Genomic DNA, 52,154 nt, shown 5'->3' with positions numbered 1-52,154 from the left:
TGCTGATTTAAAAATTATAATAGAAATAAATCTGTTTTCACATTATGAGTTAAATTAAAAACTCTTGCAGATTCAGTAGATTTGGCAGGTTTTGATAGTTGTAGTAGAAATAAATCTGCTTTATCAGCAAAATCAGCGAGAAATAAGTTTAAAAAGCGAATTAATAAATTAAAAAACCATGACCGAAAATGAAATTTCTTATTTAATAAGAAAAGCAATATTTAATGTTTATAACGGATTAGGTCCGGGTTTACTAGAGTCTGTTTATCAAAAAGTTCTAATATATGAGCTTGAAGATTTAGGTTTAGAAGTGAAATGTGAAGTTCCTATTCCAATTGTATATAATGATATAGTTTTTGATTGTAACTTTAGAATTGATATTTTAGTAGAAGATTTGGTTATCATTGAATTAAAATCTGTAAAAGAATTAGAAGATGTACACTATAAGCAAGTTTCAACTTATTTAAAACTTTCGAATAAGAAACTGGGAATTTTAGTGAATTTTAATACTGATAAGATTTTAAATTCTATTAAAAGAATTGTCAATAAATTTGAAGATTAGAATCTGCTTAATCTTGAGTATGAGTAAATAAATTTCTCGCAGATTGAGCGAATTAGGCTGATGAAAAGTAAATCTACATGATTAATGAAATTAGCGTAATATAAATTAAAAAAAATGTAATTTGAACAAATTAGGCCGATTTTAATAAATGAAAAATAAAATCTGCTCAATCAGCAAAATCAGCGAGAGATAAGACTTATGGAAAAATACTACTGCAGCGTATCTGTTTCACCGATGAGAGCCGAAGTTTCAGAAAAATCTGAAATGATTTCTCAGATTTTATATGGTGAAACCTGTGAAATTTTAGAAACGGAAGGGAATTTCAGTAAAATCAAAATGGATTTTGATGGCTATGAAGGTTGGATAAATACTTCAGTTTTGAAAAAACAAAATGCTGAAATTTCTAAAAATGTGATTAAGCAGTCTTTTGGTGAATTTAATTTGCCAGAAGGTAAAAGTTTGCTTTCCATAGGAAGTGAAGTCGGTTTTGCAACAGAAAATGCTGTTGATACAAATAACCTGCGTGAAAGTTTAGTAGAAACGGCCAAAAAATTCTTGAATGTCCCTTTTTTATGGGGAGGAAGAAGCTTTTTTGGAATAGATGATAGCGGATTTGTGCAGTTATTATACAAAGTTCACGGAATTGCTTTACCGAGAGACCCAGAACAACAGGCTTTACAAGGAACAGCTCGTGATTTTGTAGAAGAAAGCGAAGCAGGAGATTTAGCGTTTTTTGAAGATGCAGAAGGAAAAATTGTTCATGTAGGTTTGGTATTGTCACCTTTTGAAATCATTCATGCAAGCGGAAAAGTGAGAATAGATTCTTTAGATTTTTCTGGAATTTATAATGCAGAACAAAATAAGCACACGCACAAATTGAGGTTTGTGAAAACAATGATTTAATTAAAAATTGGAAGTTGTGAAATAATGACTAAGTTTTAAAAAAAAATTTTTATTAAATGATAAACTACAAAAACATTAATAAACTACTGTTAATTATTCAAGTTCTATTGTTTTTATTTTTATGGATTTTCACAATAATTCATTTTTCTGAACTTCCCGAAATAATTCCTCAACATTATGGATTTGATGGAAAACCAAATGTTTATGGAAATAAAAGCATGATTTGGACTTTGCCTATTATAGGGAGTTTACTTTTTCTTTTGCTCAATCATGTCTCAAAAAATACAGATTCAGAATTACTAAATATATCTCCAAAAATAAAAGCAAAGCCCGAATTAGCAAGAACTTTTGTAAATGCACTATTAGTTTTTATTCTATTCTTGTTTTCCAGAATTTTATTTGAAGAAATAAAAATTATTAAAGGATTTCAAGAAAGTTTATCTTTTTTTGTCCCTACAATAATTATTGTTATGTTGGTTTCTATTGTTGGTTTTAATACCTATTATCATTACAAAAAATAAAATTACATTCTCACATTGAAATTTATCTACAACATATCCATTTTTCATCTTGAATTAGCGTTCAAGGTTTTGTCGTGGTTTAATGATAAAATTAAACGCGGTTTAGAAGGTAGAAGAAAGTCTTTGGAAATTGTAAAATCTAAAATAAAAAATGAGGACAAAGTCCTTTGGATGCACGCTGCAAGTTTGGGAGAATACGAACAAGGTTTGCCTGTTTTAGAAAAACTGAAAGAAAAATATCCGACTCATAAAGTTTTAATTACTTTTTTCTCGCCTTCTGGCTATGAAAACGTGGAGAAAAAGAATAAAGAAGATATTTTGTGTTATCTCCCTTTTGATAAAAAATCTACGATTTCAGAATTTGTAAAAGCGGTAAATCCTGAAATTTTCTTTACCGTAAAATATGATTTTTGGTATCATCTTTTAGAAGAATTAAAGAAGCAAAACACCAAAGTTTTTGTGATTTCAGCATTGTTTTATGAAAATCAAGTTTATTTTAAGCCCCAAGGAAAATGGTTTGTAAACGAACTGAAAAAAAATGTGGATTGGATTTTTCATCAAACTGAAAAGTCTCTTTCTTTAGCTCAAAAAGTTGGTTTAACCAAAGGTTCGGTTTCTGGAGATACTCGTTTTGACAGAGTGAAACAAATCAAAAACCGAGATAATTCCGTGGAGTTGATTTCTGAATTTAAAGCCGATAAAAAATTGTTGGTTTTCGGAAGCTCTTGGGAAGCCGAAGAAAAAATAGCTCAAATTCTTTCTCAAAAATTAGAAAATTTTAAAATTCTCATTGCTCCACACGATTTGAAAAGAGTTCAAAATCTCAAACAAATCTTTCCAAGCGCAATTTTGTATTCAGAATTAAAGTCTAATTACCAATTACCAAATACCAACATACTCATAATCGACTGCATCGGTTTACTTTCCAAACTCTATTCTTATTCAGATATTGCAGTTGTAGGTGGTGGTTTTCACGATAAAGGTTTGCACAATATTTTAGAAGCGGCAACTTTCGGTGTTCCTGTAATTTTTGGAAATCAATACAAGAAAAATCCTGAAGCAGATGCTTTAATTGCACAAAATGGAGGAAAATCTTTCGATAATGAAGAATTGGCAGCTGATTTTGTCCTTGAATTGTCAAAAAATTCAAATCTGTTACAAGAAATGAGTGAAAACGCAGGAAATTTCGTTCATTCTCAACCGAATTCTTCTGAGATTATTCTAGAGAAAATTTTAGCATAATTTATTCTGAGCATAATACCTGATAACAATCATCTCGAAGCGATTTATAATCTTCATAATTTTGCAAAAAATTATCATGAAGAAAGTAATTGTAGGCGTTTTAATGTTGGTAGGCGCAATGTGGAGTTTTACGGGTTGTACTTCTAACCAAATTTCTCAAAAAGAAACCCATATCCAAGAAAATCTTAATCCAAATAAAATTTTAGAAGTTTTAAAAACTGGAAATGAACATTTTGTACATCACAAAAATGCTTTTCCGCATTTAGATGAAGCCAGAATGAAGGAAGAAGTTTCTGGGCAACATCCTATCGCAACGGTTGTGAGTTGTTCTGATTCTAGAGTGCCTGTAGAATTAGTCTTTGACCGAGGAATTGGTGATTTGTTTGTGATAAGAACTGCAGGGAATTCACTAGATGATGATATGACGATGGGAAGTCTGGAGTATGCGGTGAATCATTTACATACGAAGTTAATTATTGTAGTGGGTCACGAAAAATGTGGCGGAATTACGGCTGCAATTTCTCAACATAGTGAAGGAAAAGAACCCAAAGAAATCTCTAATCTTATAGAAACACTCAGAAAAGGAGTGGAGCCTTTCGTAGGAAAATCTGAAAAATTAGATGACGCAATTCATTATAATGTAGACCAACAAATCCAGAAAATTCTTCAAAATCAAGAACTGAAAGATTTAATTGATAAAGGAGAACTGAAAGTAATTGGTGGTTATTACCATCTTAATGACGGCAAAGTAGATTTTCTTAATTAAAAAATTTAGAATATTTCTTAAATCCATTGAAAGCCCAATTGGCGGTATAATACAAAGACTTGAGCGTGGAAAAATTCATGTGTTCTTTGTAAACCAAATATTGGTCTTTCATGATATTGGTTTTATTTCGGGAAACACTTCCTTCTCGCATTCTGTATTTAGCCAAAGTCTTTTTCAGAGGCTTTCCGTAAGGGATTTTTTAAGATGGAAATGTGAAAAAAGTAGAAGTAGTTTCTATCACCGCTCAAAAACTCATTGTAAAAGGGGGAAAAAGAAATTGGCGGAGAAAATGTATATTGTAAAAGTGATCAATATTAAGATTAATTAATTTGTAAACGAGATATTTTATAATCCTTATTCATAACGATAGGGATTTTTCTTTTAAAAATCATAAATTTGTAAATTCTTAGAAATCAAGTTTAACAATACTTTAAAATATTACAGCGTGTTTTACGATCACAAGCAGATAGAGCAAAAATGGCAGAAGTTTTGGGAAGAAAACCAAACTTATAAAACTGAAAATAATTCTACAAAACCTAAATTCTACGTTCTAGATATGTTTCCTTATCCTTCTGGAGCGGGTTTACACGTAGGTCACCCTCTTGGTTATATCGCCTCGGATATTTATGCAAGGTTCAAGAGACATCAAGGTTTTAATGTTTTGCACCCTATCGGTTATGATTCTTTTGGTTTGCCAGCAGAACAATATGCAATCCAAACTGGGCAACATCCTGCGATTACTACTGAACAAAATATTACAAGATACGAAGAACAACTTCGCAAAATTGGATTTTCATTTGATTGGAGTAGAGAAGTAAGAACTTCTGATGCTTCTTATTACAAATGGACACAATGGATTTTTATAGAATTGTTTCATTCTTGGTACAATAAAACTTCGGATAAAGCAGAATCTATCGAAACTTTGGTAGAACATTTTTCAAAATTCGGGACTGAAAATTTAAATGCAGTTCAGAATGATGAATTAAACTTCACCGCAGAAGAATGGAATGCTGCTGATGAAAACAAAAAACAAGATATTTTACTCAATTACAGATTGGCGTACAGAGCTGAAACTACGGTAAACTGGTGTCCTGCTCTCGGAACGGTTTTAGCGAATGATGAGGTTAAAGACGGAAAATCTGAACGTGGAGGTTACCCTGTTTTTCAGAAAAAAATGATGCAGTGGAGTATGAGAATCACGGCGTATTCTGAAAGACTTTTAAATGGGTTAAAGACCATAGATTGGCCACAACCATTGAAGGATTCTCAAGAATATTGGATTGGAAAATCTCAAGGAGCTGCTGTAAAATTCAAAGTTTCTGGAATGGATGAGAAGATTGAAGTTTTCACCACTCGTCCTGATACTATTTTTGGGGCAACTTTTATGGTTTTAGCACCAGAAAACCCTTTGGTTTCAACATTAACAACGGCAGAGCAAAAATCTGAAGTTGAAAATTATATAGAAGAAACTTCTAAAAAAACAGAACGTGATAGAATGGCAGACGTGAAAAACGTTTCCGGAGCATTCACGGGAAGTTACGCTGTAAATCCTTTCACAGGGAAAAATATCCCGATTTATATTTCAGATTACGTTTTGATGGGTTACGGAACTGGGGCTGTAATGGCGGTTCCTGCGCATGATGAACGCGACCATCGTTTTGCGAAAAAATTTGGTTTAGAAATCATCAATGTTATTGAAAATGATGTTGATATTCAAGAAGAATCTTATGATTCTAAAGATTCAGTTTGTGTAAATTCTGAATTTTTGAATGGTTTGAATTATAACGATGCGAAAGCAAAAATTATTTCAGAAATTGAAAAAATGGGAATCGGTCACGGAACTACCAATTATAGACAGCGTGATGCTATTTTTTCTCGTCAAAGATATTGGGGAGAACCAGTTCCTGTCTATTATAAAGAAGGAATGCCTTATACTTTGCCTGTTTCTGCATTGCCTTTAGAATTGCCAGAAGTAGAGAAATATTTACCAACAGAAGACGGTGATCCACCATTAGGAAATGCGAAAAATTTTGCGTGGGATGAGGTTAATCAAAAAGTGGTTGCTGTAGATTTAATTGATGAAAAAACCGTTTTCCCGATGGAACTTTCTACAATGCCAGGTTGGGCGGGAAGTTCTTGGTATTTCTTGAGATATATGGATCCGAAAAATGACGGTGAATTTTGTGCAAAAGATTTATCAGATTATTGGGGACAAGTAGATTTATACATTGGCGGAAGTGAACACGCAACTGGTCACTTGTTGTATTCTAGATTTTGGAATATGTTCTTAAAAGACAGAGGTTACATTAACCAAGATGAGCCTTTCCAAAAATTGATAAATCAAGGAATGATTTTGGGAATGAGCGCTTTTGTTTACAGAATTGATGGAACGAATCAATTTGTTTCGAAAAGTTTAGCCAAAGATTATCAAACTCAAAAAATCCACGTTGATGTTTCTTTATTAAAAGGAACTACAGATGAACTGGATATTGAAGCATTTAAAAAATGGAGAGCAGAATTTGCTGATGCAGAATTTATTTTAGAAGACGGAAAATACATCACCGAACGTGAAGTAGAAAAAATGTCTAAATCGAAATACAATGTTGTAAATCCAGATGATATTGCAGAAGAATATGGAGCGGATTGTTTACGTTTGTATGAAATGTTCCTCGGTCCATTAGAACAATCAAAACCTTGGAATACACAAGGTTTAAGCGGTGTTTACGGATTTTTGAAAAAATTCTATAACCTTTATTTTGATGGAGACACTTTCTCTGTTTCAGATGAAGAACCTACCAAAGCAGAATTAAAAGTACTGCATACTTTGATTAAGAAATTTACGTTTGATATTCAGAATTTCTCATTCAATACATCGGTTTCGCAGTTTATGATTGCGGTAAACGAATTGCAAAAAATGAAATGCAATAAAAGAGCAATTTTAGAACCTTTAGCGGTTATTATTTCGCCTTATGCGCCACATATTTGCGAAGAATTGTGGGAAAAATTAGGTAAAAATACTTCTATAGAATTCGAGAAATTGCCAGAATTAAATGAAGCGTATTTGGTAGAAGATGAGATTAACTATCCGGTAAGTTTCAATGGTAAAATGAAGTTTACCTTGGCTTTAGCAGCGGATTTAGATGCTAAACAAATTGAAGAAATAGCGATGAGTAATGAAAAGGTTCAAGAAATTTTAGCGGGAGCAACTCCTAAAAAAATAATTATTGTGCCAAAGAAGATTATCAATATCGTTTTTTAAGGAATTGTTAAATATTTTTTAAAAATTTATAAAAAATTCTTTGAATATTTGAAAAAAAATAAGGCTAAAAATTTTGTAGTTTTTATGATTTTAACATCATGTGAAAATATCTCACAAAAAATATAAAATATATTGTTAAATCTGTAATCTACAATGGTTTTCGAGAAACAAGAAATTTATCATAGTTTGATTTTTTAACTTGCATTTTCCAATAAAATAGCTTTATTTTACAGCCTCAAAAAATTAACAATTATAATTTAGTTTAATATGGAAATGAATGTTTCAACACAAGAGGAGCAAGTAGTTGCTAAAAAAGTAGGAGGTCTTAATCCTGCAGTTGTTTTACCTATTCTATATGTTATAGCGTTAGGTATTTATATTTTTATTTTAGGAAATCCTGGTAACTTTAAGAACGAAGGGGTTACTGGTCTTTCAGTTGCTTTTTCTGATGTAGAGAATAAGGACTTACATCCAGATTCTTTCATGGGAATTATTTACATGGGGGGACCAATCGTTCACATTTTGATTTTATTCATGATTACTGTTATTGTTTTCGCTATTGAGCGTTTCTTCGTTCTTAGAAAAGCAGCAGGTACAGGTAACTTAGAAAACTTTGTAATTAAAGTTAGAAATTTACTTGACAAAAATAAAATTGATGAAGCAGTTGAAGAGTGTGATGCTCAAAAAGGTTCTGTAGGTAACGTAGTGAAAGAAGGTCTTACAACTTACAAAGCTTTAGCAAATGATACAACTCTTAACAAAGAGCAAAAAATGGTAGCGCTTACTAAATCAATTGAAGAAGCTACAACTTTAGAAATGCCAATGTTAGAAAAGAACATGATGATTCTTTCTACTCTAGGTACAGTAGCTACGTTAGTTGCACTATTAGGAACGGTAATCGGTATGATTAAGTCTTTCCAAGCTTTAGGTGCTGCTGGAGGTACTCCTGATGCTGCTGCATTATCAATCGGTATTTCTGAAGCACTTATCAACACTGCATTAGGTATTGGTACTTCAGCTATCGCTATTATTCTTTATAACTTCTTTACTTCTAAAATTGACGGACTTACATACAAAATCGACGAGATTGGTATGTCTATCCAACAATCTTTTGCAGAATTTAACTAATCAGTTAATTTTTGGCAAAAAAATTGCACTCTTTTTAAATGAAAGAATGCATAACTAGAAGTTTAATTTAATAAAAAATAATAAAATGGCGAGAGTCAAACCAAAAAGACACGGTGTTGTAACAGACATGACAGCAATGTGTGATGTTACTTTCTTGCTTCTTACATTCTTTATTATGACTACTCAGTTTAAAAAGCCTGATGTAGAGCAAATTAAACCGCCAACTTCTATTTCTGAAAAATTACTTCCAGATGGTAACTTAATGACAGTTAATGTTACTCCAGACGGTAAGTTTTATTTCGCAGCTGTTGAAAACTTTAATGAAAGATCAGAGTTGCTAGACAAAATGGGAGCTAAATATGGTGTGAAATTTTCAGAAGAAGAAAAAGTAGCTTTCTTCAAAACTCCAGCAATTGGAGTTCCGATGAATCAGCTTAAGAGTTTTCTTAATATGCCTGAAGATCAAAGAAAGTTTGTAAAAACTGCGGGAGTTCCATTAGACAGTACAAATAAGCAATTAATAGATTGGATTAGTAGCAGTCTTGAAATTAATCCACAATATAAATTGGCTATTAAAGGAGATGCAAACACTAATTACCCTAAAGTAAAAAATTTATTTGAAGGGCTTAGAGATATAGAGTATTATAAGTTTTGGTTAATTACTAGCCAGGAAACTAATAAATAGTAAAGAAATGGCAGAAGTACAAGTACAAGAAAAAGGCGAAAAGGGAGGCAAAGTCCGCTCCAAAAAGCAGAGTACTAAAGTTGACATGACACCAATGGTGGACCTTAACTTTTTAATGCTTATGTTTTTTATGTTTACTACTACATTTAGTAAACCTAATGTAATGGACCTTGGGTTACCGGCAAAACCAAAAGATGAGGCTGTAAAACCACCACCAACTGAGATTGATTTATCTAACTCAATTTCGTTGATTATTGGTAAAGATAATAGAATTTTCTATCACCAGTTAGATCAAGCAGGTCTTAATGAACAGACTTTACAAGAGACTACCTATGATAGAGAAGGGATTACAAAAGTAATCGAGCAAGCAAAACGTAATGCTAAAGATGTTACTAAATTTACAGTAATTATCAAGCCTACAGATGATGCAGTATATAAAAATTTCGTAGATATTTTAGATGAAATGGCGATTACTAAGTCAGAACAATATGGTGTTACAGACATTAAGCCATGGGAAAAAGTAATCTACGAGAAAAAAGTTGGAGGTTCTACACCGGCACCAGCTCAATAATTAATTCAAAACTTATTTGAATATTATGGAAAATGAAAATTTAAATTACAATCCGTCTTTAGATGAAATTGTATTTGAGCATAGAAATAAAGAATACGGTGCATATGATTTAAGATCAAGTTACAGAAGAATCTTAACAAGATCGATGATCATTGGAACTCTTATTTTCTGTATAGCAGCAATTACTCCTTTTGTAGTAATGAAAATTAAGCAATTAGCTGCTAAAGAAAAGACAGAAGTAGATGCTAACCTTATCGAAATTCTTCCTGAGGAACAAGTGAAAGAAGAGATTGTGGAAAAAGAAGAAACTCCACCACCTCCACCACCTAAAGTAGAAGAAAAAATTGAAATTATACAAAACGTAGTACCTGAACCAGTGAAGGCACCTAAAGTGGAAACTCCACCTCCGCCAATTTCTGAGCAGTTAAAAACTACCACAGGTCTTATTAACCAAGAAGGTGTTAAACAGACGGCACACATACCGCCGCCAGTACAGGCTCCACCAAAAGCTGCTGCAGTAGAGTCTAAAGCTCCAAGTACTACAGAGGTTTATGAATCTGTAGACCAAGAAGCAGAATTCCCAGGAAGTTTAAACTCTTTTAGAAATAAAATTGCTGAAAACTTTGATAACTCTGCAATGGAAGGAGGAGAAGGAACTCTAAAAACTACAGTTACATTTATTGTAGAAAGAGATGGTTCAATTTCTGATGTCAAAGCATCTGGTTCTAACTCAGATTTTAATAGTGAAGCTGTAAGAACAGTGAAAAGTATTAAAACTAAATGGGTTCCTGCGAAAATTAATGGTCAACCAGTAAGACAAAGATTTAGGTTACCATTAACTATGAATTTTGAATAAACTTACCAATTTTCATATAAAAAGAGAAGCGTAAGCTTCTCTTTTTTATGTCATTTATTAATAAACTTAATTGCTTTTATATGTTTAATTACTTATCTATTTTAATCGGATTATTTTATATTGCATTAGGTGTTTTTGTAATTGTATATCGGTTTTTTCTAGTGCAATTAGATGAGATGCCGTCTTATTTATTAGGTGGATTACTCATTTTATATGGAATATTTAGAATAGGAAGAGCAATTTATTACATAAGAAGAAAGGATGAAGAAGACGTTTAAGATTTTTATTTTTTTTATTTCAGTTTTTTCAGTCATTTCTTGTTCTCAAAATGAATCAAGCAGACCAAACAAAGGTGAAATAGTCATTGCTGCAGATGAATCTTTTAGAAACGTAACAGAAGCTTTGGCAGAAAGATATGTTGCGCATTATCCAGAAACTAAACTTCATTTGAAATTTCAGAAAGAAGACTATGCCTTAATGGATTTATTGAAGCGGAACGTAAGAGTTATCGTGATGTCTAGAGAACTTACAGAAAAAGAAAAAAAACTCTATGAAGAAATGGTAGATCTTCCTTTAAAGCCTGCAAAATTCGCTGGTGATGCAGTAGTATTTGTAGTTGCTAAAGATTCTCCTAAAAACTCAATTAGTGTTCAAGAAATAAAAAAAGAACTACAATCTGATGAAAAAAATATAATTTTTGACGGTGTAAATGCTAGTAATTTTAACTTTGTAGCTCAGAAATTAAATTTAGCCCCTCAAAAAATAAAATATTCACTAATTAAAGGTAATAAAGGAATTGTAGAGCAAATTAGTAAATTCCCTAATAGTATAGGGGTTATTAGTCTTAATACCATCTCGAATCCTTACTCTCGAGAAGCTGAAGATTTAAGGAAACAAATAAAAATTCTCTCTGTTACAGAAAATAATATTGCTTATGAGCCGAACAGAGAAAATATAAGAAATATGAAATATCCTTTCACCAGGATTCTTTATTTTTTAACTAATGAAGGACATTTTGGGTTAGGAAATGGTTTTATCAGATTCTCTTGCACTCAAAAAGGTCAAATAGTGGTAAGTAAAGAAGGACTTCAACCTTATAATATTTTTAAGAGAGAAGTAATGATGAGATAAAAAATTTTTAATTTTAAGAGATTTAATTTAATTTTGGAACGAAAATTGTGTATTAGTATTTAACATAATACATTAACAATAAAAAAATAGAAAAATGAAATATAGATTCGGACTTCCTAAAAAAATAGTTTTTGGTGCAGCGGCAACTTTTCTATTAAGTTTTGCAAGCGCACAAACAGTGTCAGAAGGGATTATTAATTTAGATAGCCATAAATATGCAAAGGCTAAAGAAGTTTTTAATCAGATGATTGCCAAATCACCTACTGCAGAAAACTATTATTATTTAGGATACTCATATTTAAGTCAGTTTGAACCAAATTTTGAACTAGCTAAAGAAAATTTCGATAAAGGTTTAGCAATTGATTCTAAAAGCTATCTTAATAAAATTGGTCTTGCTACCATTAAATTAGGGAAAGGTCAAAAAGCTTCAGCAATCACTGAACTTACTCAGGTTGCAAAAGAGTCTAAAGAAAAAGACGCAGAAGTTCTTTATAGAATCGGAGAAGCGCTTACCATGTTCGAAAATAACAATGATCCAGCTTTAGCCATTACTTATATCAATAAAGCAATTGAAAAAGCACAAAAATACGGTGTTCCTGCTTATTATTATTATACTTTAGGGGACGCTTTTAGATTGACTAGAGATCCAGGAAATGCAATGACTGCTTATGATAGAGCTTCTGAAGTTGCTAAAAATAAAGCTTCTGTTTTCTACAGAATGGCAACATTGTGGATGGCTGCTAAGCAATATAAAAAAGCAGAAGAAAATATTGCAAAAGCAATCAATACCGATGCAACTTATGCTCCAGCGTACAAAGCACAAGCTCAGTATAATAAAATTTTCCAAAAACATGAGGAAACTACTCAGAGTTTGATTAATTATACAAAGTATGCAGACGAAGATCCAAGTACAGCATTAGAGATTGCGAAGTTATACTTTATTAATAGTGACTTTGCTGAATCTAAAGCGACTTTAGATAAGGTTTTTGACAAAGTAAATGATCCAATTAAGTTCAAGTTAAGAGCTTATTTGCAATATAATGAAAATGATTTTGCAAACGCTAAAACTAATCTAGAAACTTATTATGCAAAAGTAGAGCAATCTAGAATCATCCCGAGTGATGCAGGTTTAGAAGCTGTGATTTATGCAGGATTAGCATCTAAAGAAGCAGACGCTGCTGCAAAAGCCGCTTTAATGCAAAAAGCTAATGAAAAATTAGCGGTTGTGAAAGCTGCTAAAGATGACACTCTTGATTGGGATTCAGAATTCGCAAAAGCATCAAGTGGTGCTGCGGAACTTCAAGCAAAAGCAGATGCAGGTCCTTCTAATGATAATATCGTGGCTCTTAAAAAACAAGTAGCTGCAAATAAAGAAGATACTACTGCATTGTTCAATTTAGCAATGGCCTATCAAGAAGTAAGTAACTGGGATGGTGCTGCTCTAGCTTGGCAAAAGATGAATGATCTTCTTCCAACTTGGGAACCGGCTTATTATAGCAAAGGTTATGCATTACAACAAGCTGGTTATAAAGAATTAGCTGCTGTAGCTTTCCAGAAATATATAGATGTAGCATTAACTAAAACTCCAGCAGAACAACAAGCTTTACAAGAAACATTGTTTGGAGCTTACTATTCTGTAGCTTACTTGTTACACACTACGGATAAAGTAAAGGCAAATGAAGCTTTACAAAAAGCTTTAGCAATGAAACCAAACGATCATAATTCACTTCTTTTACAGAAAGAATTAATGAAATAAAAAATGAGCTTCTCTATTGAGAAGCTTTTTTTTAATTCTAAATTTGAAAATTTAATTTTAATTTCTGTATTTTTGACCCATGAAAGTAGATATTTTAGCAATAGGAGCACATCCAGATGACGTAGAGTTAGGCTGTGGAGGAACTATAGCAAAATTAATTTCCGAAGGAAAAAAAGTAGCCATCATAGACCTTACCGAAGGTGAATTAGGAACAAGAGGAACTAATGAAACCAGAGCGCAAGAAGCGGCAACCGCATCTGAAATTTTAGGAATTTCTGCTAGAGAAAATCTTAAAATGAAAGATGGTTTTATCATCAATTCTCAAGAATATCAGTTTAGAATTATTGAAATGATTAGGAAATATCAACCAGAAATCGTTCTTTGTAATGCGATAGATGATAGGCATCCTGATCATGCGAAAGCCGCAAAATTAGTTTCAGATGCGTGTTTTTTATCTGGATTGGTTAAGATAAAAACCGATTATGAAGGTGAATCTCAAAAATTTTGGAGGCCAAAACAAGTTTTTCATTACATTCAGTGGAAAAATATTGAACCGGATTTTGTAATGGATATTTCTGGATTTTTAGACAAAAAAATAGAAGCTTGTTTAGCATATAAAACTCAGTTTTATGATCCAACTTCCACAGAACCAATGACTCCCATCGCGACCAAAGATTTTTTAGAAAGTCTAACTTATAGAGCGCAAGATTTAGGAAGATTGAGTGGAGTAGAATATGCAGAAGGTTTCACAACTGAAAAGTTATTAGCATTTAAAAATTTTGAAGGAATTATTTGTTAATTGTTTTAAAAATTTTATATATTTGCACACGCAAAAACGGTGATTGTAGCTCAGTTGGTTAGAGCGTCGGATTGTGGTTCCGAAGGTCGTGGGTTCGAGACCCATCATTCACCCAAAAAAAAAGCATCCTAATTCTGGATGCTTTTTTATTTTATGGATGTTTTAGAAATTCTACGCTTTGGTGATGCTGTCCAGAACTAGAGTTACAGGACCATCATTCAGTAAAGATACTTTCATATCTGCCCCGAAAATTCCACTTTCTGTTTTTAATCCAGATTTAGCAATCTCAGATTTAAAATATTCAAATAAAGGAATGGCTTTTTCTGGTTTTGCTGCTTTTATATAAGAAGGTCTGTTGCCTTTTTTGTAATCAGAGATTAAAGTAAATTGGCTTATGCATAAAATTTCTCCCGCTACATCTTTTACAGAAAGGTTCATTTTTCCTTCAGTATCCGAAAAAATTCTTAAGTCTACCACTTTTTTAATTAACCAATTGGCATCTTCTTGAGTATCGTTTTCGTCTACGCCGATGAGAAGGAGCAAGCCTTGAGAAATTTCTCCTACAATTTTTCCTTCTACTACTACAGATGCTTCTTTTACACGTTGAACTACTATTTTCATGCCTCTAAATTAATTATAAATATTTAAAATGTTGGTAGAAGAATTATAATTATAAAAATATTGTTTCAGAGGATAAGGACTTACAGAAGCTGGCGCTCCAGAATTAAGAAACCATTTTGCATTGTCTTTTTTGCAAATAACCAAACTTCCATTTTCTACTTCTAATGTAGTGTCTGCAGATGGACAAATATGTGGCGCGTTTCTATCATAAATTTTGAAACCATCATTGGTTCTATAAACGATTAAGCCTCTGTTTCCAGATTGCTGTTCTGAGACGTAAATCCAGCCTCCAATATTGTTAAGAGGATAATAAGAAGGTAGGCTTAAATTGAGCTGAACAGAAATAAATTGATTGGGAAAACAACTGGTAGTTTCTTCTCTGTTAGAACAAGAGTTGAGCGTTTTTAATGCGCTGAAAGCCAGTAAAATTGGGATAATTATTTTTAAAAGGCTTGGTTTCATATTAAAATTAATCATATCTTTGTAACTCGAAATTTTAATGAATATTGTCCGGCAAAGGTCGGATTATTTTTTTATATTAACATTAACGCAAAATAACCAGATATGAGTAAAGTAATGAATTATGTAACCAAAGAAGGTTTGGAAAAAATGAAGGCAGAGTTAGAACTACTCGAAAGCATAGAAAGGCCTAAAATTACTCAACAAATCGCAGAAGCAAGAGACAAAGGAGATTTATCTGAAAATGCAGAATATGACGCAGCGAAAGAAGCGCAAGGTTTGCTAGAAATGAAAATCTCTAAAATTAAAGATACTATCGCAAACTCTAAAGTGATTGACGAAAGTCAATTAGACACTTCTAAAGTTTCTATTCTTTGTACCGTTCGTCTTAAAAATAATGCGACCAAACAAGAACAAAAATTCACATTGGTTCCAGATAATGAATCTGATATTAAAGCAGGGAAAATTTCTGTAAATACTCCTATTGCAAAAGGATTATTAGGTAAAGCTGTAGGTGAAACTGCGGAGATTGTATTGCCAAATGGAAATAAACTTTCTTTTGAAGTTTTAGAAATTTCATTGTAATTTTAATCTTTAAAATTTACAAATTATGAGTTCTATATTCACCAAAATTGTAAACGGAGAAATCCCTTGCTACAAAATCGCTGAAGACGAAAATTATTTGGCTTTCTTAGATGTAATGCCATTAGCAAAAGGTCATACTTTAGTGATTCCAAAGAAAGAGGTAGACTTAATCTTTGATTTAGAATCAGAAGATTTTAAAAATCTTTGGGGATTTGCTCAACAAGTAGCCAAAAAAGTTGGAGCAGCGATGCCATGTGTAAGAGTGGGAGTGGCAGTGATAGGATTAGAAGTTCCTCATGCGCACATTCATTTGGTTCCTATGAATACCATGCAAGACCTTAATTTTGGAAACGAAAGGCTGAAACTTTCACCAGAAGAATATCAAGAAATTCAAAATAAAATAATTAACTCTTAAAATATATTAACTCAAATTTCATAGCGAAGTTTGAGTTTTTTCAAAAATAAAAAGAATGAATCCTAATCAATGCTCATTTTGTGGAAGAAAAAAATCTGAAGTTGAAATTTTAATCTCAGGACAAAATGGATTTATCTGTGAAAACTGTGTAGAGCAAGCGCATGCTATCGTAAAAGAAAGTTTACATGAAGATGAGTTTTCGCCAGTTACCTCGATTGAAGAACTTAAAAAACCTAGAGAAATTAAAGAATTTCTAGACGAATATGTAATTGGTCAAGATCAAGCCAAAAAACAATTGTCTATAGCAGTTTATAACCATTATAAAAGACTTCTTCATAATAAAGACGAAAATAAATCTGTAGAAATAGAAAAGTCTAACATAATTATGGTGGGCGAAACAGGAACGGGGAAAACACTTTTAGCAAAAACGATTGCTAAGCAATTAAACGTTCCGTTTTGTATTGTAGATGCTACTATTTTAACAGAAGCAGGTTACGTAGGAGAAGATGTAGAAAGTATTTTGTCTAGACTTTTAATGGTGGCGGATTATGATGTGGAAAAAGCAGAAAAAGGAATTGTTTTTATTGACGAAATTGATAAAATTGCTAGAAAATCAGACAATCCGAGTATTACCAGAGATGTTTCTGGTGAAGGCGTTCAGCAAGGTTTATTGAAGCTTCTAGAAGGAAGTATTGTAAATGTTCCACCACAAGGAGGAAGAAAACATCCTGACCAAAAATACATTCAAGTAAACACTCAAAATATTTTATTTATTGCAGGTGGAGCATTTGATGGAATTAAAGAAATCATCGAGAGAAGACTCAATAAGCAAGCGATAGGTTTCAGTACAGATAAACATTCTAAAGTAGAAGAAGAAAGCTATATTTTAGAAAAATTAAATGCTACAGATTTAAGAAGTTTCGGGCTTATTCCTGAATTGTTAGGTAGGTTTCCAATTGTTACTCATTTGGATAAACTGACCAAAGAGACAATGCTTAGAATCCTTACAGAACCTAAAAATTCTATCATTAATCAATTTGTAGAGCTTTTTAGGTTAGACGGAGTAAAACTTGATTTTACGGATCAAGCTCTTGAAAAAATTGTAGACTATACCATTGACAAGGGTTTAGGAGCAAGAGGTCTTAGAGGTACTACTGAGAAGGTTCTCGAGGATTATATGTATAGAATAGATGAGTTAGAAAAAGAACTTAGAATAGATGGCGGAAATATTTTAGAACCATAAATTTAACTTAAGAATTTTGTAATATTTTAAAACTAAAGAATATCTTTACAACATGAAAAGAAAATTTTTATTCCTCCCTTTTTTACTATTGAGTTTTTTTATTTCAGCTCAATTTACCATTAAGGTAGAATCTCCAAAAGATTTTTTATTTAAGGAAGCTTATCTTTATTCGCTAAACGGGTCTAAAGATATTTTATTAGATAAAGTAGAGAAAAAGAATAATGTTTGGTTTTTTAATGTGAGTAAAAATTATGTGGGTATGCTAAAAATATATTTTCCACAGGCTAATACCTCATTAAATTTTATTTCTGAAAATAAAGATATAGACCTTAGTTTCGAAACAAAGAACAATAAAGTAAATCAAATAGACTATAAAGATGAATCAAATAAGATTTTTTATGCTATTCAAGACCAGCAAATAAAAAAGGAGCAAATTTTACCTGCACTTAATCAGATTCAAACATTTTATAAAGAAAATTCTGCATTTGGCAGTGCCTTAAAAAGTGAAATTTCAGCATTAAATGAAGAAATTGTTTTTAATGAAGATGAGCACCCTTTTTTAAACTATTATTTTAAGACTTATCAAAATTATATAAAAGAAACTAACTCTAAAAAGAATATTACCAATGAAGATATTGTTTCTTTTTTAAATAATACACAAAACTACTTAGAAACCTCTTCATTGCTCAAGCCAATTTTAATGGTTTTTTTAAGCAATACAAGCAGATCAAGTTTAGGCGATGAAGTAGATAAATTACTTACAACTGTAAATGTAGAAACACCTCGCGGACAAACTATACTTTCAGAATTAATTGAAGTTTTTAATGTTTACAACATTAAAGATTTAAAAGAAAAATATCTTACAGAGGCCAAAAATCTAAAATGCACCATCAATGATAGATTAGCCCATACTATAAAATCTAATTCGAATATAGAAATTGGAAAGATTATTCCCAATAATACTTTCTTAAATCCTGTAAATACTAAAGTGAAATCTCTTCACGACGTGAAAGCAGATAAAAAGATTATCATATTGTGGTCTTCTACTTGTTCTCACTGCGAAAAAGAAATTGGCGAAATGGTGCTTCAGTATAATAAATTGAAAGAAAAAAATATAGAAGTAGTAGGACTTTCTTTAGATTCTGATGCGAAGTCTTATTCAGATAAAGTAAAAATGCTGCCTTGGATTAATGATACAGAACTCAAAGGTTGGTACAGCAGTTATGTAGATACTTATAACGTACATGCTACACCAACTTTCTATATCGTAGATGCTAAGAATAAGATTATAGCAAACCCAGATAACTTTTCTGAAATTTTAGAATTATTACAGCTAAAATAATTTGTAGACTTTAAAATTATTTATATATTTGCACCACGAAAAACGGCGAGGTAGCTCAGGTGGTTAGAGCGTTGGATTCATAACCCAAAGGTCACGGGTTCAAATCCCGTCTTCGCTACAAGTTAAGCAATAAATATTCTAAATATTTATTGCTTTTTTTATAATATGATTTCTCATCAAATTTCTATTTTCACAAGAAAAATATTTTTTTTTGATCTTTCTAATTCTATTTTTAGTCAATAAAAAATTTATTGTCTCATAGTGAAATAATGATAAAAATTAGTTGAAAAAAGATGTAAAAAATTTTGTTAGTATAAAAGAAATATGTACTTTTACACCGCTTTCAATGAGCTATTGCTCGAAAGCATAAATTTTTTTTCATCATTTGTGTTTTTAGAATCGCATCCTAGGATGTGATTCTTTTTTTATGCCTTTCTTCGTTCGTATAACACAAGTAAATCAATGAAATAAGAGTAAGTAACGCTACCTTCTTGTTGGTTTGATTTTAAGAAAATATCATTGGTAAAATAGAATATTTCGGCGATAAAAGAATCGTTTTTTTCTTTGAATAATCGTTCGTTTTTTAAATCACTTTTCACTTCTTTAGAGAGAAATAAATTTGCTTGAGCAGCAAACTCTGGATTAGTATTTCGCAATGCATTTACCAAACTTTTAGTTACATATAAATAAGCACTGTATTTGAGTTCAGAATTACCAGAATTATTACAAATCAGAAAGCCTATAAAATTAGCTTCTTGCTCCCTTGCAAAACCTAATTGATGCGCACTTTCATGAGACAAAGTGAAAGGAATGTAAGTGTGCGGTAACTCCGCGTTATACTGTGCTTCTGTGGTAAATGGATTGTAATAGCCAAGGATTCCTGTATAGCTTATCATTGGATTAAATAAGCTGGCTTTAAAGTTGTCAATGTTTGAAGTTTTAAACGGATAATATTCTTCTGGTAAGCGTTTTTGAGAATGAAGTATGCTTGACTTTAATACTTCAATATTTTTAATTTTGAATACATACTTTGTTTCAATTTTTTTTCTTTCTTGATTGGTTAATGCAATGTATTTTAAAGTAAGTTTTTCTAATTCTTTGGTGGAGATTTCTACTTTATTTTTGTCATAAAGAGGTTTTTGGAAATACAGCATTCCCCATGAAATTTGATAAATAAAATAAGAGATATTTAGTATAATCAATAGAACGCTAAAGTTACTATTCTTAATGCTTTTGAAAAGAAAAAGTAAAAGGAAAAAGATGAAAATAATATAAAAAATATCCCCAAAAGAAAATATAAAATGAGAGAAAAGCTCATTTTGAAATTCTTTTTTGAAATGAAAAAAAGTTGTGAATTGCTGAACGATTATTTCGTTTTTTGAAAAGATATAGAATAAAAGAAATTGGGCAAACAATAAGCCTGCCCAAAATAATGATTGTTTATTTTTTAAAAATTTTACCATACTAAAGCGCTTGCTCCAAGAATTGCAGCATCTGCTTCTTGTAAGTCACTGTACAAAATTTTAACTTTATTTTTGAAAACTTGTAATAAGTTGTCTTCCATAGCTTGTCTAGTTGGCTTCATGATAAGGTCACCAGCTTTGGTTAATCCACCGAAAAGTACAATGGCTTCAGGTGCAGAAAAATGCACGAAAGTAGCTAAAGCTTCTCCTAAAATTTGACCTGTAAATTCGAAAACTTCATTGGCTAGAGAATCTCCTTGTTCTGCGCATTTAAATACGGTTTCACTGGTTAATTCATTGATAGGATAATTTTCTAATAAACTAGGCGAGTGCTGAGTTTCTTGTAATAATTCAATAGCGGTATCTCTTACACCTGTTGCAGATGCGTAAGCTTCTAAAGAACCTTTAAGTCCAGTTCCTTTATGCTCTCTACCACCATTTCTTACAATTACGTGACCTAATTCTCCCGCAAAACCGTTATGTCCTAAAACGATTTTTCCATCAATGATAATTCCGCTTCCTACTCCAGTTCCTAAAGTAATGGTGATGAAGTTTTTCATTCCTTTAGCAGCACCATATTGCATTTCTCCTACAGCAGCAGCATTAGCATCATTAGTTAATTTAGCAGGAATGTGGAATTTCTGTTCTAGAAGTTCAGCCATAGGAATAATGCCTTTCCATTTTAGGTTAGCAGCATATTCTATCGTTCCTTGATAATAATTAGCATTAGGAGCGCCCATTCCTATTCCTACGAATGCTTCTGGGCCGCCATATTGCTCAATCATAGGATTTAGTTTTTCTGCTAAATCATCTATAAAAGCTTCTACGTTATCATGTTCATTGGTTTTAATTCTGTCTTGAACTAGAATTTCACCTTTTTTATTTACGATACCAAATTTGGTATTGGTACCACCTACATCGATACCAATTGCATATTTTTCTTTCATGTTAGTCAACTTTAATGTCTTTATTTACGTTTTTGCTTCCTACTAATGCATAGAATAGCATATAAGTAATTCCTATAACTACTACCCAATAACTCTGTACATATCCGAAGATATCAGCAGCATAACCTTGAACAGCCGGGATAATTCCACCACCACAAACCATCACCATGAAAATACCAGATGCAGCTGCAGTATATTTTCCTAATCCTTCTGTAGCTAAGTTAAAGATTCCTCCCCACATTACAGAAGTACATAATCCACATAATACCAATAGCATAATACTTACTGGAACTTGAGCTAATCCGAAAGAAATATCAGATTGGAAAACAGGCATACTTACCATTTGGTCTTTTGGTAAGAAGATAGCTAAAAGTACAAATACCAATCCTAGAACTGCTGCGAAACTTAACATTGATTTACTAGAAAATTTAGAACCTAAAACACCTCCAGTTAATCTTCCTACTAACATTAAAAACCAATATGTTCCTACTACAGTTCCTGCAGTGGTAGCATTAATTTGTAAATCACCAGTCATATAAAGATTAGCAATATTCGGGATTCCTACTTCTACACCTACATATACGAAAATTGCAATTGCTCCTAATACGAAATGTCTGAATGAAAGTGGACTGTGTGTATTTTTTTCTGTGCTTTTCTCTGCTACAATGTGTGGCTCTGGAATGCTCATTGAATATAATACGACAAATGCCAAAACAAAAATTCCTATTGCTAAGAATAATGCTGGATTAGCATCTGAAATAGTAGCTTTTGCTACATCTCCCATTAGATAACCTACTAATACTGGAACGATAGTAGCTCCCATAGAATTTAAAGTACCACCGAATTGTAATAACTGGTTACCTCTTTTTCCTTCTCCTCCTAAAGTATTTAGCATTGGGTTTACTACAGTATTTAGCATACACATAGAGAAACCACCTACAAATGCTCCGATTAAATAAACGGCAAAACTTTCGATTTTACCAGAGAAGAAAGTAATTGCTACACCAGCAATACCTACCAAAATTGCAGTAAGAGCAGTTTTTTTATAACCAATTTTTTGCAGCATTAAACCTGCAGGAATTCCCATGAAAGCATAGGCAAGAAAATTGGCAAAATTACCTAATTGTGAAAGTAAATTACTTGCCTGAAATTGGTTTTTTACAATTACTCCCATCGGATTTTGTAAACCTGTAACGAAGGCAATCATAAAAAAGAGTGCAAACATCATTGCAATCGGTAAAGCATAGCTTTGTTTGTTTTGGTTAGTGTCCATATTTTTGTTTTTAATTTATTTTATAAATCCTGAGCAGAAATTATGCTAACAAATATATTATTATTTTATCAAAATGATATAATAGATTTTTTAATTATTTTGAAGGGTAAATTTAATAAGATTATGTGAAACTTCTTTCAATTCTTGTATGTTTTTTGTTGGCTCTAAAATCTCATTAAAATAAATTTTAATTTTTCCTGGATAGCCTTTTCCATGGTCAAAAGGAAACATTTCTTTCAATCCTACAATCGTAAAAACAGCAAGTGGAGACTGGTGTTTGTTAGATAAAATAAAAGCTCCATCTTTAAATTTGTCTAAAATGATAGACGTGTCATCTGGAACGCCACCTTCTGGAAAAATCACAATGCTGTCTCCTTCTTCCATACGTTCTGCGCATCTTTCATAGACTTCTGCTCTGCTTTTGGGCGAACTTCTGTCTACCATTACACAGATTCTTTTATAAATAGTACCGAAAATAGGAATTTTCACCAATTCCTTTTTGCCAACAAAACAAATAGGATGATGAGGGAATAATAAAACCGGAATAAAAATATCTACAATAGAAGTGTGATTGGCAATAATAACGTATTGTTGGTTTCTGTCAATTTTTTTATTGGTCTTATTAATGAGTTCATATCTAAAACCCATGCCGTAAAAAACACCTTTACACCAAAGTCTCACGAAAAAGTAAGCATATTTATAGTGTTCTTTTTTTATGGAGAGCAAATAAACAGGAATAAAGAATAGAATAAGTAAAATTCCAGCGAGTAAAACCATCCAGCCTCGCCAAAGATAATTAAGTGCTCTTTTCATGTTTTTAACCATTAAAAATTACGTTTTTCTTGATCGAATAATTAAGGATAGAAACCAATCCAATGGCGGCAATTTTACTTAAAATCTGTGGACTGAAGGTGTAAATAATCAGGTCTAGATTATCTCTAAAGATGGTATTGTAAAATAATTGGAAAAATAATAAACTCAATATGGTAGAGAAAAAAGAAATCACCATAAAATAAGCAAATTCCCTTTTTTTAGAGTGCTTCCCACGTTCGAAAACAAACCAAATACTTAAAAAATAATTGAAAACGATACCACAAGTAGTAGATAATATGTTGCTCAACGGAAAATGAATTCCGTGAAAATTAGTCTCACTAGAATAAAAACGTGGGATATTAACACTGAATAATTTAAAACTCCCAATTTCTACAATCGCACTTAAACCTCCCGCAATAATAAAAAATAGAACTTGCTTTTGTTTTAATAAAAGTTGTTTCATAAAATTTTCTTACTACAAATTTAAACTTAAATGTTAAAGTTTAATAAATTATCATTAATTATTTTTTTATAACAAAAAAATATATAATTTAGTATTACAAAATACGCCATCAAAACCTGATAAAAAATTCATTTTCAATTATATATGAAAGTGTTTTTTTTGTCTTGATACCAGAGAGTTCATTGATATTTACCACACCAAATCAAAAAATAAAAGTATGAAAACACCGAGACCATACAGAAAATTTCAGTTTAAGCAAGAGAAAATTAAGGACTTAGAAGAGCATAATCCCCGCTTCAAAAGAATTTATTCAGAATTCGAAAATCTCACAGACGAAATATGGGACATAGAAACTGGAGATAGAGCTTCTGTGCCAGATGATTTTATGTTTGCCCTTAAACTACAGACTCATTATTTAGAAGATGAAATAGAACATTGGCTAGACCTAAAAGATGAGGAAAGCATAGAATAAAAAAGATTTTCCTAATTTAGCAATTTAAACGCTTTGTGTATGATTGCAATTGTTGACGGTGGTTCTACAAAATGTGACTGGGTAATTCTAGATCATTCTGGTAAGATTTCTCAAAAGACCGAAACACTCGGTTTTAATCCAAATATTATTAATGCAGATTTGATTCCTCAAGAAATTGAGAAGAATCAGCATCTGTATTTTCTTAAAGAACATTTAAAAGAAATTTATTTTTACGGTTCTGGTTGCGGAACTCCAGAAAATGCGGCTTTGGTAGAAGTTAATTTACAAAAAGCATTTCCACATGCTAAAGTGATTGTAAAAGAAGATATGACAGCCGCTGCTTATGCAGCTTACAATGGTAAACCTGCAATTGTTTGTATTCTAGGAACAGGTTCTAACTCTTGTTTTTTTGATGGAGGAACCGTAAGAAGAGATTTGCCATCACTAGGTTTTTTAATTGGTGACGAAGGAAGTGGTTCTGCGCTTGGTAAACAATTGTTGCGCAGATTTTTCATGAAAAAATTACCCAAAGATTTACACGAAGATTTCATGGCTACTTATCATCTTACCATAGAAGATGCCATCAGAAATATGTATCACAATCCTAGAGCTAATGCTTATCTCGCAGAATTTAATAAATTTGTAGTCCTCAAAAAATCACATCCATATTTTCAAAATATGATATTTGATGAGATGAAAAATTTCTTTGAATATCAAGTGCTTCCTTATGAAGAAGCCAGAGAAGCAGAGATTAACTTTATTGGTTCTATCGCTTTTGTGTACGAAGATATTTTGAGATCTGCCGCCGCAGAACTTAATCTTACCGTAGGAAAAATTGTACAAAGACCTATAGAAAGCCTAGTAGAGTATCATAAAAAATACATTTTCAATCAAGAGGAATAAAAAATATTTCCTCTTCTTTTTTTAATATAGAATTTACTTTTAATTAAATTTTTAAAAATTTATGTCAAATAAAACGCATAGAGATCAAGAGCAATTTAGAAACGCAGCGCTTGATTATCACAGAAATGAACCTAAAGGAAAAATAGAAGTCATTCCCTCTAAACCTCACTCTTCGCAGAGAGATTTATCATTAGCATATTCACCAGGTGTAGCAGAACCTTGCTTAGAAATCGAAAAAAATCCTTCTACTATATATGAATATACCACCAAAGGAAACTTAGTAGCCGTAATTTCAAATGGGACTGCGGTTTTAGGATTGGGAGACATCGGTGCAGAAGCTTCTAAACCAGTAATGGAAGGAAAAGGATTATTGTTTAAAATCTTTGCAGATATCAATGTTTTTGATATTGAGATTAACGAAAAAGATCCAGACAAATTTATAGAAATCGTTAAAGGAATTTCGCCCACTTTTGGAGGAATCAATTTAGAAGATATCAAAGCGCCAGAAGCTTTCTACATAGAACAAAGACTGAAAGAAGAGCTTAATATTCCTTTGATGCATGATGACCAACACGGAACTGCCATCATTTCTGCAGCAGCATTAATTAATGCTTTAGAATTGGCAGATAAAAAAATAGATGAGGTGAAAATGGTGGTAAATGGAGCAGGAGCAGCAGCAATTGCTTGTACCAAATTATACATTGCACTAGGTCTTAAAAAAGAAAACGTATTGATGTGTGATTCTAAAGGAGTAATTAATCATAAGAGAGAAAATCTTACTCCAGAAAAATTAGATTTTATAGCACAAACAGATATTTCTACGTTGGAACAAGCTTTAGAGGGAGCAGATGTTTTTGTTGGTTTGTCTAAAGGAGATGTTATGACTGCAAAAATGCTTAGTTCAATGGCGGAAAATCCTGTGGTTTTTGCTTTGGCAAATCCTACTCCAGAGATTGACTATAATCTTGCCATCGCAACGAGACCAGATGTTATTATGGCAACTGGTAGAAGTGATTTTCCTAATCAGGTGAATAACGTTCTTGGTTTCCCATATATTTTCAGAGGTGCATTAGATGTACAAGCTACTGGAATTAATGAAGAAATGAAATTGGCTGCTGTAAAAGCAATCGCAGAATTAGCAAAAGAGCCGGTTCCTGAAATGGTGAAATTGGCTTACAATGTTAAAAATATAGGATTTGGTAGAGAATATTTCATTCCGAAACCATTTGATAATAGATTATTAACCAAAGTTTCCATTGCAGTAGCAAAAGCGGCTATGGAAAGCGGAATTTCTAGAAAACCGATTGCCGATTTTGAAGAATATGAAAATCAGTTGCTAGACAGAATGGGTAGAGATGAAAAACTCATCAGAATGATGCAAAACAGAGCGCGTTCTAACCCAAAACGTGTTACGCTAGGAAATGCTGAAGAATATAATGTACTGAAGGCTGCTCAAATTCTTTATGAAGAAGGAATTGCTCATCCTATTTTATTAGGAGAGAAAAAATTCATCAAAGAACAAATGGAAAAATTCGGAATTCATTTAGATGTTCCGATTGTAGATCCAATGGATGATGACCAAGACGAAAATCGTAAAAAATACAGAGAAACGCTCTGGAGACTTCGCAATAGAAAAGGGGTAAATGAATATATTGCCAAAAGATTGGTAAGAAACAGAGATTATTTTGGACCACTCATGTTGCAACATGGTGACACGGATGCACTCATTGTAGGATATTCTAAAAATTACAGAACCGTTCTGAGACCTGTTTTAGAAATTATAGAAAAAGCAAAAGGAGTAGATAAAATTGCATCTATGATGATGATTTTATCAGATAAAAAGCCTTATTTCTTTGCTGATACTTCTATCCATGTAAATCCTACACCAGAAGAAATGGCCAACATCGCGAAGATGGCAGAGTTTGCGATTAAATCTTTCGCAATTCAACCAAGAATTGCCATGCTTTCTTATGAAAATTTCTCGGCCAATTCTGAGACTTCTAAAAAAGTAGCAAAAGCAGTGAATATTCTACATCAAAAATATCCAGATATGATTGTAGATGGAGAGTTTCAGCCAGATTTTGCAATGAGTGCAGATCATCTTCAGGATTATCCTTTCTCAAAATTAGGAAAAACTCCAGCCAATACTTTTATCTTCCCGAATCTAGAAAGTGCTAATCTTTCTTATAAAATTATCAGAGGAATGAAAGTAGCACAAGTAGTAGGACCTATTTTATTAGGACTAAAACAACCTGTTCACGTTTTACAAATGCGAGCAAGTGTAGATGAAATTGTAAACTTGGCAACTATAGCCGTTTTAGATGCTCAAATGCGCGAAAATCAATAATATTTAAACCGAGAATTTTCTCGGTTTTTTTATTGTTAAAATTTTTTTTCCTCAAAAATAATTATCTAATTTTAGCCTTAAAATTAAAATTATGTTCAGCATAAAGTCAAAATTCTTATTAGCAGTAGTATTAATTTCTGGTTACGCTCATTCTCAAGAAGTTGTAAATAAACCGTACTACAATTACCAAACTAAAGAGTATCAATCTAAAAAGTCTGTTTTCGTAAATTCTTTGTTGAAAAAGATGACTCTAGACGAAAAACTAGGTCAACTTAATCTTCCTGGAGCTGGTGATATTACCACGGGACAAGCTCAAAGTTCTGATATTGCAAAGAAAATTCAAGAAGGAAAAGTAGGTGGTCTCTTTAATATTAAAGGAGTAGAAAAAATTAGAGAAGTTCAAAAAATTGCCGTAGAGAAAAGCCGTTTAAAGATTCCTTTGCTTTTCGGGATGGATGTAATTCATGGTTATGAAACCAATTTTCCTATTCCTCTAGGTTTGGCTTCTTCTTTTGATACTCAATTAGTGCAGCAATCTGCAAGAGTAGCAGCAAATGAAGCAAGTGCAAGTGGTATTAACTGGACTTTCTCGCCAATGGTAGATATTTCTAGAGATCCAAGATGGGGAAGAGTAGCAGAAGGAGCTGGAGAAGATCCTTATTTAGGTTCCGAAATGGCAAAAGCAATGGTTTTTGGTTATCAAGGAAAAGATTTATCTCTTAATAATACGATAATGGCTTGTGTAAAACATTTCGCGTTGTATGGAGCTCCAGAAGCTGGTAGAGATTATAATACAGTAGACATGAGCCACGTAAGAATGTATAATGAATACTTTCCTCCATATAAAGCTGCTGTAGACGCAGGTGTAGGCTCTGTGATGGCTTCTTTTAATGAAGTAGACGGAATTCCTGCAACAGGAAACAAATGGTTAATGACAGAAGTTCTTAGAAATCAATGGAAATTCAAAGGTTTCGTGGTGACTGATTATACAGGTATTAATGAAATGATAGACCACGGAATGGGAGATTTACAGCAAGTTTCGGCTTTGGCAATGAACGCTGGTGTAGATATGGATATGGTAGGCGAAGGTTTTCTTACTACCCTTAAAAAATCTGTACAAGAAGGAAAAGTAAATATCAAACAAATTGATTTAGCCGTAAAAAGAATTCTTGAAGCAAAATATGATTTAGGACTTTTTGAGGATCCATATAAATATTGTGATGCAAACAGATCAAAAAATGAGGTTTACAGTCAGGCAAACAGAGATATGGCCAGAAATATTGCAGCACAGTCAATGGTTTTAATGAAAAACACCAATGAAATTCTTCCTTTAAAATCTCAAAAAAATATTGCTGTAATTGGGCCATTAGCAGACAATGCTGAAAACATGCCGGGAACTTGGAGCGTTGCTGCAAAACATAAAGATGCGATTTCGCTTTTAGCAGGTCTTAAAAAGACTTTCGGTAATTCTGTGAATTTTACTTATGCTAAAGGTTCTAATATAGATTATGATGCAACTTTCGAACAAAACGCTGCTATGTTTGGCAAAAACACTTACAGAGACAGCAGAAGCAAAGAAGAAATGCTGAAAGAAGCAGTTGAGGTTGCTAATAAAGCAGATGTAATTCTTCTTGCCATTGGCGAAACTGCTGAAATGAGCGGCGAATCTAGTTCTAGAACCAATATTTCTATTCCACAAGCTCAAAAAGATTTATTAAAAGAATTGAAAAAAACAGGTAAGCCAATTGTTTTGGTATTATTTGCAGGTAGAGCAATGGAAATCAATGAAGAAAGTGAATTAGCAGATGCTATTCTTAATGTATGGTTCCCAGGTTCAGAAGCTGGTTTAGCAATTTCGGATGTACTTTTTGGTAAAGTAAATCCTTCAGCTAAATTACCGATGACTTTCCCAAGAAGTGTAGGTCAAGTTCCTATTTTTTACAATCACAAAAATACAGGAAGACCACTTTCTCAATCATCAACTGAAAAATGCCAATTTGATAAATTCCGTTCTAATTATTTAGATGAATGTAACACTCCGCTTTATCCTTTCGGTTATGGTTTAAGTTACACTCAGTTTGCTTACAATAATCTAAATGTAAGTTCTAAAAATTTAAAAGGAAATCAAACCTTAAAAGTTTCTGTAGAATTGAAAAATTCAGGAAAATACGATGGTGCTGAAGTTGTACAATTATATGTAAGAGATTTAGTAGGTAGCAATACAAGACCAGTAAAAGAACTGAAAGGTTTCCAAAAAATATTCTTAAAAGCAGGAGAATCTAAAACGGTTACTTTTAATGTAACTCCAGAAGATTTAAAATTCTATGATAATAACCTAAAATACGATTGGGAATCTGGTGAATTTGAAATTTTTGTAGGAGGTGATTCTCAAAAGACCGTTTCTCAAAAAATCACTTGGAATAAATAAATCTCAAAATATGAGAGCTTTTATCATCGCATTGTTTTCTGTTGTGTTCTTTTCGGCACAGCAGAAAACTTATTGTAATCCTATTAATATAGATTACGGATATACTCCCATTCCTAATTTTGCAACTCAAGGAAAACATAGAGCAACTGCAGACCCAGTAATTGTTAATTTTAAAGGAAAATACTTCCTTTTTAGTACCAATCAATGGGGATATTGGTGGAGTGAAGACATGTTAAATTGGAATTTTATTTCTAGAAAATTCTTAAAACCCGAAAACGAATTTCCAAACAAGGAAGCAGGAAAAGTAGACCATAAATTAGATGTTAATCATCAAGTTTATGATGAATTATGTGCACCTGCGGTTTTCGAAATGAATGATGAATTGTATGTAATAGGTTCTACACACGGGCCATATTTTGCCATTTGGAAATCTAAAAATCCTACAAAAGATGAATGGGAAATTGCTGTAGATAATTTTAAAGTTGGAGCATGGGATCCTGCCTTTTTGTATGATAAAGATTTGAAAAAACTCTTCCTCTATTGGGGTTCTAGTAATGAATTTCCACTTCTAGGAACTGAGATTAATACACAAACATTGCAATCTGAAGGTTACGTAAAACCATTGATGTCTTTGCATCCAGATGATCACGGTTGGGAAAGATTTGGAGAATATAATGATAATACTTTCCTCAAACCATTTATGGAAGGAGCTTGGGTAACTAAGCATAATAATAAGTATTATCTGCAATATGGCGCTCCTGGAACTGAGTTTAGCGGTTACGCAGATGGAGTTTATGTGAGTAATAATCCGCTGGAAGGATTTTCTTATCAAAAACACAACCCTTTCTCATATAAACCCGGTGGTTTTGCAAGAGGAGCAGGACATGGTGCTACTTATCAAGATAATTTCGGGCAATATTGGCATGTTTCTACCATTGTCATTAGCCAAAAAAATAATTTTGAAAGAAGGATTGGAATTTGGCCAGCTGGTTTTGATCAAGATGATGTGATGTACAGTAATACAGCTTACGGTGATTATCCTACTTATCTTCCATATAAAAATGCAGACCATATTAAAGGATTGTTTACAGGTTGGATGTTATTAAATTACAATAAACCTGTTAAAGTTTCTTCTACTTTAGGAAGTTTCCAACCCAATTTTGCAGTAGATGAAGATATTAAAACGTATTGGAGTGCTAAAACTGGTGGCGCTAATGAATATATACAAACAGATTTAGGCGAAAGATCCTTAGTGAAAGCTATTCAAATCAATTTTGCTGACCAAGATGCTGAGTTTTTAGGCAAAACTTTAGGTAAATCTCATCAATATAAAATCTACGCTTCGGATGACGAGAAAAACTGGAAATTAGTGGTAGACAAGTCAAATAACACCAAAGATGTACCTCACGATTATATAGAAATAGAGAAACCATTTACCGCAAGATATCTAAAAATTCAAAATATTAAAATGCCTACTGGCAAATTTGCCATCAGTGGATTGAGAGTTTTCGGAAATGGAAGTGGAGAAAAGCCTCAAAAAGTAGAAATTTTTGTGGTTCTGAGAAATCCAAAAGAAAAAGCAGGAGAGAGAAGAAGTTCATGGTTAAAATGGAAGCAAAATAACTTAGCAGATGGCTATGTAATTTACTTTGGAAAGTCTCCAGACAAGATGTACGGAAGTATTATGGTTTATGGTAAGAATGACTATTATTTTACAGGGATGGACGCTGCAGATACCTATTATTTTAAGATAGAGGCCTTCAATAATAATGGTATTTCAGAAAAAACAGAAATTGCAAAAGTTGAGTAATTCATAAAAAAGAGCCTGTGCAAAGGCTTCAGATTTCTTTTTTTAATGATTTTTAACATTTTTTTTAAAAAATTAACAAAATAAATGTTATGGATTAAATAAAATTGTACATTTGATTTTATATTTTGTCTCAAAATAAGATAATAAAAAATAATTTTTAATTCATTATTGTTATGGTGAAAAACACTGTGAAATTAACAAGTATGATAGCTGCAATTTACTTATTTGCAGGATATCAAGAATTAAGCGCTCAAACAAAAGATTCGCTTAAAGAAAAACAAATACAAGAGGTCGTAATGATTGGGTATGGTAGTAGAAAAAAAGTAGATAATACTACTTCTATTAGCTCTTTAAACCCAGAAGAAATTACAAAAACAAAAGTTCTTAATGCTACTCAAGCTATTCAAGGGAAAGCTGCAGGTGTAACTGTAATCGCTTCTGATTTACCCGGTTCTACGCCTACGGTAATTATTAGAGGCTTAGGTACTGCGGAAAGTGGAAGAACTCCACTTTATGTTGTTGATGGTATGTTTGTTGATAATATTAATAATATTAACTCAAACGATATTCTCACTTATGATATTTTGAAAGATGCATCAGCTTTGGCTATTTATGGAAACAGAGCTGCAAATGGAGTAATTATTGTAACAACTAAAAGTGGAAAAGGAAAAAAAATCACTGTTGAATATGATGGATTTACAGGGGTGAGAATGCCGTTGAAAAAAGTTAAAATGGCAGGTAGTAATTTATTTTCATATTACACTAACACCGCGTTGTCAAGTACAAAATTTTCACAAGATCAACCAATTAATACCGATTGGTTTGATGCTATAACGCGTACGGGAACATATAACCAACATAATGTATCTCTTTCGGGTGCTTCAGAAAATGCTAAATACTTTTTAAGTTTAAGCAATTATGATGAAAAAGCTATTTTAAAAGGGTCTGATTTTAATAGAGCTACCGTTAGAACGAATAATGAATTTAAGGTAAGCAAAGGAATTACAATTTCTCAAAACTTTAGTGTAGCATTTAATAATGTTACACCTAAGCCTTTAGGTGTTTTCACTACAGCTTATAAACAATCTCCTATAGTTCCTTTATATTATCCTGACGGAAAATATGGAGTATCTTTTGTGGGGGCTAATGGATTTGCATCTCCTACAGGTTCTTCATTTAACAATGTAGGTAATCCTCTTGCACAATTAAATTTCTTTAAAGAAAGACAAAATGCAGTAACACTACAGGGAGGATTAAAATTAGATATGAGTATTTTAAAAGATCTAAAATTAACATCTCAATTTAATGGAGAATATTATAACTTTAAAAGTTATAACTATGCAGATTCTAAAGCAATTTGGCTAGCAGCTGATCCAACAAGAGTTTCTGCAAATTATTTATCAACAGATCCAACAAATCTATTAAATAATACCAAATCAGATTATTTTAATTGGGTACTGACAAATTACTTAACCTATAATAAAAGAATTGGAGTACATGATGTTGAGGCTACTGTAGGGATGGAAGTCTCTGAGAAAAGTGGAGAAAATTATTTCTACATGCAAAGAAAGAATATGATTCTAAATAGTAACTATTGGGATTTAAATGGTCAAAATTATCAAAGTCAAATTGTTACTGTAAACAGCATAAATAATAATAATAACAGAACGACATCTTATTTTGCTAGAGGTCAGTATAAGTTAATGAATAAATATTTAGTTACTGCCACAATTAGAAGGGATGGTTCTTCACAATTTATGGAAGGTAGCAAATGGGGTAATTTCCCAGCATTTGGCTTAGGATGGGTTATCTCTGAGGAAAACTTTTTAAAAGATAATTCTGTAATTAACCTTTTAAAATTAAGAGGAGGTTGGGGTAGATTAGGAAACCAAAATGTACGACTTAATATTTTACCTTTCGCTACAGGAGATGTATATAATTATGCATTTGGTGGTTTAACCTCTTCAAGTGGTAATACAATAGATCAAGTTTATGATCCAAATCTTTCTTGGGAAGTTACGGAAGAATCTACAGTTGGTTTAGATTATGAATTGTTAAATAGAAGATTAAGAGGTTCAGTAGATGTTTATAACAGAGTGACTAAAAATATCATTTTAGGAGCAATTCCTCTTCTGACTTCTGGTATTTCTAATTATGGTTATGCTCATTTAGGAGAAGTAACCAATAAAGGGATAGAACTTGGATTGAGTTGGGATGATAAAATCAATGAAAATTTAAGCTATAGCATTGGTGGTAATTATTCTTACAATGATAATAAACTGAATAAAGTAGCAACTAATATTAACCCAATCAGAGGTGGTAGTCTTGGTAATGGACAATACACTAAATTGCTTTCAGAATTGGCACTTAATCAACCTTTAGGAAGTTTCTGGTTATGGGAAGTTTCTGGAAAAGATGCCAATGGTAATTTTACCTATGTAGATGTAGATGGTGACGGTAGAACAGGAGCAAATGACTTGGATGATAGAAAATTTATGGGCTCATATATTCCTAAGTCTACATTTGGTGTTAATATAGGCTTGAAATATAAAAATGTAGATTTTTCAGCCAATGGATATGGAACATTTGGTGCTAAAGTTTATAATGGAAAAAAAGCTCAAAGATTCTCTGGAGAAAATATAGAATATAGTGTGGCTAATGATTTTTGGACCGCTACCAATACAGATTCTGCAAATCCAGCACCTTTTAATGCGGTTCCAATTGCGTCTGATTATTATTTAGAATCAGGAGATTTCTTTAGAGTAAATAACATCACTCTCGGGTATACATTAAGTAAAACTGTAGATTATCTTTCAAATGTTAGACTTTATGTAAGTGCTATTAACCCTATAATTATCCAGAAGTTTTCTGGATTCAGTCCAGAGCTTAATGCAAACGGGAATCCTTATGATTTAACAGGAGTAGAGCTAGATGCTTATCCTACTTTAAGATCATTTGTATTTGGAATTAATCTTAAATTTTAAAATTTGAAATCATGAATAAAAAAATAATATTATTGTCCTCTATTTTGCTTTTATCTTTGTCTTCACAAAGTTGTAGCAATGATTATTTAGATGTTCCGCTAACACAATCTATTTCAGCAGAAGACCTATCTTTATATAATAATAACGCAGGAGCTGAAGGATTCGTAACTGCTATTTATGCTAAATTTTTAGATTGGAATGTAAGTTCATTCTCATGGATTGGTATCACAAGTATTGCAAGTGATGAAGCAGATAAAGGCTCTTCTCCAGGAGATACAGGTGGCGATAAAAATTTATTAGACGCACTTAATTTTACTCCAACTGGAGGTTCTATAGAAGAAGTTTTCAAAGCTAATTACCAAATTGTAAATAGATGTAATCAGGCGCTATTTTTTATACCTCAGTTAAATAACGCAGATGCAGCACTAAGAGATAGATTAATTGGAGAAGCTAAGTTTCTTAGAGCATTTACTTATTTTACTTTAGTAAGAACTTACGGAGGCGTTCCTATTGTAGATCATGTCCCTGTACCAGGAAATGAAGACGATAGAGTAATGCAACTAACAAGAAAATCAAAAGAAGAAGTATATGCATTTATAGAAAAAGACTTAAGAGACGCTATTAATGCATTACCAGAAAAATCTGCTTATACAGGAGCAAACGTAGGTAGAGCTTCTAAAGGAGCAGCTTATGCTCTATTAGCTAAAGTTTCTTTATACCAAAAGAAATGGCAACAAGTTATAGACAACTGTAATATGGTTACTGGGTATTCATTAACTCCAGATTTCCAAGAAATTTATAAAATTACAGGTGAAAACAATGCTGAATCTATTTTTGAAATTCAAGGACAAGGCGGTATAGGTAAACCAGGAATACAACAATATTCTCAGACTCAAGGAGCTCGTGGAGCTGGAGGCTGGGGTTGGGGCTTTAGTACTCCTTCTCAAGGATTAGTAGATGCTTTTAATGAACAAGGTGATACTGAAAGAAGAGATGCAACCATCATTTTTAGAAATTCTACCCTTTATGATGGAAGAGTAGTTCCTGCTACAGTAGAAAATCCTTATTATAACTACAAAGCGTATTCGTCTAACTTCTCTGGTAATGATGATTCAGACGCTAATATCAGATATTTAAGATATGCAGAAGTTCTGCTTATGAAAGCAGAAGCTTTAAATGAACTTAACCAAACAAGTGCTGCTGCTCCATTCCTTAACCAAGTGAGAAACAGAGCGGGCTTAGCGAATACCACCGCTACAACTCAAGCAGATTTAAGAACAGCTATTTACAAAGAAAGAAGACTAGAATTGGCTTTTGAGCATGACAGATGGTATGATATTATTAGAACAGGTCAAGCTCAAGCTGCTATGGCTGCTAATGGAAAAACTTTTGTAGTTGGCAAGCATGAGGTTTATCCTATTCCTCAATCTTTTATCAATGAATCTAAAGGGTTGTCTCAACAAAATCCAGGTTATTAATCTTTAATTTAATTATTATGAAAAAACTTAAAATAAGTTCACTTTTTATTATTAGTGCTTTTTTGTTTAGTTGCGAAGATAGTATAGATAAAGAAAACTTGCCTATTCCATATCCAGCAATTGGAGGTTATGAAAATTCAGATGAAATAGCTTCAGGTGATTTAGTTGCTAAGTTTAGCTTTGAAGATAATCTTTCTGATTCAAGAAATAATATAACAGGAGCAGTACCAAATAATGTGGCTTATGCAGTAGGCGCTAAAGGTAAAGCTTATGATGGATCAGCAACTCAATTAAGATATGCAGTTGCTAATGCCAATTCAGCAATTACAGCACTCAATAATTTTACCATTTCATTTTGGATGAAATCAGCAAATACGGTTTCTCCAAGTACACCTGGTCAAGGAAAAGGTGCGCAAGGTATTTTTACAATAGTAAGACCAACAGAATTCTGGGGAGGTATAAATTTATATATTGAAAACCCTGATACAGCTTTTCCAGATAGAATAAGATTAAAATTAGGAGTGGAAAACGGCAGAAGTGCAGTAGTTTGGAGAGGTCAAAGTGTTATTATGAATATTGATGGGCAGAAAAACAAATGGATCCATGTTACGATGACATATGACTCTAACACTAGTAAGGTGAGTTGTTATTTAAATGGTGAACCAGCTAGTAATCTTAGTGGTTTTGCTTATGCTCCTGCAACAGGACTAATTGGCTCGGCTCCTTGGTTTTCAGACGATCCAGGCAGTATTGATAATACAAAAAATGTTCCAGGTTATGGCGTGTTACAAATGGTTGGAACAAACGGAAAGATTGTAATAGGAAATCACCAATTTGAAACCGTACCTTCTCAAAATGGAGGTGGTCAAGAAGATTGGGCAACAAGCTTCGCTGGTCAATTAGATGAGTTTAGAATATATAAAGCGGCATTAAAACCTAATGAAGTTTCATCATTGTATCAGCTCGAAAAGAACAATAGATAATAATAATTTTGAGCCATCTTTATGATGGCTCTTTTTAGATCCATTAATATGAAAAAAATATTGTCCATTTTTTTGATTTCATCTTTATTCTTATTCTCTTGCAACGACGATGATTCACCAAAAGGAGGAGGAACACCTTTACCTACAAATCCTACAGATCCTCCCAAAGCTTACACAGACCCAGAAATAATAGAAATGGTTCAGAAAGATGCGCTTAAATATTTTTGGGATTATGCACAATCTACTTCTAAACTGGCTAGAGAAAGATATCATACAGATAATCCTGGTCAAGATGCTCATGTAGTTTCAACTGGTGGTTCTGGTTTCGGATTGATGACGATTTTAGTAGGGATTAAAAATGGTTATGTTACTAGAACCGATGCCGTTTCTAGATTATCGACCGCTCTTAATTTCTTGCAAAATGCCAATCGTTTTCACGGAGCATGGCCACATTGGATGGATGGGAATACAGGGAATGTTATTCCTTTCAGCACAAAAGATAATGGAGGAGATTTAGTAGAAACTGCTTTTCTAGCTCAAGGTTTAATCTGTGTAAGAGAGTATTTCAAAAATTCTACAGATGCCACAGAATTAGCCATTTCAAAGAAAGCAGACGATTTGTGGAAAGGAATCGAGTGGAATTGGTATACTCAAGGTCAAAACGTTTTGTATTGGCATTGGTCACCCAATTATAATTTTGAAATGGACCACCAATTGCGAGGTTTTGATGAAACTTTAATCACCTATGTTTTAGCGGCGGCTTCACCCAATTATGCTATTGAAAAAACGGTTTACACCGAAGGTTGGGCAAGAAGTGGTGCTATAAAAACATCTTCCTCACAATACGGAATTCCTTTAATAGTTAATCATAACGGAGCTAACGGAACAGTTGGTCCTATGTTTTGGTCTCATTATTCTTTCTTAGGATTAGATCCTAGAGGTTTAAGAGATGACTATGTAAATTATGGCGATGCAGTGGTAAATCATTCTAAAATCATGTATCAGTACTGTGTTACCAATCCTAAAAGCTGGCAAGGATATAATTCTAAAAGTTGGGGTTTAACGGCAAGTTATTCCAGAAATCCCCAAACTGGAGGAGATGATTATGCAGCACATCAACCTAATAACGACTTAGGAATAATTTCGCCTACTGCTGCTATTTCGGATATGCCTTATACGCCTACAGAAAGTATGAATTTTTTAAGATTTTTATACAATGAAAATTATAAAAAATACATCGGTGTTGCAGGACCTTATGATGCATATTCTGTACATTACAATTGGGTTACTCCAAGATATTTAGCAATAGACCAAGGAACAATCGCGCCGATGGTAGAAAATCATCGTTCGGCATTTTTATGGCAATTGTTTATGAGTGCTCCAGATGTAAAACAAGGTTTACTAAAATTAGGTTTCCATTCTACTCAATATGGATTCTAAAAATTCATTCGAATAGATTTAATTATTAATAAAAATGAAAAAAATAATCATATTTCTTTTTGCAAGTTTCATGCTGAGTTCTTGTCAGTCTCAAAAAACCGTGACTGAGACCAAGAATACAGAAACTTCAAAATTAACAGACCAACAATTAATGGATAAGGTTCAAAAAGATGCACTCAAATATTTTTGGGACTATGCAGAACCAAATTCATTGCTCGGAAGAGAACGCTATCACGAAGACAATATCTATCCTCAAAATGATAAACATGTAGTGACTACAGGTGGTTCAGGTTTTGGATTAGCCACCGTTTTGGTAGGAGTAGAAAGAGGTTTTATTCCAAGAGATGAAGCCGTAAAAAGACTCAATACCATGATGGATTTCTTAGCGAAAGCAGATCGTTTTCACGGAGCTTGGAGTCATTGGATTAATGGAGAAACAGGAAAAGTAGTTCCTTTTGGCAGAAAAGACAATGGTGGAGATTTAGTAGAAACCGCTTTTCTCACTTCAGGGATTTTAATGGTTCGCGAATATTTTAAAGATGGTAATGCTGAAGAAAAAGCATTGGCTCAAAAATGTGATGAACTTTGGAAAGGAATCGAATGGAATTGGTATACCAAAGGTGGCGAAAAAGTCTTGTATTGGCATTGGTCACCAGAATATCAGTGGGAGATGAATTTCCCATTGCAAGGTTATAATGAATGTTTGATTACCTATATTTTAGCAGCATCATCGCCTACTCATGCTATAGATGCAGAAACTTATTATCAAGGTTGGACTAGAAACGGAGCTTACCTTACTGATAAGTCTAAGTACGGACTTCCGCTTTATGTGAAACACAATTATTCTGAGGAATACGGAGGTCCTTTATTTTGGGCACATTATTCGTACATTGGTTTAGACCCAACTGGTTTAAGTGATAAACTCATCAAGAATTATTTTGATTTGAATAAAAATCAAGTGCTTATCGATTATCAATATTGTGTAGAAAATCCTAAAAATTGGAAAGGTTACGGCGAAAATTATTGGGGACTTACCGCAAGTTACACCAGAAATAATGATGGTGGAGTAGGTTATACAGCGCATCAACCTACAGAAGATAGAGGTGTGATTACGCCAACTGCTGCGTTGAGTAGTTTTCCGTATTCGCCTAAAGAATCGATGAATTTTTTAAGATTTATGTACACGCAGAAACCAGAATTTATTGGTAGTGCAGGTCCTTTTGATGCGACTTCTATTCATTATGATAATTGGTTTACACCACGTTATTTGGCTATTGACCAAGGAACAATAGCTCCCATGATTGAAAATTATAGAACAGGTTTCCTTTGGAAGTTGTTTATGAACGCACCAGAAATCAAACAAGGGCTTAAAAAATTAGAATTCAAATCAGAGAAGTATAACATTAAATAAATATGAAGATGAAATTCATTTTAAAAATCACGGCATTACTTGCATTTGGTTTTATCAGTCAAGCAAATGCTCAAGAAATAAAAGCAGAATTCAAGAAAGAAGTAAAAGTAGAAAAAAATATTTCTTACGTTTTTGATTATCCTCAAAACGCTAAAGGAAATGTTCCGTTGATTGTTTTTTTACACGGTTCTGGCGAAAGAGGAACCAATTTAGAAATGGTAAAAGCGCACAGTCCGTTTACCTATAAAAATTTAATGCAGGAACCCGTGGCAATTCTTGCACCGCAATGTCCCGAAAATATGTGGTGGGATACACAAGCCGTATATTTTTTGATTCAAGAAATCGTGCAGAAATATAAAATAGATGCTTCTAGAATTTACCTCACAGGTTTATCTATGGGAGGTTGGGGAACATTGAAATTGGCAGGAGAACATCCTGAAATGTTTGCAGCAGTAGCTTCTGTTTGTGCACCTACAGACAGAGTAATGTTGGCGAATATTCATAATTATAAAGATATGAACCTTAAAATTTTTCAAGGCGGAATGGATGATGTGGTGTTGCCAGAAAACGCGACTAATTTTTGGATGAAAGTTCACCCGATTAATCCAAAAGCAGAACTCATTATCTTCCCGAATGATAATCACAATTCTTGGGATTCTACCTATTCTAACCCAGAATTTTACAAGTGGCTTCTGTCACAGAAAAAGAAATAACCGTTTTACAAATAAAAACCCCTCCAAATTTTTGGAGGGGTTTGTTTTTTAAAGAATAAGTCACGGATTGGAAATTCGCAACATCAAGATTTTTTAAAAAATTGTTGGAATAGGATTTTTGAATTCTCCATATTTTAAATATTCAATTACCATAAGAATTATATAGATAAAAACTAGAGAACTTAAAAGAGTTAAGAAGTAATAGGTGATTTTATGTTTATTATGACTTACTAATATTTCTTTGCCTTTTTCGATCTGAATTACATCTAAATATTCGTTTTTTTTAGGGTTTGAATTCTCAAAATATATTTTTATTTTATCGCCAATCCTAATTTCATTTTCAAGTTTTGAATAATTTTTTGTCATATTATATACAGCAAAATCTTCATTAAAATTAGATACTTTTATAAAGAATATTTTAGAATTATTGTCAGTTTTTATAATTCCTTTTTCAAGTACATTACTATCAATTTGAGAATATTCAGTTAATTTTTTTGAAGCGTTACTATAAAATATAAAAGTCAGAAATAAAAATAAAGTAAGACCAAATACTAAGGCAAATAGATTCAAAATTTTTGTTAACATACAATCTTGTGTGAATTTTTTGTGAACCTGTAGATAAGACTCAAATATGGAAAAAATTTCTATAAAATCTTTTTAGAAAATCCACTATTATTGAATATCACTTATCCCTATTTCGTTCCAATTTTTTAATCTATATAAAATGCACACTTTTTACGCATACATTCCTTCAATCAAGGCTTTGAATTTTTCCAGAATAATTTTACGTTTTATTTTTAGTGTTGGAGTAATTTCGCCACGTTCTATGGTAAATTCTTCAGGTAAAAGTTTGAACTTTTTAATTTTTTCAAAACTTGCAAATTCCTTTTGAATATCATTCACTACTTTTTCAAAAGTTTCTTTAATAAAAGGCGTTTCTAGTAATTTTTTCTTCTCTTCTATGTTCAGAGAAAGGTAATTTTTAAATTCTTCGTATTTCTCCATCAAGGTTTCAAAATTTGGAACAATCACCGCAGAAACATAAGGTTTTCCTTCGGCAATTACCATTGCTTGAGCAATGTAAGGATTGCTTTGTAATGGGATTTCTATACTTTGTGGCGCAATGTATTTCCCGTTAGAAGTTTTCATTAAATCCTTAATTCTGTCGGTAATGTAAAGATTTCCTTCTTCGTCTATTCTACCAGCATCACCCGTTCTGAAATAACCATCTTCCGTGAAAACTTTAGCTGTTTCTTCTTCGTTTTTGTAGTAACCTTTCATCACACCTTGGTATTTTACCAAAATTTCATCATCTGCTCCAATTTTAATTTCTACACCTGGTAGAGCTTTCCCTACGCTTCCGTACACATAATTTTTCGGAGGAAGTGCAGTAACTGTAGCAGTAGTTTCGGTAAGTCCATATCCTACAATCACGGGTAAACCAATGGCTGCAAAAAATTCTGAAATTTCTTTTTTCAGCATCGCTCCACCACAAGGTAAAAACGAAAGATTTCCGCCCAATTCATTTTTAATTTTTCTAAAAACCAATTTGTCAAAAAAACTAAACTGTAATTGTAAACCAAACGGAACTTTAGCGCCAGTTCTTTTTTTGTCAGCTACTTTAGCTCCTACTTCCAAAGCTTTTTTGAAAAGTTTTTGTTTCGTAGGTGAAGAAGCTTCTATTTTTTTAATTAGAGTTTGATATACTTTTTCGTAGAATCTTGGTACGGCACACATTGCAGTTGGGTGAACATGTTTCAGCGTGTTCAAGATATTTTTTGGGTCTTCTAAAATGGCAACTTCACCACCTTGTGAAAGCACAAAAAGCGTCCAGCTTCTTTCGAAAATATGACTTAATGGTAAAAATGCCAAAGATTTCATGTCGTACAAATTGTCGAAACTGAAAAATTCTTTGTGCGCCGCAACTACCGCTTTGAAACCACCATGTGTAAGCATTACACCTTTCGGGATTCCTGTAGTTCCAGAAGTGTAAAGAATGGTTGCCAAATCTTCATCGGTAATTTCGATGAGGTTTCTTTCCGTAGCAAAATGCTTGATGAAATCTGGGAAATAGGTAATGTTTTCGGCTTCGTCTTTTATCACATGAGACGTGAAAATATGTAATTTTTTGCCTAAATGTTTTTCGGCACTTTTCAGAATTTCAAGTTGAGGCGTGTCTCCCACCAAAATGTGCTGCATTTCGGTTTGCTTGATGATATATTCGGTTTGGTCATAATTATTGGTGGCGTAAATGGGAATGGTAATCGCCCCCAACATTTGCACGGCAACGTCAAAAATAATCCAATCTTTAGAATTTTGAGAAAAAACACCTACACAATCTCCCTTTTTTACGTCTAGAGTATGTAATCCGTTTGCAGTTTGGCAAACCATTGCCCAGAATTTTTTCCAAGTAAGAATCTCTATTTCGTCACCGTTTCTAAAGCTAAGAGCGGTTTTCTGTGGAAATTTTTTGGTGTTTTCTTCTAAAAGCTGAAGTAGGTTTTTCATTATCTGTTTACTATTTATATTATAACTTCCCAAAATTACGAATTATTGCATGTTTTATACCTATAAATTGATTTTTTAATTTTTAGAGATTTGTTATCTTTGAAGATTATTAAAAAACTATGATTTTTTCATTAAAAGGTATTGTTCAAGAACTTACTCCTACCTATGTGGTGATAGAGGTAAATGGAGTGGGTTATTATGTAGGCATTTCTTTGCAAACGTCTCAGCGACTTTCTTTAGGAAAGGAAGTTTTTCTTTTCACCCAACAAATCATCAGAGAAGATGCACATTTGCTTTTTGGGTTTTATACCAAAGAAGAAAAAGAAATGTTTAATCTCTTAATTTCTGTAAACGGAGTAGGTGCAGTTTCTGCGCTGATTTTGCTTTCTTCATTAGATCTTAAAGACATTGCACAAGCGATTCTCAATAAAAATTCTGCGCTGCTCCAAAAAGTAAAAGGAATTGGAGCTAAAACCGCCGAAAGAATCATCGTAGATTTACGAGATAAGGTAGAAAAATTCGGGGTTTCTGCGGAGAACATTTCTGCTTTTGCAGACAATAAAGTGAAAGAAGAATCGTTATCTGCTTTAGAAGTTTTAGGGATTCCTAAAAAGATGAGCGAGAAGATTGCCGATAGAATTTTAAAACAAAATCCAGATTTGCAAACTGAAGAATTGGTGAAGCAAATTCTAAAAATGATATAAACACAAGTGAAGAAAACTTTTCCTCTGCATAAAATCTATTTTTCGATTGTATTTCTATGTTTTTCTGCGTTATTTTTTGCGCAGCAAAAGCCTTCGGATACAGCGAATATTTCTATAAGGAAAGATTATGCCTTGCCGAATCCTACGAGATACGAAGCGTTCTATGATGTAAAAACAGGGATGTATTATCTCTACCCAAAAATTGGAAACACAGTAACAGGAGCGCCCATCGTTCTTACTCCAAAAGAATATTCTACATACACGCTTAATAATAGCCTCAAAGATTATTATCAACAAAAAGCTTTTGGCGGAAATCTATACAAAGAAGATAAAAAAGAAGCCGAAAAGAAAGGCTTAATTCAAAGTGTGACCATCAAAAATAAAATTTTTGAAACCATTTTTGGTAGCAATAAAATAGAATTGATTCCAAATGGTTTTGCGAGTTTTGATTTAGGAGGTTTACACCAAAAAATTGAAAATCCATTAATTCTTCCACAAAACAGAAGCAATTTTGCCATTAATATTCAGCAGAGAATTCAGTTGGGTGTTTTAGGAAAAGTTGGAGAAAATCTTCAACTCAAAGCCAATTATGACACGCAGTCTGGTTTTGCATTCGAAAACAGAATGAATCTCGTTTGGCAAGCCAAGGGAACTTGGAGAGATTTACAAAATCAAGCCATCGGTGAAGCAAAAAATCCACTAAAAGGTGGCGAAGATAAAATTATAAAAAGAGTAGAATTCGGTAATGTGAATATGCCACTTTCTACCAATTTAATCAGAGGTTCTGAATCACTTTTTGGTTTAAAAACCGAATTCCAATTAGGGAAAACGTACGGAACTTTGGTGTTTTCTCAGCAACAAGGTGAAGCCAGAAATATTGTAGTTCAAGGTGGTGGTGTAATGCAAACCTTCAAAATAAACGCTTATGATTACGAAGATAATCAGCACTATTTTTTAGGCCAATATTTCTTAAATAATTATGACAACGCTTTAGCCAATTATCCTTTAATCAATTCTAGAATTTCGATTACCCGATTAGAACTTTGGGTTTTAGACCAAGGTTCTGGTAATTTGCAAGAGCAAAAAAGTATTCTCGGGATTAGAGATTTGGGTGAAGGCGGAAGTTTTCCAGATAATTCTAATTTAGGCGTTTATAATGCAGTAGCCAATCTTGGCGGAATAAGAGATGTAAACCAAACCTACAACGCGATTAACAATCAATCACTTCCGAATACTACAGGTGACCCCAATTATAAAGACGGCGAACATTTTATCTTTAACCGAAAAGCAAAAAGATTAAATCCTGCTGAATATACCTTTAATCCTCAAGTGGGTTATATTTCTTTGAATCAAAGATTAAATGATAATCAACTTTTGGCGGCGTCTTTTTCTTATACCGTTTCTGGTGACAGCAAAGTCTATAAAGTAGGAGAATTTTCCGAAGAAAGTCCAGTGGTGATTACCAAATTATTGAAACCGAACGTTTCCGTAAAAACCACTTCACCGATGTGGAATTTAATGATGAAAAACGTGTATTCATTGAATGCCAATCAAGTAGATCCACAGAATTTCCTATTAAACGTTTTATATCGTGATAATGACAGCGGTGGAAAAGTAAATTATCTACCAGGAACACCTGTTGCAGACCAAAATTTATTAAAATTATTCAATTGGGATAGACTGAATGTAAATAACGATATTCAAAATAATACGAATGGTCAACAAGGAGACGGTTTGTTTGATTTTGTACAAGGAATTACGGTAGATGCACAAAACGGAAGAGTAATGTTTACCAAAGCGCAGCCTTTTGGGAATTACTTAGAATCTGTTTTAGGAAGCAATGACCCGAAATTTGTTTTCAATGAATTGTATACCCAACAAAAACAAGTCGCTTCTGAAAATAATTTAGCACTTAGATACACCATCGAAGGTAGATATAAAGGTTCGCAAGGGACAGGAATTTCTTTAGGCGCGATTAATGTTCCGCGTGGTTCTGTAAAAGTAACTGCCAATGGAGTTGTGCTTACAGAAGGAGTAGATTATACGGTAGATTATATGATAGGTCAAGTAACCATTATCAATGAAATGGTGAAACAATCTGGTCAAGCCATCAACGTGAGTTTAGAAAACCAATTAACCTTCAACACACAGAGAAAGAGATTTTTAGGATTAAATCTCGAAAGAAAATTTAATGAAAATCTTACCATTGGTGCAACTGTGGTGAATTATTCAGAAACACCACTCACTCAAAAAGTACAAACAGGTTTCGAAGCGGTGAATAACACGATGGCTGGTTTTAACTTAATGTATAATAACCAATCACAGTTTTTAACTAGACTTACAGATAAAATTCCGTTTGTCAATACAGAAGCGCCGTCTAATATTAATTTGAAATTAGAAGGAGCATATCTTATTCCAGGTCAAAATAAAGGAATTAATGATGAATCTTACATTGATGATTTTGAACAAACCACTTCTAAAATTTCATTAAAAGAACCTGCAGTTTGGAGTTTAGCATCTAAACCTGAAATTGGTTTCGGAAGTTCTAATAATAATGACTTGACCAATGGATATGGAAGAGGTCTACTTTCTTGGTACAATATAGACCCAAGATTCTACGGAGTTGGTGGAAAAGCACCAAATGGAATTAACGCAGAAGCACTTTCTAATCACGCTTCCAGAAGAGTTCAGATGATAGAACTCTTTAACAATAGAGATTTTGTAGCGGGTGAACAAACCTTCACCAATACTTTTGATATTACGTATTATCCTAAAGAAAGAGGTCCGTATAACTTAAATCAAAATGCAGAAATTCCATCACAAAGATGGGCTGGTTTAATGAGACCGATTACGGTTTCTAACTTCAGAAGCTCTAATATAGAATATGTAGAATTTTGGATGATGGATCCTTATGCAGACGGTAAAATGTTAGGAACTGCTCCTAAATTAATGTTGCAATTAGGAAACGTTTCAGAAGATATTTTGAAAGATGGAAAACTGCAATATGAAAATGGTTTGCCTACACCAAATACTCCAGCGAAAACTTCTTCTACCAATTGGGGAACTCAGCCAGACCAATTCCCAGTTTTGTATGCTTTCGGTACAGAAAACGAAGAGAGAACAGCTCAAGATGTAGGTTTTGATGGATTGGATAACGTAGCTGAAGCTACAGCTTTCAATACCAATTTTATTAATCCAGTAAAAAATGAGCCAGACCCAGCTGCGGATGATTTTGTATTTTATCTTTCTAATCAGTTTCAGGGTGCGTTAGCTTCATCTATGATTGAGCGTTATAAATATTTCAGAAATCCAGATGGAAACTCTCAGTCGAACTCTTTAGAAGTTTCTTCTCAAACTCCAGATGCAGAAGATGTAAATAAAGATTATAACCTAGACCAAAGCGAAAATTACAATCAGTATGATATTAATTTAGCACAAAGCGAATTGGTTTTAGGAAGAAATAATATTGTAGATGTAAAAGAAGTAGAAGTGAAATTCCAAAACGGACAAACATCTAAAAATAAATGGTTCTTATTCAGAATTCCAGTTGCCAATTACAATTCTTCTACCGAAACTTCTGGTGCAGACCAAATCTTAAATAACGTAAGATTTGCCAGAATGATGCTTACAGGTTTTGATGAAACCGCTACGATTAGATTCGGAACTTTAGACTTGGTAAGAAGTGAATGGAGAAAATATGGTAAAGGAATTGCTTCAAATAGAGTAGATGATCAGAACCAATTTGAAGGAACAGGAGCTGTAGATAATTCTAAATTTGATGTAGGAAGTGTAAACTTAGAAGAAAATGCATTGGGAACTCCACCTTATGTATTGCCTCCAGGAATTGAGAGACAAGTTCTCAGCGGAAATGCAGGTGCTCAAAGACAAAACGAAGCTTCTCTTTATATGAAAACCAACCTTCCGAATGGGGAAGCAAGAGGTGTTTTCAAAAATATCGCTTTAGATATGAGAAGATTCCAAAATTTAGAATTATTTGTTCACGCAGAAGATTTAATTGGCAAAGGTTCTAATCTTGATAAATCTGCGAAATTCTTCATCAGATTCGGTAGTGATGCTACTGATAACTACTATGAATATGAAGCTTCGCTGAAATATACCGCTCCGAATGCTACTTCTCCGCTAGATATTTGGCCAAATGAAAATACCGTGAGATTAGCGATTCAGGATTTTGTAGATTTAAAAATCTTGAGAGATAAAAATTCTACGGTAACCAACGAAAGATTTACTTCGGCAGATTTTGGCGATGAAAATAAAGCCTTCTACGTAAAAGGTAGACCAAGTTTAGGAAATATTACCACCATGATGATTGGGGTGAGAAATAATGATGAGGTAGATAAAAATCTTATTCTTTGGGTGAATGAAATCAGACTTTCAGGTATAGAAAATAAAGGAGGTTATGCAGGAAACGCAAATCTTAACTTTAATTTAGGAGATTTTGCTACCGTAAATGCGAGTGGAGCTTATTCTACGATTGGTTTTGGTTTCATTAACCAAAAACCTGCGGAACGTTCACAGACTACCAACTCAGCTTTTGGTATCAATACGATGGTGAATGTAGATAAATTCTTGCCTGAAAAGTTAGGACTCAAGATTCCGGTGAATTATTCTTATTCTCAAACCATTGAAGATCCTAAGTACAATCCACTAAATGATGATGTGGAATTTAACAAAGATCCAAAGAAAGATGAACTGAAAAAAGTAGCAAGAACGTATACGCAACAAAGAAGTATTGGGGTGCTCAATATGAGAAAGGATAGAATGAATCCTAATAAAAAACCAAAATTCTATGACGTAGAAAACTTGTCTATCTCCTTAATTTATAATGATGATAAGTACAGAGATGTTTATACTAAAGACAATTACAGACAATATTTAAGAGGAAATATAGATTACAGTTTTAATTTTAAACCTTGGAATCTTAAGCCATTTAATAAAATTGTAAGCGATACTGCGAAATCTTATCCTTATCTGAAATGGGCAAAAGAAATTAACTTTAACATAGTTCCGACAAGAGTTTCTTTCAGAACAGAGTTAGACAGAAATTACAATGAACTCGAATTTAGAAATATTGATGCGTTGCTCAATGGAAATTCTTCTGCGGATTTTGATGTGATTAAAAACCGAAATTTCTTCTTCGGATGGCAATATAACGTAGGATTTAATTTAACCAAATCCCTAAAATTAGATATTTCATCAGCTACAAGAACGATTAATGACCAATTGGATATTCAAACGTTCGACAGAAGTTCTATTTTCCAAAATGTTTTCCAAAAAGGAAGACCGGTTCTTTATAACCACAGAATTCAGTTGAGTTATAGATTACCATTCGAAAATTTACCGTATTTAGATTTTGTAAATACAGAAATTGGTTACGGTGTACAGTATAATTGGAGCGCTCGTTCTACAGCAATGGTAGATACTAATGGAGTTAAACTGGGGAACTTGGCACAAAATACCAATAATATTAATGTAACTGGAGGTGCAGATTTTAATAGTTTCTTCAATAAGTTTAAATATTTTAGAAAAGTAAATGATAAAATGAATGCCAGAAAATCTGAAATAGATTCTCTGAACAATGTCTATACTCAGAATTTCTTAAAAAAAGGAAGGAAAAAAGCATTCAAATCTTATACTTTTAAAAATAAGTTGACGCCTACTCAAGCTTTTGCTTATGCTTTAACAGCGATAAAACAATTAGATTTTAATTATACTGAAAATAATGGAACCGTTTTACCGGGATTATTATCTTCTCCTAATTTCTATGGATATGGAAAAGGAATTGGTGGGCCAACTTTTGGATTCTTGTTGGGTTCTCAAGCCGACATCAGAAGATATGCTATAGAAAACAGTTGGATTTCTTCTTCGGAATACATGACGGAAGCTTATTCTCAGATGACTACCAGAAATCTTACAGGAAATATTCAGATTCAGCCAATCAATGATTTTAGAATAGATGTGAGTTTTACTAAAAACTACATGAAAAATTTAATGCATGGTAACTTTAATGTAGATGCGATTAGCAGTACGCCTCAGTTTGATTTTTCTTTCGCTAGTGAAATGATTACGTTTACCAATTCTAATATTCTCTTGAAAACAAGTTTTGGAAGCGATAATATTTACGAAAAAATCATTGAAAACACTAAGACGATTTCTCAAATGTATGGAACACCACAAGCTGATGGTTACGCAGAACATTACAGCAAAGCCAATGCTTATGTATTGATTCCAGCTTTCCAGGCAGCTATAGAAGGTAAATCTCCAACGAAAAATAACAATTTAGAAAAATCTAAATTCCCAATGCCAAACTGGAGAATTACTTATTCGGGAATTAAAAACATACCTTTTATTAATAGTCAGTTTGCTAAGTTTGATATTCTTCATGCCTATACTTCTACTTATACCGCGACTGGAATTCAGAAAAGCGTAGACTATTATAATAAGAATGTAAATCCTGGAGCTCCTCAATATGATATTAATAATGATGTATATAATCCTTATACATTTAACACGATTGGTTATGTAGAAGATTTCTCTCCACTTTTAGGAGCAGATGTTACCATGAGAAATAATATGCAGTTCCGTTTACAATATAATAAGAACAGAATGTATACACTCGGTTTGGTAAATCATACTTTAACCGAAGATTTAGGTTCTGAGTATGTTTTTGGTTTTGGATATATTTTAAAAGATTTAAAAATCAAAGTTAGGTATCAAGGAAAAGAAAAAAATCTGAAAAGTGATTTAAATGTAAGAGCGGATTTTTCATTGAGAGATAATCAAACCAGAATTACCAATATATTATTAGATGATTCACAGATTACCGGAGGTCAAAGATTAATGAGCGTAAAAGTTTCGGCAGATTATAACATCTCTCAGAACTTTAATCTAAGATTTTTCTATGATCAATTAATGACCAAGTATAAAATTTCTACAGCATTTCCACTTTCTACGGTGAGAGCTGGTATTACGGCAACCTTTAATTTTGGAGGCGGTCAAGGTTTCTAAATACACATATAATATATATAGCATATAATATAGAATAGAATCAAATTTATTTGGTTCTATTTTTTTGGGAAAAACTTTTTTGCAACCTCCATATAATTTCATTAATTTTGGGAAAAATAAATTTAGAAATGAACACACCATCAGAATTAAAGTACACCAAAGATCACGAATGGGTTAAACTAGAAGGAAACGTAGCTACAGTTGGAATCACTGATTTCGCACAAAGCGAATTAGGAGACATCGTTTTTGTAGATGTAGATACTGTAGACGATGATTTAAATGCGGGAGAAGTATTCGGTAGCGTAGAAGCTGTAAAAACTGTTTCAGATTTATATTTACCAGTTTCAGGTAAAGTAATAGAGTTTAATGAAGAGTTAGAAGGTGAACCAGAATTGGTAAACACAGACCCATACGGAAAAGGATGGATTGTAAAAGTAGAACTTTCAGAAGGTGCAGACCAATCAGAATTGCTAACTGCAGAACAGTACCAAGAACTCATTGGATAAGATAACTCACATATTTAGATATTACGTATTGCCCATTTATTGGGCAATACTCACATATATGCTCCTCAAACCAGGAGTAGAAAACAAAGAATATTGGTTTATGTTCTCAGGAATTGATAAATTATTACACATATCAATATTCGCCCTATTAGGATTTGTTTTCAGAATAGGTTTTCCTAGAATGCGATTTTTTACCTTTTTCTTAATCATGTTTATATATGGATTAGGTACAGAAATATTACAAAGAGAAATGCATTTAGGCAGGAGTATGGAATTATTAGACCTTGTTGCAGATTTATTAGGAGTGTTGATGGGATATTTTACTTATCAAAAAATAAAAAATTATTACTTCTAAAATTCTATAATCCCCAATAATACTTAGAGGTCATACTATAAATTATAGTAAATAAGGCGTATTTGCTCATTGTGAATAACTTTAAAAATGAGTGTAAGTTGTTTATTGTCAGAAAGATGTTTTCCCCAATTTAAACAACTGTACAAGTTTTTGTGTAAAATATTTGCATTGTATAGATTTATCGTCATACTTTTGCAATCCGAAACAACGGGAAGCGCAGGAGCTAATTAAGGAAAGAGATACGAGACGAGAACATAAAAATATTTGAAAAAATATTTGGAAG

General features: G+C 32.7%; 41 protein-coding genes, 2 tRNA genes and 1 pseudogene. 34 read left to right on the top strand and 10 right to left on the bottom strand.

Translation table 11 applies throughout. The features are described 5' to 3' along the window. Positions 1 to 178: 178 nt before the first annotated feature. The 5 genes from QO190_RS08795 to QO190_RS08775 all read left to right on the top strand — a co-directional run bounded on the left by QO190_RS08795 (position 179) and on the right by QO190_RS08775 (position 3,994). The gene (locus QO190_RS08795; RefSeq protein WP_371462607.1) at positions 179 to 562 is read left to right on the top strand and encodes a GxxExxY protein; all 384 of its coding nucleotides are present in this window, start codon (positions 179 to 181) and stop codon (positions 560 to 562) included. A gap of 198 nt (positions 563 to 760) precedes the next feature. Then, positions 761 to 1,465: an NlpC/P60 family protein gene (locus QO190_RS08790; RefSeq protein WP_371462609.1), complete on the top strand. Its 705-nt coding sequence runs from the start codon at positions 761 to 763 to the stop codon at positions 1,463 to 1,465. Between the two features lie 56 nt (positions 1,466 to 1,521). Beyond that, complete coding sequence (locus QO190_RS08785; protein WP_069797894.1) at positions 1,522 to 1,986, top strand: DUF1648 domain-containing protein; 465 nt, start codon at positions 1,522 to 1,524, stop codon at positions 1,984 to 1,986. Positions 1,987 to 2,001: 15 nt separating this feature from the next. Continuing rightward, positions 2,002 to 3,228: a 3-deoxy-D-manno-octulosonic acid transferase gene (locus tag QO190_RS08780; RefSeq protein WP_371462611.1), complete on the top strand. Its 1,227-nt coding sequence runs from the start codon at positions 2,002 to 2,004 to the stop codon at positions 3,226 to 3,228. Between the two features lie 76 nt (positions 3,229 to 3,304). Beyond that, positions 3,305 to 3,994: a carbonic anhydrase gene (locus QO190_RS08775; protein ID WP_371462613.1), complete on the top strand. Its 690-nt coding sequence runs from the start codon at positions 3,305 to 3,307 to the stop codon at positions 3,992 to 3,994. On the opposite strand, the pseudogene QO190_RS08770 reads toward QO190_RS08775, so the two are convergent. Beyond that, a pseudogene (locus QO190_RS08770) lies at positions 3,987 to 4,193 on the bottom strand (glycosyltransferase family 2 protein); the annotation flags it as partial. The gene QO190_RS08775 and the pseudogene QO190_RS08770 overlap by 8 nt on opposite strands. A 246-nt stretch (positions 4,194 to 4,439) precedes the next feature. Here QO190_RS08770 and leuS point away from each other — a divergent pair. From leuS to QO190_RS08725, 9 genes are all read left to right on the top strand, one after another. Beyond that, a complete protein-coding gene (gene leuS, locus QO190_RS08765) occupies positions 4,440 to 7,253 on the top strand; it encodes a leucine--tRNA ligase (RefSeq protein ID WP_371462615.1) in 2,814 nt (937 codons plus the stop codon). Between the two features lie 267 nt (positions 7,254 to 7,520). After that, positions 7,521 to 8,381, top strand: coding sequence for a MotA/TolQ/ExbB proton channel family protein (locus tag QO190_RS08760; protein ID WP_104793944.1), 861 nt, complete (start codon positions 7,521 to 7,523; stop codon positions 8,379 to 8,381). An 85-nt stretch (positions 8,382 to 8,466) separates the two neighbouring features. Further along, positions 8,467 to 9,066, top strand: a complete 600-nt coding sequence (locus QO190_RS08755; RefSeq protein WP_069797908.1) for a biopolymer transporter ExbD — start codon at positions 8,467 to 8,469, stop codon at positions 9,064 to 9,066. A 7-nt stretch (positions 9,067 to 9,073) separates the two neighbouring features. Next, positions 9,074 to 9,637, top strand: coding sequence for an ExbD/TolR family protein (locus QO190_RS08750; protein ID WP_371462618.1), 564 nt, complete (start codon positions 9,074 to 9,076; stop codon positions 9,635 to 9,637). A gap of 25 nt (positions 9,638 to 9,662) precedes the next feature. Next, the gene (locus QO190_RS08745; protein ID WP_213189883.1) at positions 9,663 to 10,493 is read left to right on the top strand and encodes an energy transducer TonB; all 831 of its coding nucleotides are present in this window, start codon (positions 9,663 to 9,665) and stop codon (positions 10,491 to 10,493) included. A 261-nt stretch (positions 10,494 to 10,754) separates the two neighbouring features. Beyond that, positions 10,755 to 11,624 (top strand): PstS family phosphate ABC transporter substrate-binding protein, encoded by an 870-nt coding sequence (locus tag QO190_RS08740; RefSeq protein ID WP_069797916.1) that lies wholly within the window; start codon positions 10,755 to 10,757, stop codon positions 11,622 to 11,624. A gap of 94 nt (positions 11,625 to 11,718) precedes the next feature. Continuing rightward, positions 11,719 to 13,380: a hypothetical protein gene (locus QO190_RS08735; protein ID WP_371462620.1), complete on the top strand. Its 1,662-nt coding sequence runs from the start codon at positions 11,719 to 11,721 to the stop codon at positions 13,378 to 13,380. 79 nt (positions 13,381 to 13,459) lie between these two features. Next, the gene (gene bshB1, locus QO190_RS08730; protein WP_069797920.1) at positions 13,460 to 14,179 is read left to right on the top strand and encodes a bacillithiol biosynthesis deacetylase BshB1; all 720 of its coding nucleotides are present in this window, start codon (positions 13,460 to 13,462) and stop codon (positions 14,177 to 14,179) included. A 38-nt stretch (positions 14,180 to 14,217) separates the two neighbouring features. Further along, a tRNA-His gene (locus QO190_RS08725) sits at positions 14,218 to 14,293 on the top strand. A 57-nt stretch (positions 14,294 to 14,350) separates the two neighbouring features. Here QO190_RS08725 and dtd read toward each other — a convergent pair. Both dtd and QO190_RS08715 read right to left on the bottom strand, forming a co-directional pair. Continuing rightward, positions 14,351 to 14,800, bottom strand: a complete 450-nt coding sequence (gene dtd, locus QO190_RS08720; RefSeq protein ID WP_371462623.1) for a D-aminoacyl-tRNA deacylase — start codon at positions 14,798 to 14,800, stop codon at positions 14,351 to 14,353. A 9-nt stretch (positions 14,801 to 14,809) separates the two neighbouring features. After that, complete coding sequence (locus QO190_RS08715) at positions 14,810 to 15,277, bottom strand: hypothetical protein (RefSeq protein WP_245993177.1); 468 nt, start codon at positions 15,275 to 15,277, stop codon at positions 14,810 to 14,812. A 99-nt stretch (positions 15,278 to 15,376) separates the two neighbouring features. Between QO190_RS08715 and greA the strand changes: the two genes are divergently transcribed. The 5 genes from greA (at position 15,377) to QO190_RS08690 (ending at position 18,962) form a co-directional block, all read left to right on the top strand. After that, positions 15,377 to 15,844 (top strand): transcription elongation factor GreA, encoded by a 468-nt coding sequence (gene greA / locus QO190_RS08710; RefSeq protein ID WP_069797966.1) that lies wholly within the window; start codon positions 15,377 to 15,379, stop codon positions 15,842 to 15,844. A 25-nt stretch (positions 15,845 to 15,869) separates the two neighbouring features. Further along, entirely contained in the window at positions 15,870 to 16,259 is a 390-nt protein-coding gene (locus QO190_RS08705) for an HIT family protein (RefSeq protein ID WP_213196797.1), read from the top strand. 55 nt (positions 16,260 to 16,314) lie between these two features. Further along, positions 16,315 to 17,502: an ATP-dependent Clp protease ATP-binding subunit ClpX gene (gene clpX, locus QO190_RS08700; RefSeq protein ID WP_371462626.1), complete on the top strand. Its 1,188-nt coding sequence runs from the start codon at positions 16,315 to 16,317 to the stop codon at positions 17,500 to 17,502. Positions 17,503 to 17,554: 52 nt separating this feature from the next. Beyond that, on the top strand, positions 17,555 to 18,844 hold the full coding sequence (locus QO190_RS08695; protein ID WP_371462628.1) for a TlpA family protein disulfide reductase: 1,290 nt from the start codon (positions 17,555 to 17,557) through the stop codon (positions 18,842 to 18,844). A 44-nt stretch (positions 18,845 to 18,888) separates the two neighbouring features. Next, positions 18,889 to 18,962: transfer RNA gene (locus QO190_RS08690), tRNA-Met, on the top strand. Positions 18,963 to 19,269: 307 nt separating this feature from the next. Here QO190_RS08690 and QO190_RS08685 read toward each other — a convergent pair. From QO190_RS08685 to QO190_RS08665, 5 genes are all read right to left on the bottom strand, one after another. Next, positions 19,270 to 20,307 carry a DUF3810 domain-containing protein gene (locus QO190_RS08685; protein WP_371462630.1) on the bottom strand — a complete coding sequence of 346 codons (1,038 nt, stop codon included), beginning with the start codon at positions 20,305 to 20,307 and terminating at the stop codon, positions 19,270 to 19,272. Then, a complete protein-coding gene (locus tag QO190_RS08680) occupies positions 20,301 to 21,254 on the bottom strand; it encodes an ROK family protein (protein WP_371462632.1) in 954 nt (317 codons plus the stop codon). The genes QO190_RS08685 and QO190_RS08680 overlap by 7 nt, the downstream gene beginning before the upstream one ends. A gap of 1 nt (position 21,255) precedes the next feature. After that, positions 21,256 to 22,527 carry an MFS transporter gene (locus tag QO190_RS08675; RefSeq protein ID WP_371462634.1) on the bottom strand — a complete coding sequence of 424 codons (1,272 nt, stop codon included), beginning with the start codon at positions 22,525 to 22,527 and terminating at the stop codon, positions 21,256 to 21,258. 90 nt (positions 22,528 to 22,617) lie between these two features. After that, on the bottom strand, positions 22,618 to 23,340 hold the full coding sequence (locus QO190_RS08670; RefSeq protein ID WP_371462636.1) for a lysophospholipid acyltransferase family protein: 723 nt from the start codon (positions 23,338 to 23,340) through the stop codon (positions 22,618 to 22,620). Between the two features lie 4 nt (positions 23,341 to 23,344). Next, positions 23,345 to 23,803, bottom strand: coding sequence for a GtrA family protein (locus QO190_RS08665; RefSeq protein WP_371462638.1), 459 nt, complete (start codon positions 23,801 to 23,803; stop codon positions 23,345 to 23,347). Positions 23,804 to 24,020: 217 nt separating this feature from the next. Here QO190_RS08665 and QO190_RS08660 point away from each other — a divergent pair, with 217 nt between their 5' ends. The 11 genes from QO190_RS08660 (at position 24,021) to QO190_RS08610 (ending at position 40,772) form a co-directional block, all read left to right on the top strand. Then, entirely contained in the window at positions 24,021 to 24,275 is a 255-nt protein-coding gene (locus tag QO190_RS08660) for a hypothetical protein (RefSeq protein WP_371462640.1), read from the top strand. A 39-nt stretch (positions 24,276 to 24,314) separates the two neighbouring features. Beyond that, complete coding sequence (locus QO190_RS08655) at positions 24,315 to 25,178, top strand: BadF/BadG/BcrA/BcrD ATPase family protein (protein ID WP_371462642.1); 864 nt, start codon at positions 24,315 to 24,317, stop codon at positions 25,176 to 25,178. A gap of 61 nt (positions 25,179 to 25,239) precedes the next feature. Then, positions 25,240 to 27,525, top strand: coding sequence for an NADP-dependent malic enzyme (locus tag QO190_RS08650; RefSeq protein WP_371462643.1), 2,286 nt, complete (start codon positions 25,240 to 25,242; stop codon positions 27,523 to 27,525). 91 nt (positions 27,526 to 27,616) lie between these two features. Further along, the gene (gene bglX, locus QO190_RS08645; RefSeq protein ID WP_371462645.1) at positions 27,617 to 29,953 is read left to right on the top strand and encodes a beta-glucosidase BglX; all 2,337 of its coding nucleotides are present in this window, start codon (positions 27,617 to 27,619) and stop codon (positions 29,951 to 29,953) included. Positions 29,954 to 29,963: 10 nt separating this feature from the next. Then, entirely contained in the window at positions 29,964 to 31,763 is a 1,800-nt protein-coding gene (locus QO190_RS08640) for a discoidin domain-containing protein (RefSeq protein WP_371462646.1), read from the top strand. A gap of 203 nt (positions 31,764 to 31,966) precedes the next feature. Next, a complete protein-coding gene (locus QO190_RS08635) occupies positions 31,967 to 34,747 on the top strand; it encodes a SusC/RagA family TonB-linked outer membrane protein (RefSeq protein WP_371481306.1) in 2,781 nt (926 codons plus the stop codon). Positions 34,748 to 34,758: 11 nt separating this feature from the next. Further along, positions 34,759 to 36,225: a RagB/SusD family nutrient uptake outer membrane protein gene (locus QO190_RS08630; RefSeq protein WP_371462649.1), complete on the top strand. Its 1,467-nt coding sequence runs from the start codon at positions 34,759 to 34,761 to the stop codon at positions 36,223 to 36,225. A 17-nt stretch (positions 36,226 to 36,242) separates the two neighbouring features. Continuing rightward, entirely contained in the window at positions 36,243 to 37,208 is a 966-nt protein-coding gene (locus tag QO190_RS08625) for a LamG-like jellyroll fold domain-containing protein (protein WP_371462651.1), read from the top strand. Positions 37,209 to 37,256: 48 nt separating this feature from the next. Continuing rightward, positions 37,257 to 38,648 (top strand): glucoamylase family protein, encoded by a 1,392-nt coding sequence (locus tag QO190_RS08620; protein ID WP_371462652.1) that lies wholly within the window; start codon positions 37,257 to 37,259, stop codon positions 38,646 to 38,648. Between the two features lie 34 nt (positions 38,649 to 38,682). Continuing rightward, complete coding sequence (locus tag QO190_RS08615; protein ID WP_371462653.1) at positions 38,683 to 40,059, top strand: glucoamylase family protein; 1,377 nt, start codon at positions 38,683 to 38,685, stop codon at positions 40,057 to 40,059. Between the two features lie 8 nt (positions 40,060 to 40,067). Continuing rightward, positions 40,068 to 40,772, top strand: a complete 705-nt coding sequence (locus QO190_RS08610; protein WP_371462655.1) for a prolyl oligopeptidase family serine peptidase — start codon at positions 40,068 to 40,070, stop codon at positions 40,770 to 40,772. Positions 40,773 to 40,865: 93 nt separating this feature from the next. On the opposite strand, the gene QO190_RS08605 is transcribed toward QO190_RS08610, so the two are convergent. Then, positions 40,866 to 41,357 (bottom strand): hypothetical protein, encoded by a 492-nt coding sequence (locus QO190_RS08605; RefSeq protein WP_104793967.1) that lies wholly within the window; start codon positions 41,355 to 41,357, stop codon positions 40,866 to 40,868. Positions 41,358 to 41,507: 150 nt separating this feature from the next. Beyond that, positions 41,508 to 43,280, bottom strand: coding sequence for a long-chain fatty acid--CoA ligase (locus QO190_RS08600; protein WP_371462657.1), 1,773 nt, complete (start codon positions 43,278 to 43,280; stop codon positions 41,508 to 41,510). Between the two features lie 119 nt (positions 43,281 to 43,399). Between QO190_RS08600 and ruvA the strand changes: the two genes are divergently transcribed. The 4 genes from ruvA to QO190_RS08580 all read left to right on the top strand — a co-directional run bounded on the left by ruvA (position 43,400) and on the right by QO190_RS08580 (position 51,871). Continuing rightward, positions 43,400 to 43,984, top strand: coding sequence for a Holliday junction branch migration protein RuvA (gene ruvA, locus QO190_RS08595; protein WP_104793969.1), 585 nt, complete (start codon positions 43,400 to 43,402; stop codon positions 43,982 to 43,984). A 6-nt stretch (positions 43,985 to 43,990) separates the two neighbouring features. Continuing rightward, positions 43,991 to 51,010 (top strand): cell surface protein SprA, encoded by a 7,020-nt coding sequence (gene sprA / locus QO190_RS08590; RefSeq protein WP_371462659.1) that lies wholly within the window; start codon positions 43,991 to 43,993, stop codon positions 51,008 to 51,010. Positions 51,011 to 51,138: 128 nt separating this feature from the next. Continuing rightward, positions 51,139 to 51,516, top strand: a complete 378-nt coding sequence (gene gcvH / locus QO190_RS08585; protein WP_104793984.1) for a glycine cleavage system protein GcvH — start codon at positions 51,139 to 51,141, stop codon at positions 51,514 to 51,516. 58 nt (positions 51,517 to 51,574) lie between these two features. Then, positions 51,575 to 51,871 (top strand): VanZ family protein, encoded by a 297-nt coding sequence (locus QO190_RS08580; protein WP_371462661.1) that lies wholly within the window; start codon positions 51,575 to 51,577, stop codon positions 51,869 to 51,871. Positions 51,872 to 52,154: the final 283 nt, after the last annotated feature.

The organism is Cloacibacterium sp. Arc13 (genome assembly GCF_041431305.1).
Lineage (GTDB): Bacteria > Bacteroidota > Bacteroidia > Flavobacteriales > Weeksellaceae > Cloacibacterium > Cloacibacterium caeni_B.
The sequence above is the reverse complement of the archived record's forward strand: the minus strand, read 5'-3'. Positions and strand labels throughout refer to the sequence as shown.

Coding starts and splice junctions, on each gene's coding strand:
- QO190_RS08795 (WP_371462607.1), top strand. CDS start 179: ATGACCGAAAATGAAATTTCTTATTTAATAAGAAAAGCAATATTTAAT.
- QO190_RS08790 (WP_371462609.1), top strand. CDS start 761: ATGGAAAAATACTACTGCAGCGTATCTGTTTCACCGATGAGAGCCGAA.
- QO190_RS08785 (WP_069797894.1), top strand. CDS start 1,522: ATGATAAACTACAAAAACATTAATAAACTACTGTTAATTATTCAAGTT.
- QO190_RS08775 (WP_371462613.1), top strand. CDS start 3,305: ATGAAGAAAGTAATTGTAGGCGTTTTAATGTTGGTAGGCGCAATGTGG.
- QO190_RS08760 (WP_104793944.1), top strand. CDS start 7,521: ATGGAAATGAATGTTTCAACACAAGAGGAGCAAGTAGTTGCTAAAAAA.
- QO190_RS08755 (WP_069797908.1), top strand. CDS start 8,467: ATGGCGAGAGTCAAACCAAAAAGACACGGTGTTGTAACAGACATGACA.
- QO190_RS08750 (WP_371462618.1), top strand. CDS start 9,074: ATGGCAGAAGTACAAGTACAAGAAAAAGGCGAAAAGGGAGGCAAAGTC.
- QO190_RS08745 (WP_213189883.1), top strand. CDS start 9,663: ATGGAAAATGAAAATTTAAATTACAATCCGTCTTTAGATGAAATTGTA.
- QO190_RS08740 (WP_069797916.1), top strand. CDS start 10,755: ATGAAGAAGACGTTTAAGATTTTTATTTTTTTTATTTCAGTTTTTTCA.
- QO190_RS08735 (WP_371462620.1), top strand. CDS start 11,719: ATGAAATATAGATTCGGACTTCCTAAAAAAATAGTTTTTGGTGCAGCG.
- bshB1 (WP_069797920.1), top strand. CDS start 13,460: ATGAAAGTAGATATTTTAGCAATAGGAGCACATCCAGATGACGTAGAG.
- dtd (WP_371462623.1), bottom strand. CDS start 14,800: ATGAAAATAGTAGTTCAACGTGTAAAAGAAGCATCTGTAGTAGTAGAA.
- QO190_RS08715 (WP_245993177.1), bottom strand. CDS start 15,277: ATGATTAATTTTAATATGAAACCAAGCCTTTTAAAAATAATTATCCCA.
- greA (WP_069797966.1), top strand. CDS start 15,377: ATGAATTATGTAACCAAAGAAGGTTTGGAAAAAATGAAGGCAGAGTTA.
- QO190_RS08705 (WP_213196797.1), top strand. CDS start 15,870: ATGAGTTCTATATTCACCAAAATTGTAAACGGAGAAATCCCTTGCTAC.
- clpX (WP_371462626.1), top strand. CDS start 16,315: ATGAATCCTAATCAATGCTCATTTTGTGGAAGAAAAAAATCTGAAGTT.
- QO190_RS08695 (WP_371462628.1), top strand. CDS start 17,555: ATGAAAAGAAAATTTTTATTCCTCCCTTTTTTACTATTGAGTTTTTTT.
- QO190_RS08685 (WP_371462630.1), bottom strand. CDS start 20,307: ATGGTAAAATTTTTAAAAAATAAACAATCATTATTTTGGGCAGGCTTA.
- QO190_RS08680 (WP_371462632.1), bottom strand. CDS start 21,254: ATGAAAGAAAAATATGCAATTGGTATCGATGTAGGTGGTACCAATACC.
- QO190_RS08675 (WP_371462634.1), bottom strand. CDS start 22,527: ATGGACACTAACCAAAACAAACAAAGCTATGCTTTACCGATTGCAATG.
- QO190_RS08670 (WP_371462636.1), bottom strand. CDS start 23,340: ATGAAAAGAGCACTTAATTATCTTTGGCGAGGCTGGATGGTTTTACTC.
- QO190_RS08665 (WP_371462638.1), bottom strand. CDS start 23,803: ATGAAACAACTTTTATTAAAACAAAAGCAAGTTCTATTTTTTATTATT.
- QO190_RS08660 (WP_371462640.1), top strand. CDS start 24,021: ATGAAAACACCGAGACCATACAGAAAATTTCAGTTTAAGCAAGAGAAA.
- QO190_RS08655 (WP_371462642.1), top strand. CDS start 24,315: ATGATTGCAATTGTTGACGGTGGTTCTACAAAATGTGACTGGGTAATT.
- QO190_RS08650 (WP_371462643.1), top strand. CDS start 25,240: ATGTCAAATAAAACGCATAGAGATCAAGAGCAATTTAGAAACGCAGCG.
- bglX (WP_371462645.1), top strand. CDS start 27,617: ATGTTCAGCATAAAGTCAAAATTCTTATTAGCAGTAGTATTAATTTCT.
- QO190_RS08640 (WP_371462646.1), top strand. CDS start 29,964: ATGAGAGCTTTTATCATCGCATTGTTTTCTGTTGTGTTCTTTTCGGCA.
- QO190_RS08635 (WP_371481306.1), top strand. CDS start 31,967: ATGATAGCTGCAATTTACTTATTTGCAGGATATCAAGAATTAAGCGCT.
- QO190_RS08630 (WP_371462649.1), top strand. CDS start 34,759: ATGAATAAAAAAATAATATTATTGTCCTCTATTTTGCTTTTATCTTTG.
- QO190_RS08625 (WP_371462651.1), top strand. CDS start 36,243: ATGAAAAAACTTAAAATAAGTTCACTTTTTATTATTAGTGCTTTTTTG.
- QO190_RS08620 (WP_371462652.1), top strand. CDS start 37,257: ATGAAAAAAATATTGTCCATTTTTTTGATTTCATCTTTATTCTTATTC.
- QO190_RS08615 (WP_371462653.1), top strand. CDS start 38,683: ATGAAAAAAATAATCATATTTCTTTTTGCAAGTTTCATGCTGAGTTCT.
- QO190_RS08610 (WP_371462655.1), top strand. CDS start 40,068: ATGAAATTCATTTTAAAAATCACGGCATTACTTGCATTTGGTTTTATC.
- QO190_RS08605 (WP_104793967.1), bottom strand. CDS start 41,357: ATGTTAACAAAAATTTTGAATCTATTTGCCTTAGTATTTGGTCTTACT.
- QO190_RS08600 (WP_371462657.1), bottom strand. CDS start 43,280: ATGAAAAACCTACTTCAGCTTTTAGAAGAAAACACCAAAAAATTTCCA.
- ruvA (WP_104793969.1), top strand. CDS start 43,400: ATGATTTTTTCATTAAAAGGTATTGTTCAAGAACTTACTCCTACCTAT.
- gcvH (WP_104793984.1), top strand. CDS start 51,139: ATGAACACACCATCAGAATTAAAGTACACCAAAGATCACGAATGGGTT.
- QO190_RS08580 (WP_371462661.1), top strand. CDS start 51,575: ATGCTCCTCAAACCAGGAGTAGAAAACAAAGAATATTGGTTTATGTTC.